Below are 56,628 nucleotides of genomic sequence, written 5' to 3'. Positions count from 1 at the left end.
GGTCGAGGGCGCGCCGCGCCGGATCTATTTCGAGGAGGCAGGCGCGGGGCGCCCCGTCCTCTGCCTGCACACCGCCGGGGCCGACACGCGGCAGTGGCGGCACCTGATGAACGACGCCGAGGTGACGAAGGACCACCGGCTGATCGCCTTCGACATGCCCTGGCATGGCAAGTCGCTGCCGCCCGAGGGGTTCGAGACCGAGGAATACCTGCTGACGACCGAGGCCTATGTCGCGACCGTGCTCGCCGTGGTCGAGGCGCTCGGGCTCGACCGGCCGATCCTCGCCGGCTGCTCGATGGGCGGGCGCATCGCGCTGCAGCTCGCCGCGCTCCGCCCGGAGGTCTTCTCGGGCTTCATCGCGATCGAGGCCTCGGACTTCCAGCCGGCCTGGTACGACATCGACTGGTTCCACCGCCCCGACGCCCATGGCGGCGAGATGGGCGCGGCGCTGGTCTCGGCCAATATCTCGCCCTACGCGCCGAAGGCCGAGCGGTGGAACACGCTCTGGATGTTCATGGCCTCCGGTCCCGGCGTCTTCCGGGGCGATCTCTCCTTCTACACCCGCGACGACAGCCTGATCGGGCGGCTCGGCCGGATCGACACGGCGCGCGCGCCGGTCCACATCCTCGTCGGCGCCTATGATCTGACCTGTACGCCCGAGGATGCGCGGCGGACCGCCGCGGCCATCCCGGGCGCGACGCTCGCGGTGATGGAGGAACTCGGGCATTTCCCGATGAGCGAGCATCCGGAAGGCTTCCGGCCCTTCTTCCTCGACGCGCTCACCCGGATGCGCGTGCCGGCGGAGGCGCTGAAATGACGAAACCCTGCGTCATCTGCGTCGCGATCACGGGCTCGCTGCCGGTGAAGGCGAACAATCCCGCGGTGCCGATCACCGTCTCCGAACAGATCGAGAGCACCCAGGAGGCCTTCGAGGCGGGCGCGACCATCGTCCACGCCCATGTCCGGAACGACGACGAGACGCCGAGCTCCGATCCGGAGAAATTCGCGCGGCTGAGGGAAGGGATCGAGAAGCACTGCCCCGGCATGATCATCCAGTTCTCCACCGGCGGACGCTCCGGCGCGGGGCGGAGCCGGGGCGCGATGCTGGCCCTCGCCCCCGACATGGCGAGCCTCGCCGTCGGGTCGAACAACTTCCCCGCGCGGGTCTACGAGAACCCGCCCGATCTCGTCGACTGGCTCGCGGCGGAGATGCGGACCCGCGGCGTGAAGCCGGAGATCGAGGCCTTCGATCTGAGCCACATCCACCAGGCGGTGGCGATGCGGCGCGACGGGCGTCTCCGGGGGCCGCTTTATGTCCAGTTCGTGATGGGTGTGAGGAACGCGATGCCCGTCGATCGCGACGTCTTCGACTATTATGTCCGGACGATGGAGCGGCTCGCGCCGGATTCGGAATGGTGCGCGGCCGGGATCGGGGCGCACCAGTTCACGCTGAACGAATGGTGCGTCGCGGGGGGCGGCCATGCGCGGACCGGGCTCGAGGACAACGTCCGGCTCGACCGCGACCGCCTCGCCCCCTCGAACGCCGCGCTGGTCAGACGCGTGGTCGGGCTCTGCGAGAAACACGGGCGCCCGGTCGCCACCTGGCGCGAGGCGCGGGAGATTCTCGGCCTCGTGCCGGCGGTGGCCTGAGATTCGGGAGAGGAGGATGGCCGTCTCGAACACGATCGGATCCGCGCGCGGGCACTGGGCGGGGATCGTCACGGCGGGATTCCTCGTCGTGCTGGTCTCCTACGCCGGGCCGCTTCTCATCTATCTCCAGGCCGCCCATGCGATGGGGGCGAGCCCGGCGGAGTTCTCGTCCTGGGTCTTCGCCATCTCGGTCGCGGCCGGGATCTCCTCGATCGTGCTCAGCGCCTGGACGCGGGCGCCGGTCGCCACCGCCTGGTCCGCGCCGGGAACCGTGCTCCTGATCTCGCTCGGCTCCGGACTGCCTTTCGCCGAGGTCGTGGGCGCCTTCGTGACGGCCGCGCTGGTGATCCTCGCGCTCGGGGTGACCGGGCTCTTCGACCGGATCGTCGCGGCGATCCCGCGCGCGGTCGCGGACGGGATGATGGCCGGGATCCTCTTCGGTTTCGGCGTCCACGCGATGGAAGGGATCGCCGCCGCGCCCTGGGTCATGGCGGGGCTTCTCGCCGCCTATTTCGCGCTCTCCGCCGCGATTCCGCGCTACACGATGCTGGCGCTGCTGGCGCTCGGCCTCGCGCTCTCCTGGCAGGTCTACGGCGTCGCGCCCGATTCCGCGGGCCTCGCCCTCGCGACGCCCCGGCTGACCTGGCCGAGCCTCAGCCTGGGCGCGACGCTCAGCCTCGCGCTGCCGCTCGTGCTCACGACGCTGACCGGGCAGTTCCTGCCGGGGCTGACGATCCTGCGCGCGAGCGGCTACGAGGTCGCCGCGCGGCCGATCATCGTCGTCACCGCGCTCGCCTCGGTCGCGGCCGCCTTCCTCGGCGGCATCACCACCGCGCTCGCGGCGATCACCCTGGCGCTCTGCGCCGGCCCCGAGGCGCATCCCGATCCCGGCCGGCGCTGGCTCGCCGGGGTCGCGGCGGGGGTGTTCTTCTGCCTCGGCGGGATCTTCGCGGGCTCGATCGCGGGGCTGCTCGCGCTGCTGCCGGTCGAGATCATCGCGATGCTCGCGGGCCTCGCCCTGCTCGGGGCGATCCTGCGGAGCATGGGCGACATGCTGGCGCGGCCCGAGGACGCGCAGGCGGGGCTCGTCACCTTCATCGTCACGGTGACGGGGGTGACGATCCACGGGATCAACGCGGCCTTCTGGGGCGTCGTGGTCGGGATCGGCGCCGTCCTCGTCACCCGCGCGGTCCGGCGGCTCCGCCCCTGAGCGCGACGCTCACACGCCGAACGGGATGCCCCGGTCGCGGTACATCCGCTTGATGAGCCTCAGGATCAGCGCCAGTTCCGGCGACGGATCGTCCCTGCGCGTGCTCATGATGACGGGCGAGATCGCCTCCGGCTCGTCGAGCGCGGCGTAGGTCACGTTGTCGCGCCGCAGCCGCTCGACCGAGGCGGGCACGATCGCGAAGCCCGTCTCCGAGGCGACGAGGCCGAGGGCGGTCTGCAGTTCCTTCACCTCGTGGACAACCGGCGGCCGCAGGCCGCGCGCGCGCAGGAGCGCCAGCACCTGATCGGCGTAGCTCGGCCGGGGCGCCTTCGGATAGAGGATGATCGGGAGACCGGCGAGCGCGGTGAGGCGGAACGGTCCCTCCCCCAGACCGAGGCTCGATGCCAGCGCCGCGCGCAGCGGTTCGTTGCGCATCAGCACCCGCGCCACCTGGGGATCGCCATGCGGGATGCGGCCGAAGCCGACGTCGATACGCCCCTCCTTCAGCGCCACGATCTGTTCGAGCGAGGTCATTTCGTGGACCGCGATCTCGACCTCCGGCCGGGCGGCGCGGTAGCGGCGGATCACCTCGGGCAGATGGCCGTAGAGCGTCGAGGAAACGAAGCCGATCCCGAGCCGGGTCCGCGCCGTCTCGGCCAGCCGCCGGGTCATCTCGGTCATTTCCTCGACGTGTTCGAGCGCCTGCACCGCCTGGTCGTAGAAGAGCCGGCCCGGTTCGGTCAGGCGCACGGGCCGCGCGCCGCGCTCGATCAGCCGCACGCCGATCTCCCGTTCGAGCGCCTGGATCTGCCGGCTGAGCGGCGGCTGGGCGATGTGGAGCCGCTCCGCGGCGCGGGTGAAGTTCCGCTCCCGCGCGACGGCCACGAAGTAACGGAGCTGCCGCAGCTCCATCGCCATACCTCCCGGGTATCGTGGGCACCGAGACGGTATTGGGAAGCGGGGCGCGAGGCAAGTATACCGGAGACAAGCAAGCAGAGAAGCCTGCCAGGCGGATACCGAAGGTATCGCATGGACGGGTCCGGGGAGGAAATCATGTCCGACACGACCGAACGCCCGCTCGAGACGCGCCGCTCCGCACGCGGCGAGGATCGCGGAAGCTGCGCGCGCCGCGAGACCCGCGCCTTCGCGCCCGACACATTTCTCGGCGGCGCTGAGAAGAACGGCGCGGGACAGCGCGGCCACGAAGCGGACGCGGGGTGAGCCCACGATGAACCTCCGTCGCCTCGACTATTTCCTCGCGGTCGCCGAGGAGCTTCATTTCGGCCGGGCGGCTGAGCGGCTCGGCATGGCGCAGCCGCCGCTCAGCCGCCAGATCCAGCAGTTCGAGCAGGAACTCGGCGCGATCCTGTTCAACCGCGGCCGCAATGCGATCACCCTCACCCAGGCGGGCGCCCGGCTCCAGGAGCGCGGGCGCGAACTGATGCGCGGCATCGAGGACATGAAGCTCGAGATCCGCCGGCTCGGCCAGGGCGCGGAGGGGCGGCTCCGGATCGGCTTCGTGGGCTCCTCCTCCTACGGGATCCTGCCCAACATCATCAAGGCGTTCCGGGCCGCCTATCCGGGTGTGAACCTCAGCCTCATGCCGATGAACAACGCGAGCCTCTACCGCGCGCTGATCCGGCGCGAGATCGACGTCGCCTTCGCGCGGCCGACGCTGTCGGATCCGGAATTCGTGACGCGCAAGCTCTGCGACGAGCAGCTCATCGTCGCCGTGCCCGACACGCTCGACACCCGCGAGGGTCCGGTCGACCTGCGCGATCTCGGAGCGGAGAACTTCATCCTCTACCCGGAATTCCCGCGCCCCTCCTACGCCGATTTCGTGCTCGAACAGTGCCGGTCGCTCGGGATGGAGGTGCCGAACCGGGTCTTCACGATGGACCTGCAGACGGCGCTCTCGCTCGTCGCGATCGGAGAGGGCGTCTGCGTCGTGCCGGAATCCGTGGGTTCCGCGCCGCGCAACGGCATCCGCTTCCACCGGATCGAGCCGCCGCTCGGCACCACCGCCGTCTCGATCAACACGCGCGTCGACGAGCAGGGCGTGCATGTCCACAAGTTCGCCACCCTCGCCCAGGAGGTCGCCCGCGGGCTCGCCCGGAAGGGCTGACCCGCGCGCGCCTCACCCGAGATCGCCGCCCCCGACCGGCACGGTGAGGCCGGTGATGTAGCTCGCCTCGTCGGAGGCGAGAAAGAGGATGGGCGCCGCCTGTTCGTCCAGCGTGCCGTAGCGGCGCATCAGGCTCGACCCGATGGTCTGGTTCACGATCACCGAGGTCGTGCTGTCGTCCGTGCCTTGCGAGGGCGCGCGGGCGAGGTTGCGCGGAACCTTGCGCGCCGGCGCCTCGGTGCCGCCCGGCGCGGTGGCGACGACGCGGATGCCGCGTTCGGCCACCTCCCAGGCGAGCGAGGCGGTCAGCGCGTTCACGCCGCCCTTGGCCGCCGCGTAGGGCACGCGGCGGAGGCTCCGCGTCGCGATCGAGGAGACATTGACGATCACCCCGCGCCCCGCCGGCAGCATGTGATCGAGCGCGGCGCGGCAGCAGAACAGCGTCGGGAAGAGCGAGCGGCGGATCTCCGCCTCGATCTGCGCGGGCTCGTACTGTTCGTAGGGCTGGGCCCAGATCGTGCCGCCGACATTGTTGACGAGCACGTCGATCCGGCCGCGGAGCTCGACCGCGCGGGCCATCGCCGCGGCGCAGCCCTCCCAGGTCTCGAGATCGGCGTCGAAGGCATGGGCGACGCCGCCGGCCTCCGCGATCGCCGCCACCACCTCGTCGCGGTGGGGCGAGCGGTCGACGATCAGCACCTCGCCCCCCTCGGCGGCGGCGCGCTCCGCGACGCGCCGGCCGATCCCCTGCGCGGCGCCGGTCACGACCAGCGCCTTGCCCGCGAAGCGCCCCGGCGCCGCCGCGGCGGTCCGGAAGGCCGGGGCGGTCATGCCGCCACCGCCGGCGTCTCGGTCGGGTTGAACTTCTCGAAATGGAAGCTCGCCGGCGTGACCCCGAGCGCCGTCATGTGATGGCGCACCGCCTCGACCATCGGCGGCGGACCGCAGAGATAGACGTCGACATCGCCGAGGTTGAAATCCTCGGGGTTCAGATGGTCGGTCACGAAGCCCTTGCGCTCGTGCGTCTCGTCCTCGGCGGCGAGGATGGTGACGAGCGTCAGCCCCTCGATCCGCTCCGCGAGCGCCCGGAGCCGGTCGAGCTCGACGAGATCGGCCGCGCGGGTCACGGCGTAGAAGAGCCGGATCGGATGCTCCGTCCCCTCGGCCGCGACCTGCTCGAGCATCGCGAGGAACGGCGCGAGCCCGGTGCCGCCGGCGAGCCAGAGCTGCGGCCGCTCGATCGGGCGGAGGTAGAAGGCGCCCATCGGCCCGGTCAGTTCCAGCGCGTCGCCAGGCTTCGCCCTCTCGCCGAGCCAGGAGGACATGAGCCCGCCCGGCAGGTCGCGGATGAGAAAGCTCGCCTCGTCCGCGCCGGGCGCGGAGGAAAAGGAATAGGAGCGGTGGCGGTCGGTGCCGGGCACGCCGATGTTGACATACTGGCCGGGCAGGAACGGGATCGGTTTGCCAGGCCGCACCCGCAGGCCGAAGGCGGTGGAGGAGAGCCGGTCGACGGCGATCACCTCGCCCTTCACCGCCTCCGCGGCGGTCTTGCAGACGGCGGAGGAGGCGGGGACCGCGACGACGCAGTCGGATTTCGGCGTCATCTGGCAGGTCAGGATGTGGCGCCCCTCCGCCTCCTCCTCGGTCATCGCCTCGTCGAGATAGAAGCCGAGCTCGTATTCGCCCTTCTCGCAATGGCATTTGCAGGTGCCGCAGACGCCGTCGCGGCAGTCCATCGGGATATTGATCTTCTGGCGGAAGGCGGCGTCCATGACGAGTTCGTCCTCGTCACAGTCGATGATGCGCGTCACGCCGTCCTCGAAATTGAGTGCGATCTGGTAGGTCATGGTTCGGTTCCTCCCGGGAGCCCGCCCTGTCTCCGGGCGGCTGGCACGGTTCGCTTTGGGATCGGCGGGCGCGAAGCACCCACCGGTCCGGACGCGCCGCGTCAGATGTGGTAGACGTCGATGACGTGGTGGATGTGGTCGTTCCTCAGCACGACCTTCTTCGACCGGATGAGCGGGGTCTCCCCCGTCGTGTCGATCACATAGAAGGACGTGCCCCAGTGCTGGTCGGTCGCCGCGTAGCGATAGCTCAGCGTCTGCCAGTTGAAACGGAGCCGGATCTCGCCGTTCTCCTGGCTCAGCACCTCGATATTGGCGATATGGTGCTGGGTGCGCGGCTCCGGCAGGCTGGTCGCCGAGGAGCGGTCGGTCCTGATCCGGAACACCCGGTCCCGGATGCCCTGCTTGTCGGGATAGTAGATGAGCGAGATCTCGGATTCCGGATCCTCGGTCAGCCGGTCGAAATCGTCCCAGGCCGGCATCCAGAAATCGCAATCCTCATGGTAGAAGGTGAGCCAGTGGTCGAACTCCCGGTCGTCGAGCGCGCGGGCCTCGGCGAAGAGGAAGGCCTGGATCGCCTCGAAGGAGAGGCGGCGGGCGGCGGGTTCCAGTCCGATCGTCGCGTTCATCGCGCTTACTCCGCCGCATGGGCGACGGGAGTGACGGCGGCGCGTTCCTCCGCGACCGCCGCGCGCATCCGCTCCCGCCACTGCTTGTGCTGGATGACGAAGAGCCCCTCGTCCTCGGTCCGCGCGCCCGAGAGGATCGGCTCGAGCCCGATCGCCTTCGCGTCCTCGTCCGGCCCGGTGATCCACTGCGTGGCGCCGCGGGTCAGGTCGTTCCACTTCGCGACCGCGGCTCCGGCATAACCGCGCTGGGTCGCGCGGAATTCCTCCGTATCGTCCGGGGTCGCCATGCCGGAGGCGTTGAAGAAATCCTCGTACTGACGGATCCGGCGGGCGCGGGCCTCCCGGCTCTCGCCCTTCGGCGCGACGCAGTAGATCGTGACCTCGGTCCTGTCGACGGCGACCGGACGGAACACGCGGAGCTGCGAGGAGAACTGGTCCATCAGGAACAGGTTCGGATAGAGGCAGAGGTTGCGCAGGTAGCCGATCATCCAGTCGGCCTTCGCCGCGCCGTGCTTCTCGACGAGCTCGTCGCGACGCGGGTGGAGCGGGCGGTTCGACGGGTCGGCCCAGACGGTCCAGAGCAGCAGGTGCCCGTTCTCGAAGGAATAGAACCCGCCCTTCTGCTTCGCCCATTTCGAAGCGTCGTTCGCCTTGATCGTGTCCTCCTTGCCCTCCTGGCCCCGGCGCGAGGTGGTGGCGACGTAGTTCCAGTGCACCGCCGAGACGTGATAGCCGTCGGCGCCGTTCTCGGCCTGGAGCTTCCAGTTGCCGTCGTAGACGTAGGTGGAGGAGCCGCGCAGCACCTCGAGCCCGTCCTCGGACTGGTCGGCCACCATGTCGATCATCTTCCGCGCCTCGCCGAGATACTCCCCGAGCGGCGGGACATCCGCGTTGAGGCTGCCGAAGAGGAAGCCCCGGTAGCTCTCGAAGCGCGCGACCTTCGTCAGGTCGTGGCTGCCCTCGCAGTTGAACTGCTCGGGATAGCCCGCGCCGTTCGGGTCCTTCACCTTCAGCAGCCGGCCGGTGTTCGAGAAGGTCCAGCCGTGGAACGGGCAGGTGAAGGTCGCCTTGTTCGCGCGCTTGAAGCGGCAGAGCATCGCGCCCCGGTGCGAGCAGGCGTTGACGAGCGCGTGGAGCGCGCCCTGCCTGTCGCGGGTGATGACCACCGGCACCCGGCCCATCTGGGTGGTGAAATAGTCGTTCGGGTTCGGGATCTGGCTCTCGTGGGCGAGATAGATCCAGTTCCCTTCGAAGATGTGCTTCATCTCGAGCTCGAAGAGCTCGGGATCGGTGAACATGTCGCGGCGGGCGCGGAAGACGCCCCGCGCGGGATCGTCCTCGACGATGCCGTCGAGCCGGGCGTCGATCTCGTCGAGTGCCTCGGGGGTGAACATGGCAATCCTCCTCCATGGGCCGCCGGTGGTGACCCGGGGCCTTCGTTGCTTGGTCGGGTGGAGAAGCCGGGCGCGCCGGCTTCGCGGCGGCGCTAGACGACCGCCTGCAGGGTCCGGGCGCGGTCGCGGCGGTGGAAGGCGACCTTGTCCTCGTCGAGTTCAACACCGATGCCCGGACCCTCGGGCAGGTGGACCGAGAAGTCGCGATAGATGATCGGCTCGGCCAGGATCTCGTCCGTCATGAGCAGCGGGCCGAAGAGTTCGGTGCCCCAGTCGAGATGCGCGACGGTCGCGAAGAGCTGCAGCGCGGCGGCGGTCGAGACGCCGGCCTCGAGCATCGTGCCGCCATAGAGGCCGATTCCCGCCGCCTCGCCGATCGCGACCACCTCGGAGGCGCGTTTGAGCCCGCCCGACTGGCCGATCTTGACCGCGAAGACGTCGGCCGCGCGTTCCGCCGCGACGGCGAGCGCGTCGGCGGGGCCGTTCAGCTGCTCGTCCGCCATGATCGCGACCCCGGTCCGCTCGGTCAGCGCGCGGAGCGCGGCGAGCGAGCCGGTCCGGATCGGCTGCTCCGCGAGATCGACGCCGATCGCGGCGAGGCCCGCGAGGCCCTGGCGCGCCTCGGTCAGGCTCCAGGCCTGGTTGACGTCGACGCGGATGCTCGCGCGGTCCCCGACGGCGTCGGCGATCGCCGCGACATGGGCGAGATCCTCGCGCACGCGGCGCTTCCCGATCTTGAGCTTGAAGATGTTGTGCCGGCGCGTCGCGAGCATCTTCTCCGCCTCGGCGATGTCGGTCTCGGAATGCCCGCTCGCGAGCGTCCAGGCGACCGGCATCGCGCGGCGGACCGCGCCGCCGAAAAGCTGGGAGACGGGGACGCCGAGCCGCTTTCCGAGCCCGTCCCAGAGCGCGATCTCGACCGCGCAGCGCGCGATCGGATTGCCGCGCACCGCCTTCTCGACCAGCGCGACCGCGCCGTTCACGTCGTTTCCGTCGCGGCCCTCCAGCAGTGGAGCGATATAGGCGTCGATCGCGACCTTGATGCTCTCGGGGCTCTCGGGCCCGTAGCTCATGCCGCCGATCGACGTGCCCTCGCCCAGCCCGACCGAGCCGTCCGAGAAACGGATCCGGACGAGCACGATCGACTGCGCCGTCATCGTCGTCATCGAGAGCACGTGCCCGCGGATCGTCGGTATGTCGAGAACGGTGGTCTCGATCCGCTCGATCTTGCTCATGGCGTTGTTCCCCAGTGGTTTGGCTTGCCCTCAGGATGGCGTCTCCGGGGGGCCGGAGTCCAATACTGGGATGGTCTCGGGTGATACCCGCCCGCGGGAAGCGCGCCGCCGCGCCCGCTCGCCATGGCGAGAAAAACGCGGGCCGCCCCTTGATAGCATCCATTTACCATCCATATGCCATCCTGTTGGATGGAGATTACGATGGCGAACCCGGTGCGGCCCGCGCGGGAGGCGGGCGGCGAAAGCGAGAAGATCACGATCAACCTCGGCCCGGTCGATCTCGGCCGGATCGACCTGCTGGTACGGGAGGGCTTCTATTCCAACCGGACGGATTTCATCCGCTCGGCGATCCGGGGCCAGCTTTCGGGTCACGCGGCCGACGTCACGCGGTCGATCGAGCGTCACACGCTCGATCTCGGGCTGCGAGACTATACCGCCGCCGATCTCGAGGCGGTGCGCGCCGCGGGCGAGCAATTGCGGATCCGGGTGGTGGGCCTCGCGCGCATCGCCCCCGATGTGACGCCCGAACTGGCCCGGGCCACCATCGCCTCCATCACCGTCCTCGGCGCGCTCCAGGCCAGCGCCGAGGTGAAACGGGCGCTCGCCGACCGGATCGGCTAGCGCCCGCCCCCGACGCGAAAGGACAAGAGAGAGATGAACAGCGATTTCGCCCGGGCCATGTCCCGGGCCACCGAAGCCGTGCGCGCGAGCGACCCGGCGGGTGCCACGGCGATCATCCAGGCGGCGCTCGCCGGGCGCTTCGGAGAGCCTGCCTCAGCCGCCCGGCCCGCTTCCGGCGCGCGCCGCGAGCCCGCGTTCCGGATCGCCCCGGATGTCGTGGAGGCCGAGGTGGTGGAGCCCGCCGCCCCGCCCCGCTCCCGGAGCGGCCCCGGGCGGCGGGGGCTGCGCGAGGTGGTGCGTTCGCTCCGGACGGGGCGCGCGCTCTTCGAAGGGCTCGGTACGCGCCTGCCCGGCGGCCCGGCTCCCCTCCCCGAGGTTCCGGAGGGCGCGCGCTACCTTTGGCGCGAGCATGCCTGCGCGGCGGGCACGCGGCGCTACCGGCTCTTCACGCCGTCCTGTCCCGCCTCGGACCTGCGCGGGCTGGTGGTGATGCTGCACGGCTGCAAGCAGAATCCGGACGATTTCGCGACCGGGACCGGGATGAACGCCCTCGCCGAGACGGAAAGGCTGCTCGTCGCCTATCCCGAACAGCCGGGCGCGGCGAATGTCTCCGGCTGCTGGAACTGGTTCGAGCCGGGGCACCAGGGCCGCGAGGCCGGGGAGCCGGCGATCCTCGCATCGCTCGCGCGCGCGCTTGCGACCGAATTCGGCCTGCCGCCGGGCCGGACCTTCGCCGCGGGCCTCTCCGCCGGCGGCGCGATGGCGGCGGTGCTCGCGGAGACGCATCCGGATGTCTTCGCCGCCGTGGGCGTGCATTCGGGCCTGCCGCGGGGATCGGCGCGCGACGTCGCAAGCGCCTTCGCGGCGATGCGCGGCCAGGGCGGCGCGACGGCAGGCCCCCGCGCCGGGGCCGCGCGGGCGATTGTCTTTCACGGCGGCGCCGATCGCGTGGTGCACCCGGCGAACGCGGAGGCGCTCGCCGCGCGCTGGCACGACGGCGCCGGGGAGCGGGTCGAGCGGGGCGCCACCGGCGGGCGCGGCTGGCGCCGCGTCCGGAGCGGCGGCGCCGACACGCCCCGGTTCGAATGCTGGCTCGTCGACGGGGCGGGCCACGCCTGGTCGGGCGGAAACGCGGCCGGCTCCTTCACCGATCCGGAAGGCCCCTCGGCCTCGGCGGAGATGCTGCGCTTCTTCCTCGCCGTCCCGCCCGATCCGGACGCGGCCTGAACTCCCGGTCACGCTCTCCGACGCGCCGCGCTTTTGGCCCTGCGATCCGGGCCGGATTCGGGCTAAGAGAATCGGACGGCGGCTCGTCCCCCGGCGGCGCGCCGGCCGCGGGGACGAGCCGTCAGGTTCCGGTCGTGGCAAAGGGTGGCGATGTTGAAGCTTGTCAAGCGCGTGGCGGCCCGGGCGGCGAAGGCGGTGATCCCGGCGCGGACGCGCGCGGCGGCCGGATCCCTTCCCGCCCCCGCCGATGACAAGACCAGGCCGGCGCGCGCCCGGACGAGCCCGGCCCGGCCCAAGCCGGCGAAGGCGGCGCCGGCGAAGCCCCGCGGCGGGCTGGCCGAGATCCTGCGCTGGATCGAGGCGGGGGGCATGCCCGCCCGTCCGCCGAAGGCGCGCGCGCGGGTCAGCGCGCCGCGCGGCGCCTCGTTCCGGCTCGCGACCCATGCGAACGACCGGGACAAGCGATCCTATCGCCTCTACCTTCCCGCGGCCCTGAATACCGCGCCCGCGCCCATGCCACTCGTCGTCATGCTGCATGGCTGCGGCCAGACGCCCGAGGATTTCGCCGCCGGTACCCGGATGAACGCGCTGGCCGAGGAATTCGGCTTCCTGGTCGCCTACCCCGCCCAGGCAACGAAGGCGAATTCGGGCCGGTGCTGGAACTGGTTCCTGCGCGGCGACCAGATCCGGGGGGCCGGCGAGCCCGCGCTGATCGCGGGGATCGTCCGGACCATCCTGCGCGATCATCCCGTCGATCCCGCGCGCGTCTATATCGCGGGCCTCTCCGCCGGCGGCTCGGCGGCGCATGTGATCGCCGGCGCCTATCCCGATCTCTTCGCCGCCGCGGGCGTCCATTCCGGCGTTCCGGCCGGGGCGGCGCATAACGCGGCCTCGGCCTTCCTCGCCATGCGCCACGGCGCTCCGGGCGACCGGCCGGCCGCGGCGGTCCCGACCATCATCTTCCACGGCGCGGCCGACGCGGTGGTCCACCCCCGCAACGGCCGCTTCGTCGAGGCGCGGACCCTCGCCGTCCATCCCCGGCTCGCCCGCGTCGAGAAGACCGGCCGGACGGCGGGCGGGCGCGACTACCGCGTGACGATCCACCGCGCGGCGAACGGCAAGCCCCGGTGCGAGCACTGGGTGATCGAGGAAGCGGGACATGCCTGGTCGGGCGGCCATCCCTCGGGCAGCTACACCGATCCCGCCGGCCCCGATGCCTCGCGCGAGATGCTGCGCTTCTTCCTCCGGCACCGCCTGACCGCCCGGCAGCGCCGCCCGCCGCTTCCCTGACACCGGCTCGGCCCGGGCGGGCCAGGGTGGCCCGCCCGGTCGTTTTGACCTCAAAATCGCCGAAGCGCACCCGCTTCGGCCATCCTGCGCGCCATATGAGGAGAAAGAGAAAGGATTATCCCCCATCTTAGGGAACACAGACCTTCCCCGAGATGATAGGTCTATCCGCGTCCGCTCGATGCGAAAGGGTGCGCGTCCGCCATGGAACCTGTCATACGACCGCGGGATGTCCCGCCCGCCGATCCCGGGAGCGCCGATGGCGGCGCGAGCGGCGGGAATTGCGCGACTGCCACGCCGCGGCCTATCGTATCGCTCTCGATCACATCGCCGGCGCCTGCGAGGCGAGCGGCATCCGTACCCTCATCCCCTGTTCGCGGAATGGCCATGCTCGTCACCGACCCCCTCCCGCTCTCCGCCACGCCCTTCGCCGACTTCGCGCCGCCGATCCGGCCGGCGGACCCGCTCAGGGCGGCGATCACCGCCGCCTACCGCGCGCCGGAGCGCGACTGCCTGCCGCCGCTGGTCGCGGCGGCGACGCTCGATCCGGTGACGGGCGCGCGGGTGGCGAAGACCGCGCGGGAGCTGATCGAGGCGCTCCGCGCGAAGCACAGGGGATCGGGCGTCGAGGGGCTGGTGGCGGAATACGCGCTGTCGAGTCAGGAGGGCGTGGCGCTGATGTGTCTCGCCGAGGCGCTGCTCCGGATCCCCGACGCCGCGACGCGCGACGCGCTCATCCGCGACAAGATCGCCCATGGCGACTGGAAGGCGCATCTCGGCGGCCAGAAGTCGCTCTTCGTCAACGCCGCGACCTGGGGCCTGGTCGTGACCGGCCGGCTCACCGGCACGGTCAACGACCGCGGCCTCTCGTCGGCGCTCACGCGGCTGATCGCGCGCGCCGGCGAGCCGGTGATCCGGCGCGGCGTCGACATGGCGATGCGGATGATGGGCGAGCAGTTCGTCACCGGCGAGACGATCGAGGAGGCGCTCAAACGCGCGCGTCCGCTCGAGGCGAAGGGCTTCCGGTATTCCTACGACATGCTGGGCGAGGCGGCGACCACGGCGGAGGACGCGGAGCGTTACCGCCGCGACTACGAGACCGCGATCCGGGCGATCGGCGCGGCCTCGGCCGGGCGCGGCGTCCACGAGGGTCCGGGCATCTCGATCAAGCTCTCGGCGCTGCATCCGCGCTACGCCCGCGCCCAGGCCGGCCGGGTGATGGACGAGCTCCTGCCGCGCGTGAAGGCGCTGGCGCTCCTTGCGAAGAGCTTCGACATCGGGCTCAACATCGACGCGGAGGAGGCCGACCGGCTCGAACTCTCGCTCGACCTGCTCGAGAGCCTCTGCCTCGACCCCGATCTCGCCGGCTGGAACGGCATGGGCTTCGTGGTCCAGGCCTATGGCAAGCGCTGCCCCTACGTGCTCGACTTCATCATCGACCTCGCGCGCCGCTCCGCGCGCCGGATCATGGTGCGCCTCGTCAAGGGCGCCTACTGGGACGCCGAGATCAAGCGCGCCCAGGTCGACGGTCTGCCCGGCTTCCCGGTCTACACCCGCAAGATCCATACCGACGTCAGCTACATCGCCTGCGCGCGCAAGCTCCTCGACGCGCGCGACGCGGTCTTCCCGCAGTTCGCGACGCATAACGCGCAGACGCTGGCGACGATCTACGAACTCGCCGGGCCGGAATTCCAGACTGGCGACTACGAATTCCAGTGCCTGCACGGCATGGGCGAGCCGCTCTACGAGGAGGTCGTGGGCCCGGGCAAGCTCGGCCGCCCGGCGCGGATCTACGCCCCCGTCGGCACCCACGAGACGCTGCTCGCCTATCTGGTGCGCCGCCTGCTCGAGAACGGCGCCAATTCCTCCTTCGTGAACCGGATCTCGGATCCCGAAGTCTCGATCGACGATCTGATCGCCGATCCCGCCGAACAGGTGAAGGCGATGGCGGAGCCGGGCCGGCCGCATGACGAGATCGCGCTTCCGCGCGACATCTACGCGACACGGCCGAATTCCGCCGGGCTCGACCTCTCGGACGAGACCGTGCTCGCGCGCCTCTCCGAGGCGCTGGAGGCGAGCGTCGCGATGGATTGGAGTGCCACGCCGCCCTCCGGCGCGGGCGAGACGCGCGAGGTGCGCAATCCCGGCGATCACCGCGACCTGGTGGGGCGGGTGATCGAGACCGATCCGGCCGAGGCCGCCTCCGCCGTCGCGACGGCCCTCGCGGCCGCGCCGGCCTGGGCCGCCGTCGCCCCCGTCGAGCGCGCCGCGATGCTGCGCCGCGCCGCCGACGCGCTGCAGGAGCGTATCGGGACGCTGATGGGGCTCATCATGCGCGAGGCGGGGAAATCCGCGCCGAACGCGATCGCGGAGGTGCGCGAGGCGATCGACTTCCTGCGCTACTACGCCGACGAGGCGAGCGAGACGCTCGGCGCCGCGCATCGCCCGCTCGGACCGGTGGTCTGCGTCTCGCCCTGGAACTTCCCGCTCGCGATCTTCACCGGCCAGGTCGCGGCCGCGCTCGTCACCGGCAACCCGGTGCTCGCCAAGCCCGCCGAGGAAACGCCGCTCATCGCCGCCGAGGCGGTCCGGATCCTGCATGCCGCCGGAATCCCCGCGGACGCGCTTCAGCTCCTGCCCGGCGACGGGCGGGTCGGCGCGGCGCTGGTGGCCTGTCCGGAGATCGGCGGGGTGATGTTCACCGGCTCGACCGAAGTGGCACGGCTGATCCAGCGCGAACTCGCCGGCCGGGTCTCGGCGGAGGGCAAGCCGGTGCCGCTGATCGCCGAGACCGGCGGGCAGAACGCGATGATCGTGGACAGCTCGGCGCTCGCCGAGCAGGTGGTGGGCGACGTGATCGCCTCGGCCTTCGATTCCGCCGGCCAGCGCTGCTCGGCGCTGCGCGTGCTCTGCCTGCAGGAGGAGGTCGCGGACCGCACGCTCGCGATGCTGCGGGGCGCGCTCCACGAGCTCCGGATCGGCCGGACCGACCGGCTCGCGGTCGACGTCGGCCCGGTCATCACCGCCGAGGCGAAGGGGATCATCACCGCGCATGTCGAGAAGATGCGCGGGAAGGGGTTCAAGGTCACCCAGATCGGCCTCGCCGGGGAAGCGGAGCAGGGCACTTTCGTGCCGCCGACGATCATCGAGATCGACGCGCTCTCGAGCCTCGAGCGCGAGGTGTTCGGCCCGGTGCTGCACGTGCTGCGCTACCGCCGCGCCGATACCGAGCGGCTGATCGACGCGATCAATGCCACCGGCTACGGGCTGACCTTCGGGTTGCACACCCGGCTCGACGAGACGATCGCGCGGGTGATGGACCGGGTGAAGGCGGGCAACCTCTACGTGAACCGCAACATCATCGGCGCGGTCGTCGGCGTGCAGCCCTTCGGCGGACGGGGCCTCTCGGGGACGGGGCCGAAGGCGGGCGGGCCGCTCTATCTCGGCCGGCTCGTGACGGAGGCGCCGCTGCCCCGGCGCCACGCCTCCTGCGAGACCGACGCCGCCCTGCTCGACTACGCCGCCTGGCTCGAGGCCGCCGGCGCGGCCGGGGCGGCGGAGGCGGCGCGTGAGGCGGGCGGCGCCTCGACGCTCGGTCTCTCGGTCGAACTCCAGGGGCCGGTCGGGGAGCGCAACCTCTACACGCTGCACCCGCGCGGCCGGGTGCTGCTCCTGCCCGAGACCGAGGCCGGGCTCCGCGCCCAGCTCTCCGCCGCGCTCGCGACCGGCAACGAGGTGGTGATCGGCGCGGCCGGGTTCGACGCGGCGCGCGCGGGCCTGCCGCCCCGGGTCGCGGCCCGCGTCGCCACCGCCACCGACTGGGCCGCCGCCGGCCCCTTCGCCGGCGCGCTGATCGAGGGCGGGCCCGAGCGCGTGGCCGCGATGACGGCGCGGATCGCGGAGCTTCCCGGCCCGCTCGTCCTGACCCAGGCCGCCCCGGCGGAGGAGATCGCCCGGCGCGGACCCGAGGCCTGGTGCCTGAGCTGGCTGCTCGAGGAAGTGTCGCTCTCGATCAACACCACCGCCGCCGGCGGCAACGCCAGCCTGATGGCGATCGGCTGATCCATCGAAGAGGAGGACGACCTCGTCCGGGGAGGTGATGAAGGCGAAGATCGCCTCCGGGTGGCAGCGGCCGGGACTCGCCTTGTCCGTCGCGCGCAATAGGTATCCTGATCGCCAATTGGTTCGATGGGAGGCAGACTTGGCCAGAGCAGCGCATGATCCGGAGCCCCTGGATCAGTTCGATCGCCGGATCCTGGAGACCCTGGCAAGGGACGGGCGGATGACGGTGACCGACCTGTCCAGCCATGTCGGGCTGTCCAAGACGCCGTGTCAGGTCCGGCTGAGGCGGCTCATCGACGAGGGCTACATCGAAGGCTTCCGGGCGATCCTCAATCCCGCGAAGCTCGGCCTCGACCACGTGGCCTTCGTCGAGGTCAAGCTCTCGGACACGCGCGAACGGGCGCTGGAGGAATTCAACGCCATGGCGCGCAAGATCACCGAGATCGAGGAATGCCACATGATCGCCGGGCGGTTCGACTACCTGCTCAAGGTCCGGACCTCGGACATCCGGCGCTACCGGCAGGTGCTGGGCGAGAAGATCTCGAGCCTGCCGCATGTCGCCAGCACCTCGACCTCCGTGGCGATGCAGTCGGTGAAGGAGGGGCGGCTCTGACCCGCCCGTGACCGGGGCGCCGGAAACGGCGCCGATTCCCTCCGGCCCGGCGTGCCCCGCGGCGAGGCCGGACCGGGGGAACCTTCCGGCCCCGCCCGTCAGTTCAGCGCGCGGTATTTCTCCATCGTCGCGGGTGTGACCAGTTCGAAGGGGATATAGACCTTCTGCTCGACCGGTTCTCCCCTGACGAGCCTGAGCGCGGTGGCGATGGCCCCCTCGCCCTGGCCCTTCGCGTCCTGGAACACGGTCACGTCGAGATCGCCCGCCGCCATCGCCGCGAGCCCGTCCTGGGTCGCGTCGATCCCGGCCACCACCTTGTCCTTCGGGATCCCGGCCGCGTTCATCGCCTGGATCGCGCCGATGGCCATCTCGTCGTTGTTGGCGATCACCGCGTCGAACGCGACCCCGCCCGAGAGCCAGTTCGTCATCACGTCGAGCGCCTGGGCGCGCTGCCAGTTCGCGGTCTGCTCCTCGGCGATGGTCATGAAGGAACATTCGGGCGTGGCGATCACGTCGTGGATGTCCTGGGTGCGCTGGCGCGAGGTGTAGCTCGAGAGCTCGCCCATCAGCACCAGCACCCGGGCGCCCTCGCCCTTGCCCTGTTCCTTGAGGAGGCGGCAGACCTCCTTCGTCTCGAGCGTGCCCGATTCCTTCTCGTCCGAGGCGACAAAGGCCTGGTTCGGCGGCAGCGTATCGACGTTGACCGGCTCGTAGTTGACATAAACGAGCGGGATGCCCGCCGCCTCCGCCACCTGGCTCATCGCCACCGTCGCGTCGGTGTCGACCGCGTTGACGATGATCGCCTGCGCGCCCGATGCGGTGAAGTTCTGGATCTGGCTCAGCTGCTTGCCGATGTCGCGCTGCGCGTCCTCGACCACGAGCTCGACGCCCTCCTTCTGCGCGTATTCGGCCATGCCGTTGCGCAGCAGTGTGAGGAAGTTGTCGTTGAACTCGGCGATGGTGACGCCGATCGGCTGCGCCGAGGCGGCGGTGCCGAGCAGCGTGGCGCCGAGCGCGAGCGCGCAGGCCGACAGGGCCCGCGAGCGCGGGATGCGGATGGTCATGGTAGCCTCCCCTTGTTTCTGGATTGATCGGCCGCCGGCGCGGACGCCGGTGGCCCTGTCGCCTCAGCTTCCGAGCGCGCGCAGCGCCTCGGCCGAAGTCCGGAGCTGGGTTTCGAGCACGTCGCGGAAACCCTCGCCCTTGTCGGTGTTGAACGGATCCGGGCCGGGCGCCGCCGGCTCGATGATGACTGGACCGGCGTAGCCGATCGCGTCGAGCGCGGCGATCTGGGGCGCGAAGTCGGTATGGCCCTCACCGATCGCCTGCCGGTTGGAATCGGCCGCGTGGTAGAGCCCGATCGCCGCGCCGCCCGCGCGCAGCGCCGCCGCCGGATCCGCCTCCTCGATGTTCATGTGATAGGCGTCGGGCAGCAGGCCCAGGTTCTCCGCCCCGACGGCGTCGCGGAGGCGCAGCCCCTCCGCGACGGTGCGCACCTGATGGCTCTCGTAACGGTTCAGGATCTCGAAGACGACGGGCAGGCCCTTCGCCGCCGCCATGGCGCAGATCGCCCGGGTGCTCTCGACGAGCAGCGCGTCCTCCTCCGCCTGGCTCGAAACGGGGCGGATCCGCGTCACGAGCCCGTGGCAGGAGATCCGGGGCGCGCCGTCGCCCTGGCCGAGCGCCACGGCCCAGTCCGTGAGCCGCCGGTAGTAGTCGAGCGCCGCTTCGCGGATCGCCGGGTCGGGATGCGAGATGTCGGCGTCGCCGGGCGTGATCGAGAAGACCCTGAGCCCGTGTTCGGCGAGAACCCGGCCGGCCTCGGCCGGGTCGATCCCGTCGATGTCGCCATGGAGCTCGACGCCGTCGAGCCCGGCGCGGGCGATCCGCGCCGCCATCTCCGGCAGCGGCTCGCCGCCGAAGATCCAGGTGCAGCAGCCGATCTCACGCCGCATGTTCGACCTCGCGCCCCAGGACCTCGGAGAGCGCGACCGTCGCGCCGCGCGCGGCCGAGCGCGTCGCCGCCTCGGCGCAGGCGAGCGCCGCCACCCCCTCGCCGAGCGTCACCGGCATCGCCGCGCCCTCCGCGACGGCCGCGACGAAGGCGCGCCATTCGGCGGCGTAGGCGCGGGCATAGCGTTCGAGGAAGAAGTATTCCGGCTTCGCCGAGAGCGTGCCGGCCGCGGTGATCTTCTCGACGGTGCTCTCGAGCACGTTCTTCGCCGCGAGCAGCCCTTCGGAGCCGAGGAGCTCCACCCGCTGATCGTAGCCATAGACCGCGCGGCGGCTGTTCCGGATCACCGCGACCCGGCCATCGGCCCAGGTGAGGGTCGCCACGGCGGTGTCGACATCGCCCGCCGCGCCGATCGCGGGATCGACCACCGAGGTTCCGACCGCGCTCACCCGCTCCGGCGCGCCGCCGAAGATCCAGCAGGCCATGTCGAAATCGTGGATCATCATGTCGCGGAAGAGCCCGCCCGAGACCCTGATGTAGCTCGCCGGCGGCGGGGCCGGGTCGAAGGAGGTGATCGCGAGCATCTCGCCCGCGCCGATCTCGCCCGCGTCGAAGGCGGATTTGAGCCGGGCGAAATCCGGGTCGAAGCGGCGGTTGAAGCCGATCATCACCGGCCGCCCGGACTTCGCCACCGCCTCGAGGCAGACCTCGGCGCGGGCGAGCGAGAGATCGACCGGCTTCTCGCAGAGCACCGCCTTGCCGGCGGCGGTGGCGCGCTCGATGAGATCGGCGTGGGTGTCGGTCGAGCTCGCGATCAGCACCGCGTCGATCGCCGGATCGGCGAGGATCGCCTCGACGGTCCGTGCCTCGGCGCCATGCGCGGCCGCCAGCGACCGGGCGGCTTCCGCGTTCACGTCGGCCACCGCCGCGAGACGGCTTTCGCCGTCGGCGGCGATGGCGCGGGCATGGACCTGGCCGATCCGGCCAGCACCCAGAAGAGCGACATTCAGCATTGGTGATCCTCCCTAGGGAATCGGTCGCGTTTCGCGCTGTTGACGTGATGCCGGTTTTTGCTCGCGCGAGCAATGATTAATTGCTCGCGCGAGCATTTTGCTTTTCACCCCACCTCCGCCCCTTTAGGATGGCACCATGGAAGATCAGGATCCCCCAGCACCGGCGGCGTTCTCCCCCGCCACGGCGGATGACGTCGCGGCGCTCGCCGGCGTATCGCGCTGGACGGTGGCGCGCGCCTTCAAGAAGGACGCCTCGATCTCGCAGAAGAGCCGGCGCAAGGTGATGGCGGCGGCGGAGAAGCTCGGCTACGTCCCCGACCTGCTCGCCGCCTCTCTCGCCTCGGACCGGTCGAACCTCGTGGCGCTGGTGCTCGACGATTTCGAGAATCCGCACAAGCTCGTGATGCTCGAACGGCTGACCCGGGTGCTCAGCCGCGAGGGGATGGGCGTGTTGCTCGTCAACATGCTGGGCGCGGACGCGGCCGGGGCGCTTCTCTCGGCGAGCCAGCGCCGGGTCGACGCGGCGGTGGTGATCGGCACGCGGTTCGACGACCGGCTGCTCGCCGCGGCGCTCGAGGCCCGGCGCGTGAAGCAGCTCATCGTCTTCGCCCGGACGAGCGCGGTGCCGAACACGCTCAGCATCGCCTGCGACGACGCGGTGGCGATGCGCGCGATCGCGGACCACCTGCTCGCGGCGGGGCGGCGGCGGCCGATGTTCGTCGCGGGGCCGGACAGCCGGTCCGCGACGCTGGAGCGCAAGGCAGCCTTCCTCGGCCATTGGCGGGCGCGGACCGGCCGGACGCCCGGAGTGATCCACGTCGCCGGATACGACGCCGGTTCCGCGCTCGCCGGCGTGGCCGGGACGCTCGCGGGGCGGGAGGGCGAGGCCGCGCCGGACGCGCTGGTCTGCGAGAACGACATCATCGCGCTCGGCGCGATCGACGCGCTGCGCTACCGCCTCGGCCTGGGCGTGCCGGAACGGATCGCGGTGACCGGTTTCGACGACATCCCGCTCGCCGGCGCGCCGGCCTACGGCCTCACCACCTTTCGCCAGCCCATCACCGACATGGCCAAGCACCTCGCGCGCATTCTCGGGGGAACCGGAAGGGGCAGCGTCCTGCTTCCGGGTCGGCTCGTGGTCCGGACGAGCGCGTGAGGCGGCGCCGGATCGGCGAACCGGGAACGCTTGTCGCGGCCTGACCTCCGACGCGCTGCCGACCTCCGTCCTGATCCTCGCAACCGCGCGAATTTCCTTGATGCGCAGCCCCGCAGTCCGATCTCCGCGATGCAAGTTACGGATCAGTTCGTGGATCAGTTCGGGATGAGTGGCCCCGCAGCCCCTCTGCGCGGTATCAACGCCATGCGCCTCAGAGCGTGTCTGAGAAGGCTCATTTCCACCGCCTGACGAGGGTCGCGATCACAGCGATGGTGAGAAGGTATCAGAGGTTCGCGTCAGTTGCTCGTAGTCTCGCGCGAGGCGGCGACATTTCATGATCCAGGCGAATGTTCGCTCCACAACCCAGCGCCGACGGATGACGACAAAGCCCTTCATCCAGGGCATGCGCCGGAGGATCTCGAGGACGATGTGGGTCTTGTCCTTCGCCCAGGAGACCAGCTGGCCGGCATAGCCGCCGTCCGCGAATACGCGCTCGGCGAAAGGAAACCGGCGCCGGGATCGTTTCAGCACGCCCTTCGCCCCGTCGCGATCCTGGACGTCGGCGCCATGAACCTCGACGGCGAGCAGCCGGCCGTCGGTGTCGGTCAGGATGTGCCGCTTGCGCCCATGGACGCGCTTTCCGGCGTCGTATCCCTTGAATCCCCCTTTTGATCGGCCGTCCGGACCGTCTGACTGTCGACGATGGCCGCCGATGGCGAGGCCTTCCGGCCGGCGCGCTCGCGATCCGCCATGACGAGGGTGTGGAGCACGCCGGCCCAGATCCCTTCGCGTTCCCAGCGGCGCAGGTAGTGGTAGACCGTCTGCCAGGGCGGGAAGTCACGCGGCAACAGCCGCCAGGCGCAGCCCGCCCGGAGCAGATAGAGGATCGCCTCGACGATCTCTCGCTTCTCGGCCTTGCGCGGCCCGACCACCCGGCGCGACGTCCGGGATCATCGGCGCGACCACCGCCCATTGGCTGTCGGTCAAGTCACTCGGGTAGCGTGATCGGCGGCGTTTCGGCATGGATGTCGGCTCTGGCTTCGGGAATCCGACGCCCCATGAATCACGCGGATTCAGCCTGGGGAAGCCCCCTTCTCAGACACGCTCTCATCCCCGACGACCCGGACATTCCCGATGAACTATTGGTAGCCCGGGACTCGGGTGACGTGGTGTTCTTTTGTGGAGCAGGCGTTTCGCAGCACGTTGCGAAGATACCCAGCTTCGGCGACTTGGGGCGCGCGGTTGTGGACTCTCTTGGAGCCACCTCGGATATTTTGTGGGCGATCTTGGCGGAAGATCCTCAAGACTGGCCCTATGGCGCGCAACAAATGCGGGAAACCTTAGAGGTACTACCAGAAACTGCAAACGACACACGCTTGGCAGAGCCGCGGCGTCGTCAAAGCGTGTAAAGATGACGAACCAAAGGCTTCATTGATTCGGGATCGCCGGATGATCACACACTAAGCAAGTGGATGAGCCACCTGCGCTGCCCCAAGCCCTCGATCTTTCCTCTGGACTTCCGGCGGCCAGGGAGCGTCAGTGTCCCTACCCGGCGACACGGCTTCGCCGCCGGCGCGGCGCCCGAGACCTCGTCCGGGCCTTCGGTCAGTACCAGGCGGCGCATTTTCGCGCGGCCGCGGATCGGAGGACCGAACTCATGCCCAAGCTCTCTGACGCCCAGGCCGCGCTGCTGACCGCCGCGGCCGTGCGGCCGGACCTGAACATCTTCCCCGTCCCCGAAACGGTCCGGCTGAGAGGCGCGGCGCTCGACCGGACGCTCCGCGCCTTGCTGTCGCGCGGGCTCATCCGCGAGAGCGGGATGAGCGGCGGGAGGAAGCGCCAGAAACCCGGCACCCATGCCCTCCTCATCGCACCCGCCGGGCTCGCAGCGATCGGCGTCGAGGCGCCGGAAGCCCGGCCGAACGAGACCGGGGATGCGCCGGTGCCGAAGACCCGCCCCGGCGGCAAGCTGGGCGTTCTGCTCGACGCCGTCGCGCGACCGGGCGGGGCCACGCTCGACGATCTGGTGGCGACCCTGGGGTGGCTGCCGCGCACCACCCGCGCCGCCCTCGTCCGGCTCCGCCAACGCGGCTTCGACGTCCGGCTCGCCGACATGGGCGGGCGAAGGGCCTATCGCCTGGCCCCGGCCGCCTGATGCGAGGCGTCGAGACGGGCGGCGGCGCGCGATCCGCGCCGGCCCCGGACATGCTGGACCAGCGGATCGCCGGCCTCGCCGGATTGCCGATCGGCGATCTGCGCGCCGCCTGGGCGGAGGCCTGGGCCGCGCCGCCGCCCAAGGGCGCGCGGCGGCGGCTGTTGATGCTCGGCATCGCCTGGAAATGGCAGGCCGAATTGGAGGGGGGCCTGCCGGCTCAGATCGAGCGGCGGCTGACCGCCCTCGAAACAGCCTTCCGGCGCGGCGAGCCGGTGGACGCGGCGGTTGGCAAGTCCAGAGACGCGCGGCGGCTCATGCCCGGCGCCCGGCTGATCCGGGTCTGGAAGGATCAGCGCCACGAGGTCGTCGTCACCGAGAGCGGCTTCCGGTGGTCCGGCCGCGACTGGGCCTCGCTCTCGGCCATCGCCCGTGCGATCACCGGCGGCCGCCGCGATGGCCCGGCCTTCTTCGGCCTGCGCGACGGGACCGCGACGTGAGCGGCGGCCGCGCGGCACGGAAGGCGATCCGCCGCGCCATCTATACGCGCAAATCCACCGAGGAGGGGCTCGAACAGGACTTCAACTCGCTCGACGCGCAGCGCGAGGCCTGCGCCGCCTATGTGCTCAGCCAGAAGCACGAGGGCTGGAGCGCGCTCGCCGGCCGCTACGACGACGGCGGCTATTCCGGTGGCTCGATGGAGCGCCCTGCCCTGCGCCGGCTGCTCGCCGACATCGAGGCCGGCAAGATCGACGCGGTGGTCGTCTACAAGGTCGACCGGCTCACCCGCTCGCTCGCCGACTTCGCCCGCATCGTGGCGATCTTCGACGCCGCCGGCGTCTCCTTCGTCTCGATCACCCAGGCGTTCAACACCACGACCTCGATGGGCCGGCTGACGCTGAACGTGCTCCTGAGCTTCGCCCAGTTCGAGCGCGAGGTCACCGCCGAGCGTATCCCCGACAAGATCGCGGCTTCCAAGGCCAGGGGCATCTGGATGGGCGGCACCGTCCCGATCGGTTACCGCGCCGAGGCCCGGACCCTAGTGCCGATGCCCGGGGAGGCGGCGCTCGTCCGGCGGATCTTCGAGCGCTACCTCGCGCTCGGCTCGGTCAGCGCGCTCAGGGCCGAACTCGACGCCGCCGGCATCCGGACGCCGCTCCGCCGGCACCGCGACGGACGGGTGAGCGGAGGCGCAGTCTTCTCGCGCGGCAAGCTCTACACGATGCTCGCCAACCCGCTCTTCATCGGCCGGATCCGGCACCGCGACCAACCGCATCCGGGACTGCGCCTCGCGATCGTGGCCCCGGAGCTGTGGGGTGCCGCGCGGCGGCTCCTCGCCGCCCGCCGCCGGGCGCGATCCGCGCGGCCATCGGCCCGGGATCCGAGCCCGCTCGCCGGGCGTCTGGTCGATCCGGATGGCAACAGGATGCGTCCGAGCCATGCCAGCAAAAAGGGCCGGCGCTACCGCTACTACGTCAGCGAGGCCCTGATCGAGAACGGCGTCGCCCACGGCGCGCGGGGCTGGCGCGTCCCGGCGCCCGAACTCGAAGCGGCGGTGTCCCGGGCCATCGCCGCCCGGCCGCGGGAACCGGCGCTGCAGGCGCGTCTGCTCGACACCGGCACGACGCGCGCGGACCCGTCGGCGACCACGATCCGGCGCATCCTGGAACTGGCCGAGCGGCTCGACGCGCCCGGCCCGGGCGGCGACCGCGACCTGCCCCGGCTGCTGGTCTCGCGCGTCGCGCTGACCGAGAGCGCGTTGCGCGCCGAGGTCGGCTTCGGGCGGCTCGCCGGGGCCGCGCATCGGCCGATCGCCGATCTGGCCGACCTCGACCTGCCCGGCTTCACCGTCGCCGCGCCGCCGCGGCCGCGGCGGCGCGGGCCGGAGCTCCGCATCATCCTCGGCGGCGCCGCCGCGCCGGTCCCAGGGCCCGATCCTGTGCTGCTGCGGACGCTGGTCGAGGCGCGCCGTCGCGCGGCGGACTATCTCGACGCGGCTCGGGGCCTCACCGTCAGCGACATCGCCCGGCGCGAGGGTGTCGACACCGGCGATGTCTCGCGCTCGCTCCAGCTCGCGTTTCTCGCGCCCGATCTCGTCGCGCGCATTCTCGATGGGACCCAGCCCACCGCGCTGACCGCCGAGCGCCTGAAACGCATCGACCTTCCCCTCCGCTGGGCGGATCAGCGAACTCTGATCGGCTGAGTTCCTCACGTCGCTTTGGCAGAATTTTCCTCCCGGGCCGGTCCCGGTTGCGACGCTGCTTCCCCTGGCCGCTCCCGGCATTTGGTTTGGTGGCCAGCGGAGCACGGACGGGCGGTCGCGGCGGAACCGGGAGAATGTCGCGCTCAGCCCGGCGGAGTCGCGGCGAACAAGGGGCCGTACCCGCCCCAAGCCACTGATAACACGGCACTTCAACGGAGACGCCGGAGAGCTCTCGGATTCAGGAGACTGCGTGGTAGGCCCGGAGGGATTTGAACCCCCAACCAAAGCGTTATGAGCGCTCTGCTCTGACCGTTGAGCTACAGGCCCGGCCGAGCCCCGTGCTAGACGCCGCCGCCGGTCCGGTCAAGCCGAGGGAGCGAGCAGCCGGCGCAGCACGGCGAGGATCTGCGCGGGCTGGTAGGGCTTGGGCACCACCTCGCCGCCCTCCTCGCCGCCGGGGATCGTCGCGAGATCGCTGTAGCCGGTGGCGAAGGCGAAGGGCACGCCGCGCGCGCGCAGGAGTTCGGCCACCGCGAGCGAGGTCTCGCCGCCGAGATTGACGTCGAGCACGGCGACGTCGGGGCTGCGCGCCTCGAGCATCCGGAACGCCTCGGCGGTGGAGCGTGCGAAGCCCATGACCTCCATCCCCGCCTCCTCGAGGATCGCCTCGAGATCCATCGCGATCAGGAGCTGGTCCTCGACGATCAGCGCCACCTTGCCGGTCAGATCGCCCGCGCCGCTCCCGGAGCGTTCCGGCTTCGCGCGGCGGCCGCGCCGGGGGGCGCCGACGAAGCGGGAGGGCACGCAGAACCGCCCGACGATCCCTTGGGGATGATAGTCCACCTCGCTCTCGCCGCCGAGATCGTAGGGAATGCTCCGGTCGATCAGCGTGGTGCCGAAGCCCTGGCGGGCGGGCGGCACCACGACGGGCCCGCCGGATTCGCGCCAGTGGAAGGCGCAGGAGCCGTCGTCGTTCAGCTCCCAGCTCACGTCGAGCCGCCCGCCCGGCCGCGAGAGCGCGCCATATTTCGCCGCGTTCGTCGTCAGCTCGTGAATGACGAGCGCCAGCACCGAATAGGCCCGCGCCTCGAGCCAGACCGGCGGCCCGCCGATCTCCACCACCGTCGCCGCGGCGCGATAGGGCGAGAGCTCGGCGGCGAAGAGCTCCGCCGGCTCGCCGCCGCCGTCGCCCCGGATCACCTGGTCATGGGCGAAGGCGAGCGCCTGGATCCGCGCCCGCAGCGCCTCGACATAGCCGCGCAGTTCCGCGCCGCCGTCCTGTTCGGAGGCGACGATCGACTTGACCGCGGCGAGGATGTTCTTCACCCGGTGGTTCAGCTCGTCGTTCAGCACCCGCTGGCGGACGGCGGCCTTCTCGCGCTCGTCGGCGAGAAGCTCGCTCTGGCGCAGCAGGATCTCGGTCAGCGCGATCCGCACCGCCTCGGCGAAATGCCGCTCCTCCTCGCTCCAGGGCTCGGACTGGCCGCGCACCGTCTCCTTCCAGATCGCGAAGCTCTTGCGCGGGGTCAGCCGGTCGCCGAGCGGCCCGGATTCGTAGACCTTCTCCGGATTGCCCGCCCAGTCGAGCGTGCGCGCCACCTCGTCGCGGAAGAAGAAGAGATAGTCGCCGGGCCGGCTCGACAGCGGAATGACGAGCATCCCCGCCGTCCGGTCGAGCGCGCGCGCCGCGCCGGGCAGCGCCTGCGAGAGCGCGTGCGTGGCCCAGATCCCCCCGTCCACCACCGTCGCCGCGAAGGCGACGAGGGCGGGGACCTCCCGCTCCGGCGGGGCGGCGCCGACGGCCTTCCAGCGCCCGCCGATCCAGATCCCGGCGCCGTCGCAGCGAATGAGCCCCGCGAGGTCGTCGAGCTGCCCGCGCAGCACCTCGGCCACCTCGTCGAAGCCGCTCGCCTTCGCCAGCACGCGGTCGAGCCGCGCCCGCGCCTCGCGCCCGGATTCGAGCGCCTGGCGGTGGCGCAGCGCGTTCAGCTGCATCGACAGGAAATCGCCGAAGAGTTCCGCGCTGACCCGCTCCGCCATGCCGAGGACGCGGGGCGCGTAGTGATGGCAGGCGACGAGCCCCCAGAGCGCGCCGTCGATCCGGATCGAGATCGACATCGAGGCCGCCACCCCCATGTTGCGCAGGTATTCGCAATGGACCGGCGAGACGCTCCTGAGATGCGCGAGCGAGAGGTCGAGCGGCTCGCCCGAGGCGTCGAGATCGGGCAGGATCGGGACCGGCTCGAAGGAGGCGTCGGAGATGATCCGGATCGTGTTGCGCAGATAGAGCGCGCGCGCCTGCCGGGGGATGTCGGCGGCGGGGAAATACTGGCCGAGGAAGCTCTCGAGACCGGGCCGCCGCGCCTCGCTCACCACCTTGCCGGCGCCGTCGTGGGTGAACTGGTAGACCATCACCCGGTCGTAGTTCAGCATCGCGCGGATGAGCCGCGCGGTCTCGCGGACCAGCCGGTCGACGGTCCGGGTGGCGCCGACGCGCTCGATCATCGCGCGGGCGAGTTCCAGCGGCTCGGCGGTGTCCCCGCCCGAAGGCTCGAACTCGACGATCGCCGTGCCCTTCATCCGGTGCGCGGCGACGTCGAAGCTCCGCCCGCCCACCGTCACGCCGAAGAGCAGCGCCGGCCGGCCGCCCTCGCGCGTGCGCGCGAGCGCGTTGCGCACCGAATGCGCCGCCTCCTCGCCGAGCGCGTCGCCGAGATAGGCGCCGTTCATCTCCCCGGGCACGCCGAGCATCGCGGGCGCGTTCGCCGAATGGCGCAGGATCGTGCGCGCCTGCGCGTCGACGGCGATCAGGCAGCCATGCGGCTGGATGCTGCCGGGGATGTGGATCGGCTCCCGGTCGCAATCGGTGAGATCGACGCGCCGGCTCATCGCGCGCCCGCCCCGGCGAAGGCGCGGGCGGCGCCGGCGAAGGCGGCTTGCGCGCCGGCCAGCGCCGCCTCCGGATCGATCCCGGCCGCGGCGTCGAGCCGGGCGACGAAGGCGCCCCAGCGCCCCGCCTCCTCCGGCCGCGCGAGATGGCGCGCGCCGCGGCCCGCGTCGAAGCCGAGCCGCGCGGCGCGGACGCGCAGCAGGTTCGCCCCGATCGCCGCGCCTTCGAGAACGTAGAGCATCCCGGCCGCGGCCGAGGGGCCGGGGGTTTCCGGGCAGTCATCGGGCCGGGGCGCCGGCTCGCCGAGGTCGTCGAGATCGGCGCGGAGCCGGGGCGCGAGCGGGACGAGGCGCCAGTCCGCGAGCCCTTCCGGGACCGCCGCCCGCTCCAGCGCCGCCTCGACCGGGGCGCGGAAGGCGTAGAGCCCGCGGAGATAGCGGCGGTAGGATGCCTCGTCCGCGATCGCGCCCACCGCCCGGTCGAGCGCGTCGTGCGGCGCGCGCGTGCCGGCGCGGAGCATGTGGCGCAGCGAGGCGGAGGGGGGCGGTTCGAAGGAGCGCATCCTGTCGCGAATAACCCTTTCCTCGCGCGGGGTCACGCGCATTCGCCCGGCGCCCGGCCGTTCCGCGCCTTCCCGCCGGGACCGGCCTCCGGGCGGGATCATCCGAGCGGCGGCGTCCGGAACAGCCGGACCTTGAGCCCGCCATGCGCGACCGGCGGCCCCGGCGGCGCGAAGGGCAGGCCCGTCGCGCGCGCGAGGCCGGGATCGCTGGTGACGAGGCCGACGCGCCAGCCGCCGAACCTCTCGCGCAGCGCGGCGCCGAGGCTCGCATGGAGGCCCCGGAGCGGCCCCGGCGCGCCGATGCGCGCGCCATAGGGCGGGTTGACGATGACGAGGCCGGGCGGCCCCGCGGGCCGCTCCAGATCGGCGACCGGGCGGCATTCGAAGCGGGTCCGCTCCGCCACCCCGGCGCGGGCGGCGTTCGCGACGCTCATCCGGACCGCGCCCTGATCGCGGTCCGAGCCCAGCATCGCGATCCCCGCGCCCGGCGCCGGACGGGGCGCGGCGCGCAGCGCCTCCCAGGCGGCGGGATCGAAATTCGCGAGATCCTCGAAGGCGAAGCTCCGCGCCCGCCCGGGGGCGAGGCCGGCGGCGATCTCCGCCGCCTCGATCACGAAGGTGCCGGAGCCGCACATCGGGTCGAGCACCGGCTCGGTCCCGTCGAAGCCGCAGGCGCGCAGGAAGAGCGCGGCCAGCGTCTCGCGCATCGGCGCCTTCGCCACCGCCTGCTTGTAGCCCCGCCGGTGCAGCGACTCGCCCGAGGTATCGAGGCTCAGCTGGCAGAGGTCGTCCTCGATCCGGACCTTCACCACCACCCGCGCCTCGTCGGCGAGCGGCGCGCCGAGTTCCTCGCGGATCGCGCGCTCGATCCGCTCGCGCGCCGCGCCGGCGTGATAGATGCGCGAGGCGCGGGCCGTGACCTCGACCCGGACCGGCACGTCGGGGCGCAGGACCGTCGCCCAGGGGAAGCGGCGCGCCCGCTTGTCGAGCTGGGCGAGATGCAGCGCGCGGAAGGCGCCGATCCGCGCCAGCACCCGCGTCGCGCCGCGCAGTTCGAGATTGGCCCGCCAGACCTCCGGCCAGCCGCCCTGGAAGGTCACGCCGCCCGGCACGGCGCTGGCCGGGCCGAAGCCGCGCTCCTGCGCCTCGGCGAGCAGCACAGGCTCGAGCCCCGGGGCGGCGGAGAGGAAGATCTCGAATGTCGAAGGCGCGTCCATGGAGCCTCGCTATCCTGGCGCGCCGGGAACCGCCACCGAAACCGTGGCGAGGGATGGGCGTAATTCTACGCGCGGTCCCGCGGTCCGCGCAGGCGGAGCCAGATCACCGCGCCGGCGAGCCCGCCCGCGAGCGCGAACCAGGTGAGCGCGTAGCTCAGATGGCTGTCGCGGAACCGGATCACGGTCAGCCCGCCGACCGGCAGCCCGCCCGGATTGGGCGCGGCGTCCGCGTCGATGAAATAGGGCGCCACCGGCCCTTCGAGCCCCTCGGTCGCCGCGATCGCCGCGACGTCGCGCGAATACCACCGTCCCGCCGCCGGGTTGTTCGCACGCAGGAACGCGCCGCCGGGCTCGGTGATCCGGAGGAGGCCGGTCACCGTCACCTCCCCCGCGACCTGCCCCGCCGCCCGGCGCGCCGGGTCGCGGCGGTCCATCGGCACGAAGCCCCGGTTGACGAGCACGGTGAAATCCCCCGCGTCGAGCGGCGTCAGCACCCAGTAGCCGGCGCCGAGCTCCGTCACCGCCTGGACCGTCACCTCCCGGTCATGCAGGAAATGCCCGGTGAGGCGCACATGGGCGTAGCCGTCGCGTCCCGCCGAGACCCCGGCCCAGTCGCCCGGCCCCGGCGGCGCGGCCGGCGCGGCCGCCACCCGGGCGTCGACCCGGGCGATCAGCGCGTGCTTCCAGGCCCGCCGCTCCAGCTGCCAGACGCCGAGCGCGACGAAGCCCGTGACCGCCAGCGCGACGGCGAGCCAGGCGAGGATCGAACGGACGCGCTTCATCGCGGGGACCACCTCGTCAAAAGGCAGGGGCGCCGGTCCCCGCGGACCGGCGCCCCGGATGTCGCGGCGCGGCCGGGACTATTCGTCGTAGGGCCGCTCGATGTTCGGCATCTCGCCCATCGAGGGCATCATGTTGCTGTTGAGGTGGTAGACGATCCAGAGCGAGCCCGCGAGCGCGATCACCACCAGCACGATCGTGAACACGGTCGAGAGCAGGAGCCAGCCCCCCTCCGCCTTCGGGCTCATGTGCAGGAAGTAGATCATGTGCACGAGGATCTGGATCAGCGCGCAGGCGAGCACGATCGCGGCGGTATAGCCCGCGCTGTCGATCGGGCGGAACATCACGAGGATGAACGGGATCGCCGTCAGGATCACCGACAGCACGAAGCCGCGCGTGTAGGATTCGTAGGTGCCGTGCGGCGCCTCGTGCGGGTCGTGATGGGCGCCATGACGCGCCTCGTGGGCGCCGTGCGCCGCCTCGGGATGACCGGCGCTCATCGCAGCACTCCCATCAGATAGACGAAGGTGAAGACGCCGATCCAGACGACGTCGAGGAAGTGCCAGAACAGCGACAGGCAGGTGAGCCGCCGCTGGTTGGCGGGGATGAGCCCCTTCGCGCGGACCTGGACGATCGAGACGATGAGCCAGAGGATGCCGAAGCTCACGTGCAGCCCGTGGGTGCCGACGAGCGCGAAGAAGGCCGAGAGGAAGCCCGAGCGCCACGGCCCCGCGCCCTCGTGGATGAGGTGGCGGAACTCGTAGAGCTCGATCGCGATGAAGGCCGCGCCGAAGAGCCCGGTGATCGCGAGCCACTTGATCGTCTCCTTCTGGTCCATCCGGTGCATCGCGAGCATCGCGAAACCGTAGGTGATCGAGGAGAGCAGCAGCATCGTCGTGTTGAGCGCGACGAGGCTGAGATCAAAGAGGTCGCGCGGCCCCGGCCCGCCGGCGAGGCTGGCGCCGAGCACGCCATAGGTGGCGAAGAGGACCGCGAAGATGAGGCAGTCGCTCATCAGGTAGATCCAGAAGCCGAGGTTGGTGAAGCCCCCCGGCTCGTGGTGTTCCTCCTCGGTGAGGTAGAACACGGGCGTGGCCGCCGTCGTCGTCATCGGTCAGGCCCTCCCGGCCAGAAGCTGGCCGCGCGCATCCTCGGTCGCCGTAACCTGGGTGGCCGGGATGTGGTAGTCGCGGTTGTAGTTGAACGTGTGCCAGATCGCATAGCCGATGAGCCCGAGGAAGCTCAGCGCCGCGAGCCACCAGATGTACCAGACCAGCGCCAGGCCGCAGACCACCGCGAGGCCGGCGAGGATCATCCCCGCGGGGGTGTTCTTCGGCATGTGGATCGGGATGAAGCCCGAGGTCGGGCGGACGTAGCCCGCGCTCTTCATGTCCCACCAGGCATCGATCTCGCGCACCACGGGGGTGAAGGCGAAATTGTAGGCCGGCGGCGGCGAGGAGGTCGCCCATTCGAGCGTCCGGCCGTCCCAGGGATCGCCGGTCGTGTCGCGCAGCTGGTCGCGCCGCAGGATCGAGACGCCGATCTGGATCAGGAAGGCCGCGATGCCGCAGGCGATCACCCCCGCGCCGATCGCCGCGATCAGGAACCAGATCTGCAGGCTCGGGTCGTCGAAGACCCGCATGCGCCGGGTGACGCCCATCAGGCCGAGCACGTAGAGCGGCGTGAAGGCGAGCCAGTAGCCGGTGAGCCAGCACCAGAACGACACCTTGCCCCAGAACGGCTCGAGCTTGAAGCCGAAGGCCTTCGGGAACCAGAACTGGATGCCCGCGAAGAGGCCGAAGACCACGCCGCCGATGATCACGTTGTGGAAATGCGCGATCAGGAACAGCGAGTTGTGCAGCACGAAATCCGCCGGCGGCACCGCGAGGAGCACGCCCGTCATGCCGCCGATCGTGAAGGTGAGCATGAAGGCCACCGTCCACATCATCGGCGGCTCGTAGCGGATGCGGCCCCGGAACATGGTGAAGAGCCAGTTGAAGAGCTTCGCCCCGGTCGGGATCGAGATGATCATCGTCGTGATGCCGAAGAACGAGTTCACGCTCGCCCCCGACCCCATCGTGAAGAAGTGGTGCAGCCAGACGATGTAGGAGAGGACGGTGATGCAGACCGTCGCGTAGACCATCGAGGAATAGCCGAAGAGCCGCTTGCCGGAGAAGGTCGAGGTCACTTCCGAGAAGATGCCGAAGGCCGGCAGGATCAGGATGTAGACCTCCGGATGGCCCCAGATCCAGACGAGGTTCACGTACATCATCGGGTTGCCGCCGTTGTCGGCGGTGAAGAAGTTCGTGCCCACGTAGCGGTCGAGCGCGAGCAGCACGAGAAGCGCGGTGAAGACCGGGAAGGCCGCGACGATCAGGATGTTGGAGCAGAGCGCGGTCCAGGTGAAGATCGGCATCCGCATCATCGTCATGCCGGGGCAGCGCATCTTGATGATCGTCACGATCAGGTTGATGCCCGACAATGTCGTGCCGACGCCCGCGACCTGGAGCCCCCAGATATAGTAGTCGACGCCGACATAGGGGCTGTTGGCGATGCCCGAGAGCGGCGGATAGGCGAGCCAGCCGGTCTGCGCGTATTCGCCGACGAAGAGCGAGACCATCGTGATCACCGCGCCGCCGACCGTCATCCAGAACGAGAAGTTGTTCAGGAACGGGAAGGCGACGTCGCGCGCGCCGATCTGGAGCGGCATCACGAAGTTCATGAAGCCGGTGACGAGCGGCATCGCAACGAAGAAGATCATGATCACGCCGTGGGCGGTGAAGACCTGATCGTAGTGGTGCGCCGGCAGGTAGCCCTCGGACCCGTTGAAGGCGAGCGCCTGCTGCAGGCGCATCATCACCGCGTCGGCGAAGCCCCTGAGCAGCATCACGATGCCGAGCACGATGTACATGATGCCGATCTTCTTGTGATCGACGCTCGTGAACCATTCCTTCCAGAGGAAGCCCCAGAGCCGGAAGTAGGTGATCGCCCCGAGCAGGGCGAGGCCGCCCAGCACGACGCCCGCGAAGGTCGCGACGAGGATCGGCTCGTGGATCGGGAAGGCCTCCCAGGTCAACCGCCCGAAGAGGAAGGTGGTGGGAATATGTTGTTCGATGGCCATTGCGCTGCCCCGGGTCAGAAGGTTTGGTCGGAGGCGCCGCTCGGGGCGGGCGTCAGGGGCGTGAGCAGCGCGAGGCTGTCACGCCGCGTTTCGGTATCGGGCAGCGGGGCGCAGAGCTCCGCCACGTGGAAGGGCGTGGCCCCGAAGGGCGCGCTCGCCTGGTCGGGCGCCGGCAGCAGGTTCACCGTGCCGGCGAGGCCGGTGCCCCCCTGCCCGTCGAGCCAGGCCATCTCGCCCGCGCACATCCGCCCCTGCTCCACGCAGCGGCCCACGACCCGGTCGAAGAGGTCGGGCTCGACCGCGGCGTAGCTCGACGGCGGCACGTTCTCGCTCGGCTCGGCCAGCGCGAGGTATTCCGCGCGGTCGAGCGTCCTGCCGGAGGCGCGCGCGGCGCCGATCCAGGCGACGAAATCCCTCGGCTCCAGCCCGTGGAACTTGAAGCGCATGTGCGAGAAGCCCGCGCCGCTGTAGTTCGAGGAGAAGCCGTCGTATTCGCCCGGGTAGTTCATCACCGCGTGGACCTGCGATTCCATCCCCGGCATCGCGTAGAGCATGCCGGCGAGCGCGGGAACGTAGAAGGCGTTCATCACCGATTGCGAGGTGATCTTGAAGTGGATCGGCCGGTCGACCGGCGCGGCGGCGTCGTTCACGGTCGCGATGCCGTATTCGGGATAGATGAAGAGCCATTTCCAGTCGAGCGCGACGACATCGACCTCGAGCGGCTTCGCATCGGCGGGAACCGGGCGCCGCTCGCCGATATGTTCGAGCGGACGGAACGGATCGAGCATGTGGGTGCTTACCCAGGTGAGCCCGCCGAGGCAGATGATGATCATCAGCGGCGCGGCCCAGATGATCAGTTCGAGGCTCGTCGAGTGGTGCCAGTCGGGATCGTAACGCGCCTTGCGGGAGGCCTTGTAGCGCCAGGCGAAGAAGGCGGTGAGCCCCATCACCGGGATGATGATGAGCAGCATGAGCAGCGTGGAGGTGACGAGGACGTCGCGTTGCTGCGCCGCGACATAACCGGAGGGATTGAGCACGACCATGTCGCATCCGCCAAGGAGCGCCATGACCGGCAGCGTGCAAAGCAGCGATCGTCTCAACTTCATGTTCATCATTCCCGCAGTCGCGTCCCCCGAGCGGCGACACCGGCACCCGAGTCCGATTCCTCCTTAGCATACTGAAAATCGAGGGCTATAAGAGAGTGCGCGGGGCCGGGGGATTCGGCCCCCGGGATAACGCATTGGAGGCAGCCGCGATGTCCTACGAATCCTCTCTCGCGGAAGAGGCCGAAGAGCACGGCCATGCGAGCGTACCGGAACTCGCGGTCGGCGTGGTCATCGGAAGAAGCTCTGAATTCTTTGACTTTTTCGTCTATGCCATCGCCTCCGTCCTGGTCTTCCCGCGGGTGATGTTCCCCTTCGCGAGCCCGCTCGACGGGGTTCTGCTCTCCTTCGCGGTGTTTTCGCTCGCCTTCGTCGCCAGGCCCTTCGGAACGCTGATCTTTACCGAGATCGACCGCCGTTTCGGGCGTGGAATCAAGCTCACGGTGGCGCTCTTCCTGCTCGGATGCGCGACGGCGGGCATCGCCTTCATGCCGGACTACTCGGTGGCCGGCGGTTACGCGATCGTGATCCTCTGCGGGATGCGGATCGCCCAGGGGCTGGCGCTCGGCGGCGCCTGGGACGGGCTCGCCTCGCTGCTCGCGATGAATGCGCCGCGGGAGGAACGCGGCTGGTACGCGATGATTCCCCAGCTCGGCGCCCCGGTCGGGCTCTTCGTCGCGAGCGCGCTCTTCGTCTATCTCGTCACCGGGCTGAGCGAGGCCGACTTCCTCGAATGGGGCTGGCGCTATCCGTTCTTCGTCGCCTTCGCGATCAACGTCGTGGCGCTCTTCGCCCGGCTCCGGATCGTCGTGACCGAGGAATACGAGGAGCAGTTCCGCAACCACGAACTGCGCCCGTCGAGCGTGCGGGAGACGGTCGCGGCCGAGGGGTCGAACATCCTGATCGGCGCCTTCACCCCGCTCGCGACCTTCGCGCTCTTCCATCTCGTCTCGGTCTTTCCGCTCTCCTGGGTCTATCTCTCGACCAACGATTCCGTGCCGGGCTTCCTCGCGATCGAGATCGGCACCTCGCTCGTCGGCCTCGCCGCGGTGCTCGGCTCGGGCGCGCTCGCGGACCGGTTCGGGCGGCGGCGGCTGCTCTTCGTCTGCGCGCTCGCGATCGCCGTCTTCGCGCTTCTCGGACCGGTGCTGCTCGACGCCGGGCAGAGCGGGGAATTCCTGTTCATGGTGCTCGGCTTCGGTCTCCTCGGCCTCAGCTTCGGCCAGTCCTCGGGCGCGGTCGCCTCGCGCTTCGACCGCCGCTACCGCTACACCGCCTCGGCGCTGACCTCGGACCTCGCCTGGCTGGTCGGCGCGGGCTTCGCGCCGCTGGTCGCGCTGCTGCTCGCCTCGCAGTTCGGCCTCTTCGCCTCGGGCCTCTACCTGCTCTCGGGCGCGATCTGCTCCATCGTCGCGCTGATCCTGAGCCAGCGGCTCGAGATCCGCGACGAGGAATGACCTCTCCCGGGACCGGCGGCGGGCGCGCCGCCGGTTCCGGTCCGGCCCCCGGTCCGGCCCCCGATCCGGCCTCAGTCCGCGGTTTCCCGCGCGGCGAGATAGATCCGGACCGCCTCGCGCACATGCCGGAACCGGTCGCCGCCGAGATGCTTGCCGCCGAACCAGCGCGTCACCACGACGATATGGCCCGAGAGCGCCTCGCGATCGAGTTCGCGCAGGATGACCATCCCGGCCCCGGCCTCGCCATCGTCGTTCTTCAGCGCCCCTTCCCGCCCGATCAGCGCCCAGGAATTGTGCGTCGCCCTGGCGAAGCGCTTGTCGCGGCGGAGCGCGCGCAGGAACTCCCGCGCCGCCGCGCCATCCGCGCAGGGCCCGCCCGCGACCGCGTAGCGCGATCCCCGGTCGGATATGACGTTCTCGAGCACCAGCATCCGCCGTGGCTATCGCGAAGAGATCCGGCGATCAATCGGGGGGCGCTTGCGCGTTGACAGACGGCGCGGGTTTTCGGACACTCCGGGCGAGGCGCGTTCCGACGCGGCTGAGTTCGCACCCGGTGTTCTGTTTTTCGAGTACGGCGACATGATCGCGCAATCCGCGCCCCCCGCGCTCCCCGCGCCCTGCCTCGCGCCGCCGCGAGGCGGCCGGTCCGGGGCATCGGTCCGGCCCTTCCCGTCCGCCCCGGCCGTGACCCGGCCGGTCCGGAACGCCGCGCCGGACGCGCGCCGCGTCGCCCCGTCTTCCACCCCCTCCCGCCGGTCCGCTGCCCGGCCTTGGAAAAACGCGATGTCCGGGAACCGGGCCCGGCCGCGACACAGGATGATCCCATGACCAGATTCGATGTTGCCCTGGCGCCCCAGCCGATCACCTCCGTCGGGGACGGCGCGATCGTTCCGATCGTGCTTTGCGGCGGCTCCGGCACGCGGCTCTGGCCGATGTCGCGGCGGGATTTCGCGAAACAGCACGCGCCGGTGCTCGGCGCGGAATCGCCGTTCCAGGAGACGCTGCGCCGGCTCGCCGCCAATCCGGTCTTCGCCGCGCCGATCGTGATCACGAGCGTCGCGGGCCGCTTCATCGCCGCCGAGCAGGCGGCCGCGGTCCGCGTCGGGATCGAGCTGGTGCTCGAGCCCGAGGGCCGCGACACGCTGGCCGCCGCCACGCTCGGCGCGCTGGTGCTCGCCGCGCGCGGCGGGGAGGAGACGCTCGGCCTGCTCCTGCCCTCCGACCACCTCATTCCCGATCCCGACGCCTTCGCCGCCGCCGCCGCCGCGGCCGCGGCCGCCGCCTCGGGCGGCGATCTCGTCACCTTCGGCCTGATGCCGCGCGGCCCGGCCACCGGCTACGGCTACATCCGGCCGGGCGCCACGGCGGAGAAGGGCGGCTTCCACATCGGCGCCTTCGTCGAGAAGCCCGACGCCGCGCGGGCCGAGACGCTCGTGGCGGAGGGCTACCTCTGGAACGCCGGCATGTTCTGCTTCAAGGCCGGCGCCGCGCTGCGCGAGATCGAGGCGCACGCGCCCGGGACGCTGCGCGCGGTGCGCGCGGCGCTCGACGAGGGCGGGATGGACCTCGGCTCGCTGCGCCTCGGCGACAGCTACGCGGCGATCCCCAAGACCTCCTTCGACATCGGCGTGATGGAGAAGACCCGGCGCGGCGTCGTGATGCCCGCCGATTTCACCTGGTCCGACGTCGGCGACTGGCGCGAGATCTGGACGGTCTCGCCGCGCGACGAGGCGGGCGTCGTGACCGTGGGCGACGTGGTCGCGCGCGACAGCCGCGACAGCTACCTGCGCAGTTCGGGCCGGCTGGTCTGCGCCGTCGGGGTCGAGAACCTGGCGGTGATCGAGACGCCCGACGCCGTGCTGGTCTGCCCGATGGACCGCGCGCAGGAGGTGAAGGCGCTGGTCGCCACGCTGGAGCGCGACGGCCGGAGCGAGGCGACCGCCTCTGCGCGGTCCTACCGGCCCTGGGGCTGGTACCAGACGATGGACATCGGCCCGCGCTTCCGCGTGAAGCGGATCGTGGTCAATCCGGGCGCGAAACTGTCGCTGCAGCGGCATCACCATCGCGCCGAGCACTGGGTCGTCGTGCATGGCACCGCCGAGGTGACGCGCGACGCGGAGGTGATGCTGGTGCACGAGAACCAGTCGGTCTACCTGCCGCTCGGCTCGGTCCACCGGCTGGCCAATCCCGGCAAGATCCCCTGCGAACTCATCGAGGTGCAGACCGGATCCTATCTCGAGGAAGACGACATCATCCGCATCGAGGATGATTTCGGCCGGGGCTGAACCCCCGGGGCCGAGCGCGCGGCCCCTCCCCTTTCCCGAAGCCCGGTCCCGGCCGGCGGTGGCGGTGCCATCGCCGGCCGGTCCCGTTCCGGGGAAAGCTCTCCCCGCCGATCTCGCCCGGCGGGAGCGCGCGGGAGGGCGCGGTACGCCGCGCCGGGGCCTCGCGGGGACAGGTCCCCGAAAACGGAAAAGCCGCCCGTGTCGGATGACACGGGCGGTAAAGTTGAGCGTCGTGCCCGCGGCTTATTCCGCCGGCGCGACAGCTCCGCCGAAATCCTCCCGTGCGACGGCTTCGCCGGCGCGGTTGCGACGTTCGACCATGGCGCGGCGCATCGGCTTCAGGACGAAGAGCGCGATGAGCACGACCGCCACGTTGGTCAGCGCCGCGGTGACGAAGACGCCGTGCCAGCTGCCGGTCGCGTCCTTGATGACGTTCGCGAAGGGCACCAGGAAGGCCGACACACCCTTGGCGGTGTAGAGCAGGCTGGCGTTGGTCGTCGCATATTTCTGACCGAAGGTGTCGGTGCAGGTCGACGGGAACAGGCTGAAGATCTCGCCCCAGGTGAAGAAGATCAGCGCGGCGCAGATCACGAAGCCCCAGGGGTTCGCGCCGAGCCCGGCGAGCAGCCAGTAGGCGGCGGCGCCGAGGCCGAAGGCGACGGCCATCGTGTTCTCGCGGCCGATCTTGTCGGACACCCAGCCGAAGAGCGGACGGGCGGCGCCGTTGGCGAGGCCGTCGACGATCAGCGCGACGGTGAGCGTGGTCGCGCCGAACAGCAGCACCGTGTCGGAGACGCCGTAGCTCTTGGCGATCAGCGCGAGCTGCGCGGTGGCCATCAGGCCGCTGGCCGACACCGCGACGAACATCGCGAAGAGGAGCCAGAAGACCGGGGTGCGCAGGACCTCGCGCGGCGGGATGCTCTCGGAAAGCTGCGGCAGCTTCGAGGCGATCGGCGCGGGCGCCTCGCCGGCGGCGGGGAACCGGGCGAAGCCGGCGAGGGCGAAGATGATCGCGCCCTGGACGAGGCCGAACCAGAAGAAGGTGTCGGCGTAGCCATGCGAGGCGATCATCATGCGGATCGGAATGACCGTGAGCACGGAGCCCGCGCCGAAACCGGCCGCGGTGATGCCGACCGCGAGGCCGCGGCGATCCGGGAACCACTTCACCGCCATGCCGACGCAGACCGCGTAGATGGCGCCGCCGCCGATGCCCGAGAGCGCCGCGCCGAGATAGAGCATGCCGAGCGAGCCGGCCATCGAGTTCACGATCCAGCCGATGCCGACCATGAGGCCGCCGAGCGCGATCATGACCTTCGGGCCGCGCTCGAAACCGAGCGAGTCGGCGACCCAGCCGTGGAACGGGGTGGCCCAGGTCTCGAGCGCCACGAAGATGCTGAAGGCGACCTGGATGCCGGCGATGGACCAGCCGGTCGTTTCCGACATCGGCTTGACGAACAGAGTCCATCCGTACTGAAGGTTTGCGATGAGAACCATGCAGATGACTCCGATCGTCAGCTGCATCCATCGATTCGTAGGCGCGACGGCGCCTTTGGGCGACACAGTGGTCGTCATAAGTGCTTCCTCCCAAGCTGCCAGTTTTCGGCGTTTTCTTTTGGTACAAAGTATTTGGCATACCAGAGGCAAGGCAACAGTTTTTTGCCGGGTGCCGATCAACTCCGCCGCGAGGAGGTTTTCGGGAGGCTTCGGGCCGGCTTTCGGAGGCGAATTCCTGGCGCGCAAAATGACGTTTATTCAGCCATTTATCAGGCGATCCTTATTTCCGCTCTCATCGACTCGGCGGGAGCGGGAAGGCCGGTTCGGCGGCCCGCCGGAGGCGAAAATCGCGGCTCGCGGGGCGCTCGCAGCGGCCTTCGGAGGGATCCGGAACCGCTCCGGCGGGGGCTTTCGGAGGGGTGTCAAGGGAACGGATGGACGCGCGGTGATTCGCCGCACCGCGCCCCTTCCCCAGGCTCGCCGCCCAGGATCGGGGTGCCCGCCGCTGACCCTCGGGAAGGAGGGCGACGGTGGCGAGCGTGATCCGGCGCCCGCGCGGCACCCGGGGGCGAGGAGGAAATGCCGCGCCCGAGGCCGTCGCTCTCGTCGCCGTGCGCGTTCTCCCACTTGACATGCATGATCATGGTATGCCACATGCCAAGCACAACTCATGGCCTCGCCGCCGCGGCGACGAGTCGGGAGGGGGAGGATCACCATGGACACCGAGACGACGGGCCGGAGCGGAACGCTGGACTTCCAGCAGCTCGTCGCCGGCGCGGGCGATGCGATCATCGTGTCGGATCGGGACGGCGTCATCGTCTTCTGGAACGCCGCCGCGGAGCGGGTATTCGGCTTCACCGAGGCCGAGGCGCTCGGCCGGACGCTCGACCTCATCACCCCGGAACGCCACCGCGAGCGGCACTGGGAAGGCTATCGCGTCACGATGGAGACCGGCGTGACGCGCTACGGCGAGGCGCTGCTGAAGGTGCCCGCCCTGCGCAAGGACGGCGCGGACCTGTCGATCGCGTTCACCGTCTCGCTGCTGCGGGACGCGACCGGCGCGGTCAGCCAGATCGTCGCGATCGTGCGCGACGAGACGGCCCGCTGGAAGGAGGATCGCGAGTTAAGGCTGAGACTGAAGGCTCTGAAAAGCGCCCGCCCGAAAGAGGCGGCGCGGGAAACCGTCCCGGACACCGCGTGAGATCCGCGTCGGCGGCACGGCTGCCCGGGCAGAACACTGAATCATTCAAGGGAGAGGACCACCATGGGTAAACCGCTCGAAGGTATCAAGATCATCGACTTCACGCATGTGCAGGCCGGACCCGCCTGCACCCAGCTTCTGGCCTGGTACGGCGCGGACGTGATCAAGGTCGAGCGCCCCGGCTCCGGCGACGTGACCCGCAGCCAGCTGCGCCACGTGGAAGACGCCGACGCGCTCTACTTCACGATGCTGAACTCGAACAAGCGTTCGCTGACGCTCGACACCAAGACCGCGCAGGGCAAGGAAGTCCTGGAGCGTCTGATCCGCGAATCCGACGTGCTCGTCGAGAACTTCGGCCCCGGCGCGCTCGACCGCATGGGCTTCACCTGGGAGCGGATCAAGGAACTCAACCCGGGCATGATCGTCGCCTCGGTGAAGGGCTTCTCCGACGGCCACCACTACCAGGACCTCAAGGTCTACGAGAACGTGGCGCAGTGCGCCGGCGGCGCGGCCTCGACCACCGGCTTCTGGGACGGCCCGCCCACCGTGTCCGGCGCGGCGCTCGGCGACAGCAACACCGGCATGCATCTCGCGATCGGCATCCTGACCGCGCTGCACCAGCGCAACCAGACCGGCAAGGGCCAGAAGGTCGCCGTCTCGATGCAGGACAGCGTGCTGAACCTCTGCCGCGTGAAGCTGCGCGACCAGCAGCGGCTCGACGCGATCGGCTATCTCGAGGAATACCCGCAGTACCCGCACGGCGAGTTCTCCGACGTGGTGCCGCGCGGCGGCAACGCGGGTGGCGGCGGCCAGCCGGGCTGGGTGCTGAAGTGCAAGGGCTGGGAAACCGACCCGAACGCCTACATCTACTTCACGATCCAGGGCCATGCCTGGGAGCCGATCTGCCGCGCGCTCGGCAAGCCGGAATGGATCGACGATCCGGAGTACAACACCGCCCGCGCCCGTCAGGACAAGATCTTCGACATCTTCGCCACGATCGAGAACTGGCTCTCGGACAAGACGAAGTACGAGGCGGTCGACATCCTGCGGAAGTTCGACATCCCCTGCTCGCCGGTGCTGTCGATGAAGGAGATCGCCGCCGACAAGTCGCTCCGCGAAAGCGGCTCGATCGTCGAGGTGCCGCATCCGAAGCTCGGCACCTACCTCACCGTCGGCAGCCCGATCAAGTTCTCCGACATGACCGTCGAGGTTAAGCCCTCGCCGCTGCTCGGCGAACATACCGACGAGGTGCTGGCGGATCTGGGCTACACGGCGGAACAGATCGCCGAGATGCACGCCGCGCGCGCGGTCTGATCTCCTCACGGCCGGGCGGAGGCCCGCCCGCGCTGGAAGTACCGAAACTCTCGGGGCCGCGGCGAGAGCCGCGGCCCCTTGTGTCTGCTCGCGCGAAATTTGACGATGGAGCGTTGCTGCACCGTAGCATTGGCGCGATAGTGGATTTAGACTGGTATACGCCGTGCCAGTTTGCGAACCGGGGGTAGTCGGGTGAAGATGCGGACAGAAAAACAATGGCCGGTCGCCGAGCAGGCCACGCCGGAGCTGGTGCTGCGCCCCGTCGCACCCGAGCCGACATTCAAGACGCGCGTCTACGAGACGCTGCGTCACGCGATCATCAACATGGAGATCTACGGCAAGGAGGAGGAGACCTGGCTCGACGAGCGCCAGCTCTCCGAGCGCCTCGCCGTCAGCCGGACGCCGATCCGCGAAGCCATCGCGATGCTCGAGCAGCAGGGTTTCGTCAAGACGGTGCCCCGCCGCGGGATCATCGTGGTGCGCAAGTCCAAGCGCGAGGTGATCGAGATGATCCAGGCCTGGGCGGCGCTCGAATCCATGGCCGCCCGGCTGGTGATCGCCCATGCGACCGACGAGGCGATCCTGAGCCTGCGCGATCTCTTCCATTCGTTCCACGAGACCCATCGCCCGGCCGATTATCCCAGCGAATACTCGACCGCGAACATCCGCTTCCACCAGCGGATCATCGAGCTCAGCGGATCGAACGTGATCCGGGAGATGACCGAGAACATCCTCGTCCATGTGCGGGGCATCCGGCAGCTCACGATAGGGCGCGACGACCGCGCCAGCCAGTCGATCGAGGACCATCTCGCGATCATCGACGCGCTGGTCAGCCGCGACGTCGAACGCGCCGAGCGGCTCTGCCGCGACCACACGCTCGGCCTCGCGGATTACGTCGAGAAGCACGGGGAAGGAATCTTCGAGTAGTCCCCTCCCCCGCCCGGGGCGCCGGTCATCCGGCCGGCGCCCCGGGCGGACCCTGTTCCCGCCACCGGCGCCCGTTCGGGGCGCGTCGGCGCGCCGGGAAAGCACGTCCCCCCGGGACGCGCGCGGCTCCGCCGGATCGCCTTCGCGACGGCCCGAGCCCGAAAACACACTCCCGCTTGCGAGAAACGATCGCGGCGCCGCCGCCGGGGTTTGCCCTCATCGGCGCGCGGAAACGGACCGGGCGCGCGAGGCGGCTTCGCCGCGCCCGCGCGCCCGGTCCGTCCGCCTTGTTCCGGCGCATACGGGAAGGACCGCGCGGGTCCCTCCCCCGGTTCGGATCAGCCGGCCAGTTCGACCGAGCGGTTCTCGTCGAGCTTGCGGTCGATCAGCGCGATGGTCTGCTCGATCACCGGATGCGACATGCCGAGCGAGGCGGCGACGAGGCCGATGAGCTTGTCCACCCGCTCGATCTGCGTCGCGCCGGCGTAGACGGCCCGCGCGGCGGAGGACGGCTTCAGCAGGTTGCGCGCCGCCTCGGCGTATTTCTCGAACGGCACCAGATCGGCCTCGTCGGCGCCGAGCCGGGTGACGACCTGGTTCACGAAACCGTAGATCTCGCGCGAGAGCTCGACGTCGGAATGGACCGCGTCGCGGATCGGCCGCGCGCCCTCGGGCGTCACGCAGCGGTAGTTGCCGGTCGCCAGCATCGCCCATTTCGCGAAGGGCACGTAGAGCGAGTCGAAGACGCGGAGCTTCACCGGCACGTCCTTGCCGTCGACGCGGAAGGCCTCGATCCCCGCCTCCAGATCCTCGAGCATCGCGTCGAGCGTCGCATCGCCGAAGCGCGACACCTTGAAATTGGTCGGCAGCCCGACGTGGAGCACGTTCGCGGGCTCCCCCGGCGGCCGGAACGCCTGCGGATCGGGCGAGCAGAGCGTCATCAGCCTGGGCTCGAACTCCTGCCAGATCCGGGGATTGGCGAAGGCCTCGCCGAGGCTCGCCTCGCGCAGCGCCGGGACGCGGCGCAGATAGGTGAGCGGCGGCATGTTCATGATCGACATGCAGGGCGCGCCCGAGGCGGCGATCCGGGACATGAGCCGGGCCAGGTCGGGATGCGAGTACTGCGGCTCCTGCATCGCGAGGCAGACGAGGTCATATTCCGCCGGCTGCGCCCCGTCGGGCGTCGCCGCGTCGGTGCGCCCCGGCAGGTCGCGCGAGAAGAAGCTCCGGTGCTCCGCCTCGTCGCGGAGCCGGATCCGCACCTCGGTTCCCTCGGCGTTGATGAGCCGCGCGGTCTCCGCCCGGCAGACGAGGGTCACGTCGTGACCGGCGGCTGCTAGCTTCGTCCCGAGCAGGGCCCCGTACGAGGCACCGAGGATTAGAACTCTGTAGGGCATCTTCTGGTCATCTCCCTGGGCTGGCCAATGTCACGCTCTGTTGTTCGCGGTCCCCGCGTCGGCCGGTAGGCGCGACGCCGGGCTCAAGCGGGACGCATCCGTCCCGCGCCGGCATGATTCGGTGTGCTTGAACGTCGGGAGGCGCCGTGGAAATGGCCCCTCCGCGCCCTTTCGGCCGGGGCGCCACACTATTGGTATATCGTATACCACGGATTTGTGTGTCAACGTTTTTGTTGTCCGGAGGCTCCGCGATTGCGCATTGACGCATCAAGCTTCTGGTGTATGGTATGCCAGGAAATCAGTCACGGGCGCCGGTCGCGGATTCGATCCGGCGCGGTGGCGATCAGGAGAGGCGGGCCGGACGGACCGCCTCCGTCCTGCTCTCCCCGCGCCGCCGCGCGCCCGGAAAAAAGACTGAAGCCACACAACGGAAAGAAACTGGGAGAGAAAAATGGACCTGGCCGCCATAGCGCAGGACGAAACCACGGAAGGGGCCGACGCCGCCCCGATGCTGACCGATGGTTTCCATCTCGTCATCGACGCGCTGAAGCTGAACGGCATCAACACGATCTACGGCGTGCCCGGCATCCCGATCACGGATCTCGGCCGCATGGCGCAGGCCGAGGGGATGCGGGTCCTGTCGTTCCGCCACGAGCAGCACGCGGGCAACGCCGCGGCGATCGCCGGCTACCTGACCAAGAAGCCGGGCATCTGCCTCACGGTCTCGGCGCCGGGCTTCCTGAACGGCCTGACCGCGCTCGCCAACGCGACGACGAACTGCTTCCCGATGATCCTGATCTCCGGCTCCTCCGAGCGCGAGATCGTCGACCTGCAGCAGGGCGACTACGAGGAGATGGACCAGCTCGCGATCGCGAAGCCGCTCTGCAAGGCCGCGTTCCGCGTGCTGCACGCGGAGGACATCGGCATCGGCGTCGCGCGCGCGATCCGCGCGGCGGTCTCCGGCCGCCCGGGCGGCGTCTATCTCGACCTGCCGGCGAAGCTCTTCGGCCAGGTGCTGGAGGCCGAGGCGGGCGAGAAGTCGCTCGTCAAGGTGATCGACCCGGCCCCGGCCCAGATCCCCGCCCCCGACGCCGTGACCCGCGCGCTCGACCTGCTGAAAGGCGCCAAGCGTCCGCTGATCGTGCTCGGCAAGGGCGCCGCCTACGCCCAGGCCGACGCCGACATCCGCGCGCTGGTCGAGACCTCCGGCATCCCCTACCTGCCGATGAGCATGGCCAAGGGCCTGCTGCCCGACGACCACCCGCTCTCCGCCGGCGCCGCGCGTTCGCTGGTGCTGAAGGAAGCGGATGTCGTGCTGCTGATGGGCGCGCGGCTCAACTGGCTGCTCTCGCACGGCAAGGGCAAGACCTGGGGCGCGCCTGGCTCGAAGAAGTTCATCCAGGTCGACATCGAGCCGCGCGAGATGGACAGCAACGTCGAGATCGCCGCGCCGCTCGTCGGCGACATCGGCTCGGTCACGAAGGCGCTGCTCGACGGGATCGGAAGCGACTGGACGCCGCCGCCGGCCGAATGGACCTCGGCGATCCGCGAGAAGGTGGATGCGAACATCGCGAAGATGGCGCCGAAGCTCGTCGGCAACTCGGTCCCGATGAACTTCCACACCGCGCTCGGCGCGCTCAAGGCGATCATCAAGGCCCGGCCCGATGCGATGCTGGTGAACGAGGGCGCGAACACGCTCGATTTCGCCCGCTCGATCATCGACATGTACGAGCCGCGCAAGCGTCTCGACGTCGGCACCTGGGGCATCATGGGGATCGGCATGGGCGCGGCGGTGGCCGCGGCGGTGGAGACCGGCAAGCCGGTGCTGGCCGTCGAGGGTGACAGCGCCTTCGGCTTCTCCGGCATGGAGGTGGAGACGATCTGCCGCTACAACCTGCCGGTCTGCGTCGTCGTCTTCAACAACAACGGCATCTACCGCGGCACGGACGTGAACCCGACCGGCGGCGCGGACGTGGCCCCGACCGTCTTCGTCAAGGACTCGCGCTACGACAAGATGATGGAGGCCTTCGGCGGCGTCGGCGTCTACGCGACCAATCCCGACGAACTGACCCGCGCCGTGAACGAGGCGATGGACTCGGGCCGGCCGACGCTCATCAACGCGGTGATCGACGAGCGGGCCGGGACCGAGAGCGGCCGGATCGGCAATCTCAACCCGCAGAGCGTCGTGAAGAAGAAGGGCTGATCCCCGCTTGGGGTGGTTCGGAATCAAGAAAAAGGGAGGAAGGCGCAATGAAGGCACTCGAGGGGGTCAAGGTTCTCGACTTCACGCATGTGCAATCGGGACCGACGTGCACGCAGCTTCTGGCGTGGTTCGGTGCCGATGTGATCAAGGTCGAGCGGCCGGGCGTGGGTGATGCCACGCGCGCCCAGCTGATCGACGTGCCTGGCGCCGACAGCCTCTATTTCACGATGCTGAACCACAACAAGCGGTCGATCGAGCTCAACTCGAAGAACCCGACCGGCAAGGAAGTCCTCACCCGGCTCATCGAGACCTGCGATGTGCTGGTGGAGAACTTCGCACCGGGCGCGATGGACCGGATGGGCCTCTCCTGGGAACGGATCCAGGAGATCAACCCGCGCATCATCCTCGCCTCGGTCAAGGGCTTCGGCCCCGGCAAGTACGAGGATTGCAAGGTCTACGAGAACATCGCGCAATGCGCGGGCGGCGCGGCCTCGACCACCGGCTTCCGTGACGGGCTCCCGCTCGTCACGGGCGCCCAGATCGGCGACTCGGGCACGGGGCTCCACCTCGCGCTCGGCATCGTCACCGCGCTCTTCCAGCGCGAGAAGACCGGGCGCGGGCAGAAGGTCCTCGCCTCGATGCAGGACGGCGTGCTGAACCTCTGCCGCGTGAAGCTGCGCGACCAGCAGCGCCTCGCCGCCGGTCCGCTCAAGGAATATTCGCAGTACGGCGAGGGCATCCCCTTCGACGAGGCGACGCCGCGGGCGGGCAACGACTCGGGCGGCGGCCAGCCGGGCCGGATCCTGAAGTGCAAGGGCTGGGAGACCGACCCGAACGCCTATATCTACTTCATCACCCAGGCCGCGGCCTGGGAGGGCGTCTGCGACGTGATCGGCAAGCCGGAATGGAAGACCGATCCGGCCTATGCGACCCCGGCGGCCCGCCTGCCGAAGCTGAACGAGATCTTCGACACGATCGAGGCCTGGACCATGACCCGGTCCAAGTTCGAGGTGATGGATCTCTGCAATCCGCGCGACATCCCCGTCGGCCCGATCCTCTCGATGAAGGAACTGGCCGAGGACGAGGGGCTGCGCGAGACCGGCACGATCGTCGAGGTCGATCACCCGGTGCGCGGCAAGTATCTCAGCGTCGGCTGCCCGATCAAGCTCTCCGACAGCCCGGTCGAGGTCACGCGCTCGCCGCTCCTTGGCGAGCATACCGACGAGATCCTGGCGAGCGTGCTCGGCTACGAGACCGAGGATCTGCGGCGGATCTACGCGTCGGGCGCGGTCGGCGACCCGACCCGGATCGCCGCGGAATAGCCCGATCGCCGCCGGCCGGCCCGCCCGGCGCGGGCCGATCTCCCGCGCCCCGGGAGCCGGCCGGCGGCGCGGCGGGTCCCGTCATGTCGGAAACGTGCGCGACATTCGATGCCTGGAATCCGGGTCTCCGCTCCGAGATCCCGCCGCGGCTGCTGCCGAAGGCGACGCTGTTCCGGCCCGAGAATTCCCACACCGGATACGAGGACGCGCGGGCCGCGGCCGATTTCTGCGGCCGCAAGCCCCAGGAGATGGCCGAACTGCGCCTCGCCCGCCTGGTGGTCCATGAACTGCTGATCCGCGTCACCGCGGATCTCCACGTGCCCGACGGCCCCCGCTACGGCGATCTGGGGCTGAAGATGCGCGGCATGGCCGCCCGGATCCTCGAGAAGCACATCGCCCCCGAGATGCCCGGGCTCGAGACCCGGTTCGCCGCCTTCCGCGACGACGTCGCCGCCCGGCTCGCCCGGATCCTCGAGGCGGACCTCCGCCGGCCGCCCGCCCCCGCCGCCCGGCGCGCCGGCTTCCTCTCCCGCTTCCGCGCGCCCGAGCCGCCGCCCGCCCCGGCCGAGCCGCCCGAATTCGCGGCGCTCGCGCGCTGGGCCGGGCGCGCGGCCTCCGAGGCCGACGAGACCGAGCGCGCCTGCCTGGAGGCGCTCGGCGTCGTCGTCGGCGGGGTGATCGCGCGGCGGGGCCGGCTGATCGCGGACCGCGAGACGATCATCCGGCTCGCCCGCGGCTGGGTCTGCAACGGGCTCGGCAGCGTCGTGGTCGGGCGGATGATCACCCCCCTGCTCGCGGAGGCGGCCGAGGCGCTCGGCTACCGCTTCCTGCCGACGCAGGAGCATCCCTGCGTCATGAACGTGAAGGGCGCCTCCGCCGCCGGCAAGAGCTCGATCCGGCCGCTGCAGCGCAAGCTCGCCGCCCGGCTCGGCATCGGCTGGGATGAATTCGCGCTGGTGAGCCCCGACTACTGGCGGAAGTTCCTGCTCGATTACGACGGGCTCGGCGAGGATTTCAAATACGCGGGCATGCTGACGGGGATGGAGCTCGAGATCATCGACCGCAAGCTCGACCGCCATATCGAGGAAAAGGCCGAGGCCGGGCGGATGCCGCATCTGCTGATCGACCGCTTCCGCTTCGACAGCTTCCAGTCGGGCACCGAGGCGCAGCAGGACCGCAGCACGCTGCTGAGCCGCTTCGGCCATACCGTCTATCTCTTCTTCATGATCACGCCGCCGGTCGAGACGGTGGAGCGCGCCTGGATCCGCGGCCTGGCGACCGGGCGCTACAAGGCGGTCGAGGATCTGCTCTACCACAACATCGAGGCCTATACCGGCATGCCCCAGCTCTTCCTCTCCTGGGTCAACCGGACCGGGCAGACGATCCATTTCGAGTTCCTCGACAATGGCGTGCCGCTCGGCCAGCGGCCGCGCACCGTCGCCTTCGGCTGGAACGGCCGCGTCACGATCCTCGATCCTGAATGCCTGTGCCGGATGCGCAGCTACCAGGGCGTCAACATCCATGCCCGGCGCCCCGAGGAGGCGATGGTCGAGACCGGGGGGCGCGACCTGCTCGCCGAATGCGTGGCCAAGGTCCCGGTCGTCGAGATCGTCGATCCGCGCAGCTGCGCCGTGCTGTCGCGCACCGAGAACGGCGTGCGCGTCTATCAGCGCCCGGCCGCGGAAAGCGCCGCCCTGCCCGCGCTGGCCGGCGCGGCGGAACCGGACCCCGGCGCGGAGCCGGGGCCGCCGCCGATCGACGGCGATCACGAACGCCGCTTCACCATCGGGGACTGGGCGCATCCGTGACCCCGCGCGCCGGGCGCGGCGCCCTTCCCCCGCGATTTCCAAGTCAGACGCCTCAGGAGAACTCACATGCGAGCGGCGGAGATGAAGACCGTTGAAATGGCCGGCAAGGGCGGCCCCGACGTGCTGCGCGTCGGCAGCCGGCCGGTGCCCGCGCCGGGCGAGGGCGAGGTGCTGATCCGGGTCACCGCCGCCGGGGTCAACGGCCCCGACCTCTGGCAGCGCCGCGGCCTCTATCCGCCGCCGCGCGGCGCCTCCGACCTGCTCGGGCTCGAGGTCTCCGGCGAGATCGTGGCGCTCGGCCCGGACGTCTCGGGCTGGTCCGAGGGCGATCTCGTCTGCGCGCTGACCAATGGCGGCGGCTACGCCGAATTCGTCGCGGTCCCCGCCCGGCACTGCGCGCCGATCCCGGGCCCGGTCTCGGTCGTGGACGCGGCCGGGCTCTGCGAGACCTATTTCACGGTCTGGAGCAACCTCTTCCACGGCTGGCCGGTCACGCCGGGCGAGCTGCTGCTGGTCCATGGCGGCGCGGGCGGCATCGGCTCGACGGCGATCCAGCTCGCCCGCGGCCTCGGCCTGCGCGTCTTCGCGACCTGCGCGGACGCGGCCGACCGCGCCTATGTCGAGAGCCTCGGCGCCGAGCGGGTAATCACGATCGAGGACGAGGATTTCGTCGAGGTCACCCGCGCCGCCGGCGGCGCCAACCTGATCCTCGACATCATCGGCGGCGACTACGTGGCGCGCAACATCAAGGCCGCGGCCTCGGACGCGCGAATCGTCCAGCTCGCCTTCGCCGCCGGCTCGCGGGTCGAGATAGACCTGATGCCGGTGATGCTGAAGCGCATCATCTACACCGGCTCGACGCTCCGGTCGCGCTCGGACGACTACAAGGGCATGGTGAGCACGGCGCTGCGCGAGAAGATCTGGCCGCTCTTCGACGCGGGCCGCCTCGCGCCGCAGACCTGGCGCGTCTTCCCCTATGCCGAGGCGGCGGAGGCCCATGCGATGATGGAACGCTCCGCCCACCGCGGCAAGATCCTGCTCTCCTTCGCCTGACCCGCGAACCGGCGCCGACGGAACGAGGCACGGCGGGACACTCCCGCCGGGCCTTCGTCCGTCCGGGGACGGACAGGGAAAGCCGAGGCCGCGGGACGCTGGAGAGCGTGCATACCATGAAATCGGGGGGAGGATGGTGCTGCGAGAGAGGATTGAAGACGGCCGGATGGGGCTGTTACTGGTTGATTTATAACGATTTCGCACCCACGAGGCAAGCCGTTGTGGTCCACCTTGGGGGCCTCGAATAATCTGGGGAAAAATCTGAGGCCCTGAGATTAATATAGCAGCACGCGCGTACCCCCCGTGCCCCCCGTCAGTCAGGGGGCTTTTGAAGGTAGTGGTAGATCAACAGCAGGTTCAGAACAATTGCGCTGGCGTTGGCTGCCACCTCGACACAGGTGACCAAGCCCCCAGGAGGGAGAGGCATTGTATTTTGTCCTATAACACAACGCTGACGCGAATCGCGTCCCCCATGGATGGACATAGGAACACCCACGCCCGCTTTCAAGCCTGCCATCAAACGATCGTTTAGTGACACCTCCATATGTCATCTTCAGATATGACGTCAACACCAGCTTGACATGGTTGTTGCCACATGATTGATGGCCTGGACAACTGACACCCCGGAGCCTGCCATGATCACCGCCGTTTACGCCCGCGTCTCCACCGCAGACCAGACCACCGAGAACCAGCTCCGGGAGATCGAGGCCAAGGGCATCGTCCCCAACATGACCTTCACAGAGACCGTCAGCGGCTCCGTAGCGGCCATGGAACGGCCAGCCTTCCGGGATACCCTGGCGGCGCTGAAGGCCGTGAGCGGCCCGCGTAGGCTCGTGGTGACGAAGCTTGATCGCCTCGGGAGGAACACCTCCGACATCCTCGGGACCCTCGACATCCTCGGGAAGATGGGATGCGGCGTGGTGGTCCTTCAGCTTGGGGACCTCGACCTGACAAGCACGGCGGGCAAGCTCATGGTGACGATGCTGGCCGCAGTCGCCACGATGGAGCGTGACCTTCTGATAGAGCGGACCCACGCGGGACTTGCCCGGGCTCGTTCGGAGGGGAAGAAGGGTGGACGCCCCGAAGCCCTGAGCGAGGACCGGAAGGAGCTTGCTAGGGGGATGCTGGCGAGCGGCCTGAGTGTGAAGGCGGTTGCCGGGGAGCTTGGGGTGGCGAGGGCCACGGTGGCGAAGCTGAAGGCTGTGTCTTGATGATCACAGTGTTGCATATTGGCAACATGTGTGTTTGTTGATCTGTGGCGTTTGGGGGAGGGTGGCCCCCCTCCAGAAAACCCCCAGCGCCCGTGAAGACACCTTCGGGACATTCTTGACGCTGCCGCCACCATGCCTCAGGCTCGACTTCCCACAGTGAGCAGCATGGTGGCGGACTTACGCCCCGCTCCAAGGCCGACGTAGCTCTTACCCCCGCTGGCCCATGTTAACCATACCGCGCTCTCGCTGACAGCATGTTAAACTCTCACGGGCATCTCGAACATCCTCGGCCAGGGCGGCGCCTCGGTCCACATGTTCGAGGGCCACAACATCCGCGTCGTGGAGATCGACGGGGAGCCGTGGTTCGTGGGTGTTGACGTGTGCCGCGCGCTGGGCCTGGACATTTCGCACGGGGCGTCCATCCACCTGAAAAGGCTCAATAAAAACGACACACGCATCCTCTCCCTAAATTCAAACCATGGAGAGAGGGACCTCACCCTGTTCCCCGTGGCGCCGGGCGGCGGGCGCTCGAAGGTAGCCGTCAACGAGAGCGGCCTCTACGACCTAGTGCTCTCGTCGCGTAAGGCGGAGGCGCGGGTGTTCAAGCAATGGGTGACGGGCACCGTCCTCCCGGCCATCCGCAAGGACGGCGGATACGTCCTCGGGGAGGAGAAGGTCCTGACCGGCGAGGCCACGATCGAGGAGCTGGCGCGAAGCGCATTCCCCTGCGGGGGAGGCCAAGATCGCGGAGATGCGCGCCGCCAAGGTGACGCGCCTGGAGGAGGAGCTGGCCGCCCTCCGGGGCATTCTCCAGGCTGACCAACAGGTGAACTGTGGGACATGATCATGCACGAAATGCATGCTGACCTCCGGGAGCACCTCCGCACCACCTCGGGGGAGACCTCAGGGGGTGTATTGGGAATACACATACCCCTCTCCATCTACCCCTCGCCTAGTGAGGAGTGGACCGTGCAAAGGAAGCAGGTTCCTCCACTCGCGCCCCCTCCCGGTTTACCCCGGATAACTTCCGGTTCTACATCTTGTGCCTCACCCCAAGGCCAACCACAAGTACCCCTCAACGCGCCCCGTACAGGCCCGTCTTCCCTCTCCGCCGTCCCACCCCTCGACACCCCCGAGATGCCCGTGTGTGGCCGCCTCCGCGCCCCAAGAAACTTCGCCACCTGCTCACAATATCCCTTGACATACCCGCAAGAGCCCCGCACGGACTGATTCGCAAGCCCTTGATGGTCAGGATGAAGTTGTTCCGATAAGTATCTGTAGTTGAAGAATTATTCGATCTAGCGGGGGAATTACCCCTCACCTTCGACCCCCCCCGGTTCCACCTTATCAATTAACCCTAGGGTAGGCGCTAGGGTGTGACCCTCGTTGATCATCTCCAAGGAAGACCTACCCGAGGGTGGAACCTGAAGGGGAACTTTCACGAGTGCCTCCGGAGGAGGGGGGTGTGAAGGCGCTCCTTCACCATGCACTGATCGGGGGATGACTTCCTCGGAGGAGACCGAGGAGACCGAGCACCCCAAGACACCTGTCCCCACCTGAAGGACATCTTCCCGTGTCCTCTCCCTCCGAGAGGGTAGCGGAAGGCGCCCTTCATTCCCTGACAGCATCAGCACCGACAGCATAAGGACCAGAATGTCCGCCTACGAACCAAGGCCCGGGAGGTGGGCGGCCCGCGCCTACATCGCCAACACCGACATCTACGTCGGGACCTACGACAGCCGGGAGGAAGCCATGGAGGCCGAGGCCGACTGGAGGGCCGCCCATGAGCAGGAGACCCGCGCCCGCATTCATCATGAGCGGTATGGACCGAAGGACGAGGTTGACCACAGCCGGGCAATCGCTGCCCTCCATCTCCTAGAGGCACCCGAGGGAGACGTGTCCGCCACACCGGAGGTGCCCCCGAGGGGGAACCTTAGCGCGCCCCGTAGGGTCCGCGTCCTCCGCGTCCCACGCCCAGCGTGAATGCCAAGCGGGAGATCACCCCTCACCTTCGACCTCCCCCAAGCAATGCGAGGAATGCCCGGGGAGGTCGCCCCTGCCTCCAACTTCGCCATCAACAACAGCCCCGTCGCGCCGATTGCATGCCCCCGAACGGGCACCGGACGCGCCCCTGAAGGGATACCCCATCGTCATGACTGACCAACTCGTTCCCACCGCCGCCTCCCTGATCAAGGCCGGAGCCGTCTTCCGCCATGGAGCCGCGAGCTTCACGACCAGCCTCGCCATCGCGAAGCACTTCGGGAAGCGCCACGCCAACGTGCTCCGTGCCATCGACGACATCTTGGAGACCGACCCGACACTCGAACTCAATTTTGAGTTGGAGTTAACGCCTGTCTCCATCGGCAACGGAGGCATCCGTCACGTTCGCACCTTCCGCCTGAACCGCCGGGCCGTCGCCCTCCTCGTCTTCGGCTTCAAGGGCAAGAAGGCCCTCGCGTGGAAGAATACCTTCCTCGACGCCTTCGACATCATGGCCGAGAACCTGAACCGAGTTCAGTGGGACGAGGTGTCCAAGTTCAAGGCGACGCCCGCAAACGAGATGACCCCGTGGCAGCGGAAGCTTGCGAAGGAGAAGGCCGCTCAGGCCAAAACCCGGCGCCTCGTCCAGCAGAGCCACCGCCCGAACTGACCGTGAAGGGTGGGATGGACCATCCCATCCTGAAGTCCGAAATTCCTATCACGGAAATTCTGATCTTAGAGAGCTTCCCCAAGCCGAACGCCTGACCTGAGCGAGCCCCTAGCGGGCTCCTCGTCCTCCTCCCCTGCAAAGCAGGAATGCGGCTACCGCCGCTGAACCCTCCTACCGCGTTGCCTATCGGCTCGCAGAAAGCGCCCCCGTGGCCTACAACTTCAACTCCGCCAAGCTCCACCTTCAGACCCTCATGCA

The 56,628-nt window shown here is 69.9% G+C and carries 46 protein-coding genes, 1 tRNA gene and 1 pseudogene (1 of these 48 only partly in view); 26 read left to right on the top strand and 22 right to left on the bottom strand.

Features of this window, described 5'->3' with window-relative positions:
- The 3 genes in view from FJM51_RS16170 to FJM51_RS16160 are tightly spaced (at most 16 nt apart) and all read left to right on the top strand, a layout consistent with a single transcriptional unit that may run on beyond the window.
- A protein-coding gene (locus FJM51_RS16170) for an alpha/beta fold hydrolase (protein WP_140455180.1) crosses the window boundary here: on the top strand, positions 1–817 show its 3' portion. The gene continues 44 nt to the left of window position 1, outside the view; only the last 817 of its 861 coding nucleotides appear in the window; its start codon lies off the left edge, out of view; it ends in the stop codon at positions 815–817.
- Positions 814–1,650, top strand: coding sequence for a 3-oxoadipate:acetyl-CoA acetyltransferase (locus FJM51_RS16165; protein ID WP_140455179.1), 837 nt, complete (start codon positions 814–816; stop codon positions 1,648–1,650). The genes FJM51_RS16170 and FJM51_RS16165 overlap by 4 nt, the downstream gene beginning before the upstream one ends.
- A gap of 16 nt (positions 1,651–1,666) precedes the next feature.
- A complete protein-coding gene (locus tag FJM51_RS16160; RefSeq protein WP_140455178.1) occupies positions 1,667–2,860 on the top strand; it encodes a benzoate/H(+) symporter BenE family transporter in 1,194 nt (397 codons plus the stop codon).
- 9 nt (positions 2,861–2,869) lie between these two features.
- Here FJM51_RS16160 and FJM51_RS16155 read toward each other — a convergent pair whose 3' ends face one another.
- Positions 2,870–3,772: a LysR family transcriptional regulator gene (locus FJM51_RS16155; protein WP_140455177.1), complete on the bottom strand. Its 903-nt coding sequence runs from the start codon at positions 3,770–3,772 to the stop codon at positions 2,870–2,872.
- Between the two features lie 141 nt (positions 3,773–3,913).
- Between FJM51_RS16155 and FJM51_RS23830 the strand changes: the two genes are divergently transcribed.
- Together FJM51_RS23830 and FJM51_RS16150 are read left to right on the top strand one after the other, a co-directional pair.
- On the top strand, positions 3,914–4,081 hold the full coding sequence (locus FJM51_RS23830) for a hypothetical protein (protein ID WP_181164594.1): 168 nt from the start codon (positions 3,914–3,916) through the stop codon (positions 4,079–4,081).
- Between the two features lie 7 nt (positions 4,082–4,088).
- On the top strand, positions 4,089–4,985 hold the full coding sequence (locus FJM51_RS16150) for a LysR family transcriptional regulator (RefSeq protein ID WP_140455176.1): 897 nt from the start codon (positions 4,089–4,091) through the stop codon (positions 4,983–4,985).
- Between the two features lie 12 nt (positions 4,986–4,997).
- Here FJM51_RS16150 and benD read toward each other — a convergent pair whose 3' ends face one another.
- From benD to FJM51_RS16125, 5 genes are all read right to left on the bottom strand, one after another.
- On the bottom strand, positions 4,998–5,816 hold the full coding sequence (benD, locus tag FJM51_RS16145; RefSeq protein ID WP_140455175.1) for a benzoate diol dehydrogenase BenD: 819 nt from the start codon (positions 5,814–5,816) through the stop codon (positions 4,998–5,000).
- A complete protein-coding gene (benC, locus tag FJM51_RS16140) occupies positions 5,813–6,832 on the bottom strand; it encodes a benzoate 1,2-dioxygenase electron transfer component BenC (RefSeq protein ID WP_140455174.1) in 1,020 nt (339 codons plus the stop codon). The genes benD and benC overlap by 4 nt, the downstream gene beginning before the upstream one ends.
- A 101-nt stretch (positions 6,833–6,933) precedes the next feature.
- The gene (gene benB, locus FJM51_RS16135; protein WP_140455173.1) at positions 6,934–7,458 is read right to left on the bottom strand and encodes a benzoate 1,2-dioxygenase small subunit; all 525 of its coding nucleotides are present in this window, start codon (positions 7,456–7,458) and stop codon (positions 6,934–6,936) included.
- A 5-nt stretch (positions 7,459–7,463) separates the two neighbouring features.
- On the bottom strand, positions 7,464–8,852 hold the full coding sequence (gene benA, locus FJM51_RS16130) for a benzoate 1,2-dioxygenase large subunit (protein WP_140455172.1): 1,389 nt from the start codon (positions 8,850–8,852) through the stop codon (positions 7,464–7,466).
- A 92-nt stretch (positions 8,853–8,944) separates the two neighbouring features.
- Positions 8,945–10,087: a muconate/chloromuconate family cycloisomerase gene (locus FJM51_RS16125; RefSeq protein WP_140455171.1), complete on the bottom strand. Its 1,143-nt coding sequence runs from the start codon at positions 10,085–10,087 to the stop codon at positions 8,945–8,947.
- A gap of 201 nt (positions 10,088–10,288) precedes the next feature.
- On the opposite strand from FJM51_RS16125, the gene FJM51_RS16120 reads away from it, so the two are divergent.
- The 5 genes from FJM51_RS16120 to FJM51_RS16100 all read left to right on the top strand — a co-directional run bounded on the left by FJM51_RS16120 (position 10,289) and on the right by FJM51_RS16100 (position 17,897).
- Entirely contained in the window at positions 10,289–10,708 is a 420-nt protein-coding gene (locus tag FJM51_RS16120; protein WP_140455170.1) for a ribbon-helix-helix domain-containing protein, read from the top strand.
- A 33-nt stretch (positions 10,709–10,741) separates the two neighbouring features.
- On the top strand, positions 10,742–11,935 hold the full coding sequence (locus tag FJM51_RS16115; protein ID WP_140455169.1) for an extracellular catalytic domain type 1 short-chain-length polyhydroxyalkanoate depolymerase: 1,194 nt from the start codon (positions 10,742–10,744) through the stop codon (positions 11,933–11,935).
- A gap of 150 nt (positions 11,936–12,085) precedes the next feature.
- Positions 12,086–13,225: an extracellular catalytic domain type 1 short-chain-length polyhydroxyalkanoate depolymerase gene (locus FJM51_RS16110; protein ID WP_140455168.1), complete on the top strand. Its 1,140-nt coding sequence runs from the start codon at positions 12,086–12,088 to the stop codon at positions 13,223–13,225.
- 384 nt (positions 13,226–13,609) lie between these two features.
- Positions 13,610–17,284, top strand: a complete 3,675-nt coding sequence (putA, locus tag FJM51_RS16105; protein ID WP_181164593.1) for a trifunctional transcriptional regulator/proline dehydrogenase/L-glutamate gamma-semialdehyde dehydrogenase — start codon at positions 13,610–13,612, stop codon at positions 17,282–17,284.
- A 220-nt stretch (positions 17,285–17,504) separates the two neighbouring features.
- Entirely contained in the window at positions 17,505–17,897 is a 393-nt protein-coding gene (locus FJM51_RS16100; protein WP_438502765.1) for an Lrp/AsnC family transcriptional regulator, read from the top strand.
- A gap of 98 nt (positions 17,898–17,995) precedes the next feature.
- Here the strand turns inward: FJM51_RS16100 and FJM51_RS16095 are convergent, their stop codons facing one another.
- The 3 genes from FJM51_RS16095 to iolG form a co-directional block, all read right to left on the bottom strand.
- Positions 17,996–18,961, bottom strand: a complete 966-nt coding sequence (locus tag FJM51_RS16095; RefSeq protein ID WP_140455165.1) for a sugar ABC transporter substrate-binding protein — start codon at positions 18,959–18,961, stop codon at positions 17,996–17,998.
- 63 nt (positions 18,962–19,024) lie between these two features.
- Positions 19,025–19,852 carry a sugar phosphate isomerase/epimerase family protein gene (locus FJM51_RS16090; protein ID WP_140455164.1) on the bottom strand — a complete coding sequence of 276 codons (828 nt, stop codon included), beginning with the start codon at positions 19,850–19,852 and terminating at the stop codon, positions 19,025–19,027.
- Positions 19,842–20,864 carry an inositol 2-dehydrogenase gene (gene iolG, locus FJM51_RS16085; RefSeq protein ID WP_140455163.1) on the bottom strand — a complete coding sequence of 341 codons (1,023 nt, stop codon included), beginning with the start codon at positions 20,862–20,864 and terminating at the stop codon, positions 19,842–19,844. Before iolG ends, FJM51_RS16090 begins: the two co-directional genes overlap by 11 nt.
- Before the next feature lie 136 nt (positions 20,865–21,000).
- Between iolG and FJM51_RS16080 the strand changes: the two genes are divergently transcribed.
- Positions 21,001–22,020: a LacI family DNA-binding transcriptional regulator gene (locus FJM51_RS16080; RefSeq protein ID WP_140455162.1), complete on the top strand. Its 1,020-nt coding sequence runs from the start codon at positions 21,001–21,003 to the stop codon at positions 22,018–22,020.
- A gap of 232 nt (positions 22,021–22,252) precedes the next feature.
- Here FJM51_RS16080 and FJM51_RS16075 read toward each other — a convergent pair.
- A pseudogene (locus FJM51_RS16075) lies at positions 22,253–23,043 on the bottom strand (IS5 family transposase).
- A 634-nt stretch (positions 23,044–23,677) separates the two neighbouring features.
- Here FJM51_RS16075 and FJM51_RS16070 point away from each other — a divergent pair.
- From FJM51_RS16070 to FJM51_RS16060, 3 genes are read left to right on the top strand one after another with little or no spacing between them, the layout of a single operon-like run.
- The gene (locus FJM51_RS16070; protein ID WP_140455161.1) at positions 23,678–24,175 is read left to right on the top strand and encodes a DUF3489 domain-containing protein; all 498 of its coding nucleotides are present in this window, start codon (positions 23,678–23,680) and stop codon (positions 24,173–24,175) included.
- The gene (locus FJM51_RS16065) at positions 24,175–24,672 is read left to right on the top strand and encodes a DUF2924 domain-containing protein (protein ID WP_140455160.1); all 498 of its coding nucleotides are present in this window, start codon (positions 24,175–24,177) and stop codon (positions 24,670–24,672) included. The genes FJM51_RS16070 and FJM51_RS16065 overlap by 1 nt, the downstream gene beginning before the upstream one ends.
- Positions 24,669–26,375, top strand: a complete 1,707-nt coding sequence (locus tag FJM51_RS16060) for a recombinase family protein (protein WP_140455159.1) — start codon at positions 24,669–24,671, stop codon at positions 26,373–26,375. Before FJM51_RS16065 ends, FJM51_RS16060 begins: the two co-directional genes overlap by 4 nt.
- A 251-nt stretch (positions 26,376–26,626) precedes the next feature.
- Here FJM51_RS16060 and FJM51_RS16055 read toward each other — a convergent pair.
- The 9 genes from FJM51_RS16055 to cyoA all read right to left on the bottom strand — a co-directional run bounded on the left by FJM51_RS16055 (position 26,627) and on the right by cyoA (position 36,051).
- Positions 26,627–26,702, bottom strand: a tRNA-Ile gene (locus tag FJM51_RS16055).
- A 36-nt stretch (positions 26,703–26,738) separates the two neighbouring features.
- Complete coding sequence (locus FJM51_RS16050) at positions 26,739–29,264, bottom strand: HWE histidine kinase domain-containing protein (RefSeq protein WP_140455158.1); 2,526 nt, start codon at positions 29,262–29,264, stop codon at positions 26,739–26,741.
- The gene (locus FJM51_RS16045; protein WP_140455157.1) at positions 29,261–29,827 is read right to left on the bottom strand and encodes a biliverdin-producing heme oxygenase; all 567 of its coding nucleotides are present in this window, start codon (positions 29,825–29,827) and stop codon (positions 29,261–29,263) included. The genes FJM51_RS16050 and FJM51_RS16045 overlap by 4 nt, the downstream gene beginning before the upstream one ends.
- A gap of 98 nt (positions 29,828–29,925) precedes the next feature.
- Complete coding sequence (locus tag FJM51_RS16040) at positions 29,926–31,044, bottom strand: THUMP domain-containing class I SAM-dependent RNA methyltransferase (protein ID WP_140455156.1); 1,119 nt, start codon at positions 31,042–31,044, stop codon at positions 29,926–29,928.
- A gap of 65 nt (positions 31,045–31,109) precedes the next feature.
- A complete protein-coding gene (locus FJM51_RS16035; RefSeq protein ID WP_140455155.1) occupies positions 31,110–31,826 on the bottom strand; it encodes an SURF1 family protein in 717 nt (238 codons plus the stop codon).
- A gap of 78 nt (positions 31,827–31,904) precedes the next feature.
- A complete protein-coding gene (gene cyoD, locus FJM51_RS16030; RefSeq protein WP_140455154.1) occupies positions 31,905–32,324 on the bottom strand; it encodes a cytochrome o ubiquinol oxidase subunit IV in 420 nt (139 codons plus the stop codon).
- Positions 32,321–32,935 carry a cytochrome o ubiquinol oxidase subunit III gene (gene cyoC / locus FJM51_RS16025; protein ID WP_140455153.1) on the bottom strand — a complete coding sequence of 205 codons (615 nt, stop codon included), beginning with the start codon at positions 32,933–32,935 and terminating at the stop codon, positions 32,321–32,323. The genes cyoD and cyoC overlap by 4 nt, the downstream gene beginning before the upstream one ends.
- Positions 32,936–32,938: 3 nt before the next feature.
- Positions 32,939–34,945: a cytochrome o ubiquinol oxidase subunit I gene (gene cyoB, locus FJM51_RS16020; protein ID WP_140455152.1), complete on the bottom strand. Its 2,007-nt coding sequence runs from the start codon at positions 34,943–34,945 to the stop codon at positions 32,939–32,941.
- Between the two features lie 14 nt (positions 34,946–34,959).
- Complete coding sequence (gene cyoA / locus FJM51_RS16015) at positions 34,960–36,051, bottom strand: ubiquinol oxidase subunit II (protein ID WP_140455151.1); 1,092 nt, start codon at positions 36,049–36,051, stop codon at positions 34,960–34,962.
- 149 nt (positions 36,052–36,200) lie between these two features.
- Between cyoA and FJM51_RS16010 the strand changes: the two genes are divergently transcribed.
- Positions 36,201–37,505, top strand: a complete 1,305-nt coding sequence (locus FJM51_RS16010; RefSeq protein WP_140455150.1) for an MFS transporter — start codon at positions 36,201–36,203, stop codon at positions 37,503–37,505.
- 71 nt (positions 37,506–37,576) lie between these two features.
- Here FJM51_RS16010 and FJM51_RS16005 read toward each other — a convergent pair whose 3' ends face one another.
- Complete coding sequence (locus tag FJM51_RS16005) at positions 37,577–37,936, bottom strand: YigZ family protein (RefSeq protein ID WP_140455149.1); 360 nt, start codon at positions 37,934–37,936, stop codon at positions 37,577–37,579.
- A gap of 393 nt (positions 37,937–38,329) precedes the next feature.
- Here FJM51_RS16005 and FJM51_RS16000 point away from each other — a divergent pair, with 393 nt between their 5' ends.
- Entirely contained in the window at positions 38,330–39,790 is a 1,461-nt protein-coding gene (locus FJM51_RS16000) for a mannose-1-phosphate guanylyltransferase/mannose-6-phosphate isomerase (RefSeq protein WP_140455148.1), read from the top strand.
- 243 nt (positions 39,791–40,033) lie between these two features.
- Here FJM51_RS16000 and oxlT read toward each other — a convergent pair whose 3' ends face one another.
- Positions 40,034–41,311 carry an oxalate/formate MFS antiporter gene (gene oxlT / locus FJM51_RS15995; RefSeq protein ID WP_267901434.1) on the bottom strand — a complete coding sequence of 426 codons (1,278 nt, stop codon included), beginning with the start codon at positions 41,309–41,311 and terminating at the stop codon, positions 40,034–40,036.
- 688 nt (positions 41,312–41,999) lie between these two features.
- On the opposite strand from oxlT, the gene FJM51_RS15990 reads away from it, so the two are divergent.
- The 3 genes from FJM51_RS15990 to FJM51_RS15980 all read left to right on the top strand — a co-directional run bounded on the left by FJM51_RS15990 (position 42,000) and on the right by FJM51_RS15980 (position 44,726).
- Complete coding sequence (locus FJM51_RS15990; protein ID WP_140455146.1) at positions 42,000–42,485, top strand: PAS domain-containing protein; 486 nt, start codon at positions 42,000–42,002, stop codon at positions 42,483–42,485.
- A 63-nt stretch (positions 42,486–42,548) separates the two neighbouring features.
- On the top strand, positions 42,549–43,799 hold the full coding sequence (gene frc / locus FJM51_RS15985; protein WP_140455145.1) for a formyl-CoA transferase: 1,251 nt from the start codon (positions 42,549–42,551) through the stop codon (positions 43,797–43,799).
- A 198-nt stretch (positions 43,800–43,997) separates the two neighbouring features.
- Positions 43,998–44,726 (top strand): GntR family transcriptional regulator, encoded by a 729-nt coding sequence (locus FJM51_RS15980; protein WP_140455144.1) that lies wholly within the window; start codon positions 43,998–44,000, stop codon positions 44,724–44,726.
- 338 nt (positions 44,727–45,064) lie between these two features.
- On the opposite strand, the gene FJM51_RS15975 is transcribed toward FJM51_RS15980, so the two are convergent.
- Positions 45,065–46,123 (bottom strand): ketopantoate reductase family protein, encoded by a 1,059-nt coding sequence (locus FJM51_RS15975; RefSeq protein ID WP_140455143.1) that lies wholly within the window; start codon positions 46,121–46,123, stop codon positions 45,065–45,067.
- A gap of 451 nt (positions 46,124–46,574) precedes the next feature.
- Here FJM51_RS15975 and oxc point away from each other — a divergent pair, with 451 nt between their 5' ends.
- From oxc to FJM51_RS15940, 7 genes are all read left to right on the top strand, one after another.
- Positions 46,575–48,326, top strand: a complete 1,752-nt coding sequence (gene oxc, locus FJM51_RS15970; RefSeq protein WP_140455142.1) for an oxalyl-CoA decarboxylase — start codon at positions 46,575–46,577, stop codon at positions 48,324–48,326.
- Positions 48,327–48,373: 47 nt separating this feature from the next.
- The gene (gene frc / locus FJM51_RS15965) at positions 48,374–49,648 is read left to right on the top strand and encodes a formyl-CoA transferase (RefSeq protein WP_140455141.1); all 1,275 of its coding nucleotides are present in this window, start codon (positions 48,374–48,376) and stop codon (positions 49,646–49,648) included.
- 83 nt (positions 49,649–49,731) lie between these two features.
- Positions 49,732–51,456, top strand: coding sequence for a DEAD/DEAH box helicase family protein (locus FJM51_RS15960; RefSeq protein WP_140455140.1), 1,725 nt, complete (start codon positions 49,732–49,734; stop codon positions 51,454–51,456).
- Between the two features lie 66 nt (positions 51,457–51,522).
- Positions 51,523–52,509, top strand: coding sequence for an NAD(P)H-quinone oxidoreductase (locus tag FJM51_RS15955; RefSeq protein WP_233713153.1), 987 nt, complete (start codon positions 51,523–51,525; stop codon positions 52,507–52,509).
- Between the two features lie 635 nt (positions 52,510–53,144).
- Positions 53,145–53,720, top strand: a complete 576-nt coding sequence (locus FJM51_RS15950) for a recombinase family protein (protein WP_140455139.1) — start codon at positions 53,145–53,147, stop codon at positions 53,718–53,720.
- A 312-nt stretch (positions 53,721–54,032) separates the two neighbouring features.
- Positions 54,033–54,539 carry a BRO-N domain-containing protein gene (locus FJM51_RS15945; RefSeq protein WP_140455138.1) on the top strand — a complete coding sequence of 169 codons (507 nt, stop codon included), beginning with the start codon at positions 54,033–54,035 and terminating at the stop codon, positions 54,537–54,539.
- A gap of 1,333 nt (positions 54,540–55,872) precedes the next feature.
- A complete protein-coding gene (locus tag FJM51_RS15940; RefSeq protein ID WP_140455137.1) occupies positions 55,873–56,370 on the top strand; it encodes a Rha family transcriptional regulator in 498 nt (165 codons plus the stop codon).
- Positions 56,371–56,628: the final 258 nt, after the last annotated feature.

This window comes from Amaricoccus solimangrovi (genome assembly GCF_006385685.1).
Taxonomy (GTDB): domain Bacteria; phylum Pseudomonadota; class Alphaproteobacteria; order Rhodobacterales; family Rhodobacteraceae; genus Amaricoccus; species Amaricoccus solimangrovi.
Note: the sequence above shows the minus strand (reverse complement) of the source record. Positions and strands in the feature narration are given on the sequence as shown.

Bases quoted from the DNA above. Each gene is read 5' to 3' on its own strand.
- FJM51_RS16165 (WP_140455179.1), top strand. From the start codon at position 814: ATGACGAAACCCTGCGTCATCTGCGTCGCGATCACGGGCTCGCTGCCG.
- FJM51_RS16160 (WP_140455178.1), top strand. From the start codon at position 1,667: ATGGCCGTCTCGAACACGATCGGATCCGCGCGCGGGCACTGGGCGGGG.
- FJM51_RS16155 (WP_140455177.1), bottom strand. From the start codon at position 3,772: ATGGAGCTGCGGCAGCTCCGTTACTTCGTGGCCGTCGCGCGGGAGCGG.
- FJM51_RS23830 (WP_181164594.1), top strand. From the start codon at position 3,914: ATGTCCGACACGACCGAACGCCCGCTCGAGACGCGCCGCTCCGCACGC.
- FJM51_RS16150 (WP_140455176.1), top strand. From the start codon at position 4,089: ATGAACCTCCGTCGCCTCGACTATTTCCTCGCGGTCGCCGAGGAGCTT.
- benD (WP_140455175.1), bottom strand. From the start codon at position 5,816: ATGACCGCCCCGGCCTTCCGGACCGCCGCGGCGGCGCCGGGGCGCTTC.
- benC (WP_140455174.1), bottom strand. From the start codon at position 6,832: ATGACCTACCAGATCGCACTCAATTTCGAGGACGGCGTGACGCGCATC.
- benB (WP_140455173.1), bottom strand. From the start codon at position 7,458: ATGAACGCGACGATCGGACTGGAACCCGCCGCCCGCCGCCTCTCCTTC.
- benA (WP_140455172.1), bottom strand. From the start codon at position 8,852: ATGTTCACCCCCGAGGCACTCGACGAGATCGACGCCCGGCTCGACGGC.
- FJM51_RS16125 (WP_140455171.1), bottom strand. From the start codon at position 10,087: ATGAGCAAGATCGAGCGGATCGAGACCACCGTTCTCGACATACCGACG.
- FJM51_RS16120 (WP_140455170.1), top strand. From the start codon at position 10,289: ATGGCGAACCCGGTGCGGCCCGCGCGGGAGGCGGGCGGCGAAAGCGAG.
- FJM51_RS16115 (WP_140455169.1), top strand. From the start codon at position 10,742: ATGAACAGCGATTTCGCCCGGGCCATGTCCCGGGCCACCGAAGCCGTG.
- FJM51_RS16110 (WP_140455168.1), top strand. From the start codon at position 12,086: ATGTTGAAGCTTGTCAAGCGCGTGGCGGCCCGGGCGGCGAAGGCGGTG.
- putA (WP_181164593.1), top strand. From the start codon at position 13,610: ATGCTCGTCACCGACCCCCTCCCGCTCTCCGCCACGCCCTTCGCCGAC.
- FJM51_RS16100 (WP_438502765.1), top strand. From the start codon at position 17,505: ATGACGGTGACCGACCTGTCCAGCCATGTCGGGCTGTCCAAGACGCCG.
- FJM51_RS16095 (WP_140455165.1), bottom strand. From the start codon at position 18,961: ATGACCATCCGCATCCCGCGCTCGCGGGCCCTGTCGGCCTGCGCGCTC.
- FJM51_RS16090 (WP_140455164.1), bottom strand. From the start codon at position 19,852: ATGCGGCGTGAGATCGGCTGCTGCACCTGGATCTTCGGCGGCGAGCCG.
- iolG (WP_140455163.1), bottom strand. From the start codon at position 20,864: ATGCTGAATGTCGCTCTTCTGGGTGCTGGCCGGATCGGCCAGGTCCAT.
- FJM51_RS16080 (WP_140455162.1), top strand. From the start codon at position 21,001: ATGGAAGATCAGGATCCCCCAGCACCGGCGGCGTTCTCCCCCGCCACG.
- FJM51_RS16070 (WP_140455161.1), top strand. From the start codon at position 23,678: ATGCCCAAGCTCTCTGACGCCCAGGCCGCGCTGCTGACCGCCGCGGCC.
- FJM51_RS16065 (WP_140455160.1), top strand. From the start codon at position 24,175: ATGCGAGGCGTCGAGACGGGCGGCGGCGCGCGATCCGCGCCGGCCCCG.
- FJM51_RS16050 (WP_140455158.1), bottom strand. From the start codon at position 29,264: ATGAGCCGGCGCGTCGATCTCACCGATTGCGACCGGGAGCCGATCCAC.
- FJM51_RS16045 (WP_140455157.1), bottom strand. From the start codon at position 29,827: ATGCGCTCCTTCGAACCGCCCCCCTCCGCCTCGCTGCGCCACATGCTC.
- FJM51_RS16040 (WP_140455156.1), bottom strand. From the start codon at position 31,044: ATGGACGCGCCTTCGACATTCGAGATCTTCCTCTCCGCCGCCCCGGGG.
- FJM51_RS16035 (WP_140455155.1), bottom strand. From the start codon at position 31,826: ATGAAGCGCGTCCGTTCGATCCTCGCCTGGCTCGCCGTCGCGCTGGCG.
- cyoD (WP_140455154.1), bottom strand. From the start codon at position 32,324: ATGAGCGCCGGTCATCCCGAGGCGGCGCACGGCGCCCACGAGGCGCGT.
- cyoC (WP_140455153.1), bottom strand. From the start codon at position 32,935: ATGACGACGACGGCGGCCACGCCCGTGTTCTACCTCACCGAGGAGGAA.
- cyoB (WP_140455152.1), bottom strand. From the start codon at position 34,945: ATGGCCATCGAACAACATATTCCCACCACCTTCCTCTTCGGGCGGTTG.
- cyoA (WP_140455151.1), bottom strand. From the start codon at position 36,051: ATGAAGTTGAGACGATCGCTGCTTTGCACGCTGCCGGTCATGGCGCTC.
- FJM51_RS16010 (WP_140455150.1), top strand. From the start codon at position 36,201: ATGTCCTACGAATCCTCTCTCGCGGAAGAGGCCGAAGAGCACGGCCAT.
- FJM51_RS16005 (WP_140455149.1), bottom strand. From the start codon at position 37,936: ATGCTGGTGCTCGAGAACGTCATATCCGACCGGGGATCGCGCTACGCG.
- FJM51_RS16000 (WP_140455148.1), top strand. From the start codon at position 38,330: ATGACCAGATTCGATGTTGCCCTGGCGCCCCAGCCGATCACCTCCGTC.
- oxlT (WP_267901434.1), bottom strand. From the start codon at position 41,311: ATGCAGCTGACGATCGGAGTCATCTGCATGGTTCTCATCGCAAACCTT.
- FJM51_RS15990 (WP_140455146.1), top strand. From the start codon at position 42,000: ATGGACACCGAGACGACGGGCCGGAGCGGAACGCTGGACTTCCAGCAG.
- frc (WP_140455145.1), top strand. From the start codon at position 42,549: ATGGGTAAACCGCTCGAAGGTATCAAGATCATCGACTTCACGCATGTG.
- FJM51_RS15980 (WP_140455144.1), top strand. From the start codon at position 43,998: ATGCGGACAGAAAAACAATGGCCGGTCGCCGAGCAGGCCACGCCGGAG.
- FJM51_RS15975 (WP_140455143.1), bottom strand. From the start codon at position 46,123: ATGCCCTACAGAGTTCTAATCCTCGGTGCCTCGTACGGGGCCCTGCTC.
- oxc (WP_140455142.1), top strand. From the start codon at position 46,575: ATGGACCTGGCCGCCATAGCGCAGGACGAAACCACGGAAGGGGCCGAC.
- frc (WP_140455141.1), top strand. From the start codon at position 48,374: ATGAAGGCACTCGAGGGGGTCAAGGTTCTCGACTTCACGCATGTGCAA.
- FJM51_RS15960 (WP_140455140.1), top strand. From the start codon at position 49,732: ATGTCGGAAACGTGCGCGACATTCGATGCCTGGAATCCGGGTCTCCGC.
- FJM51_RS15955 (WP_233713153.1), top strand. From the start codon at position 51,523: ATGCGAGCGGCGGAGATGAAGACCGTTGAAATGGCCGGCAAGGGCGGC.
- FJM51_RS15950 (WP_140455139.1), top strand. From the start codon at position 53,145: ATGATCACCGCCGTTTACGCCCGCGTCTCCACCGCAGACCAGACCACC.
- FJM51_RS15945 (WP_140455138.1), top strand. From the start codon at position 54,033: ATGTTCGAGGGCCACAACATCCGCGTCGTGGAGATCGACGGGGAGCCG.
- FJM51_RS15940 (WP_140455137.1), top strand. From the start codon at position 55,873: ATGACTGACCAACTCGTTCCCACCGCCGCCTCCCTGATCAAGGCCGGA.